Source organism: Providencia sp. PROV223, from assembly GCF_028479245.1.
Taxonomy (GTDB): domain Bacteria; phylum Pseudomonadota; class Gammaproteobacteria; order Enterobacterales; family Enterobacteriaceae; genus Providencia; species Providencia rettgeri.
On the sequence record NZ_JAMPNG010000016.1, the window covers coordinates 1 to 57671 of the forward strand.

A 57671-nucleotide genomic window follows, 5' to 3' on the forward strand; every position below is an offset into this window, starting at 1 on the left:
CCGCGCAAAGTGTGAAGAGTATTTAGTCTTCTTTCTCTTTAAGAGGAAGCAAAGCCCTAATAGCAAACCCGCCACGCTCACTTTTATGAATCTCAATGCTCCCTTCGTGAGCATCAACAATTCGACGAATAATCGCTAGACCTAACCCTGTTCCTTTGTTGCTACGGGCTTTTTCACCTTGCACAAATGGCTGGAACAGGCGGTGAATATCTTCTTCTTTGATACCTGCGCCATCGTCTTCAACTTGGAACCAAACTGAGTCTTCCGTTTTACCACTACTGACCTTGATCCAGCCATTACCATAGCGGTATGCATTAACTATCATGTTCGTAATAGCGCGTTTGATCGCTAATGGGTTACCATTAACAATCATTGAGCCGGGCTCAAGTGCGGTTTCAATTTCACCGATGACATTGCTTTCTGAGTTCACCGCGTCCATTAAAATAGCGTTAAGGTCACAGAATTCCATATCCATTTCTTGACCTGTTTTCAGGTAGGACATGAATTGACCGATAATCGCATCACACTCTTCAATATCTTTATTAATTGATTCCGCCAGATAGCTATCTTCTGGGCTCATCATCTCTGTTGCTAAACGAATACGGGTTAAAGGTGTTCTTAGGTCATGGCTTACCCCTGCCATTAAGACAGTTCGATCATTTTCTAAGGTTTTAATCCCTGCTGCCATGTGGTTAAAAGAACGGATGGCGGCCCTAACCTCGGTGGCGCCTTTTTCTTGCATTGGGGGCAAAATTACCCCTTTACCAACTTCACCTGCATGATACTCCAATTCAAGCAACGGCTTGTTTTGGTAGCGTATATACAACCATACCCCGGCAAAAATGGTGAGAAAAATCGTTAAGGTATAGCGAAAAACCAGGGAAAACTGATTTTGACCAATTTCAGTCAGAGGAACTCGCACCCAGATATCAGGTGCGAGATAAGACGTTAGCCATAGAATGGGATACTCTCGGCCTAGTTCGAGATGAACACTCGCCTTGCCACCAATATATTCGGACATATGTTCGCTTAGAAAATCATACTCTTTTGCCCAGTTCAGCCCTTCTTCCATTGCCGCTGAATGTGCATAAAAGGTAATCCCTAATTCATTGTAGATTTTCTTACGCAACGCGGGAGATACCCGCACTGAGGTTCCATCTTGTAGAACCATTTTCTCTGTCATTAATGTTCTTACTTCGTATGCCAATACCTTATTGAATTGTTGTAAGCTAGGCATCACAACAAAATTCAACACGACCATATAACTGGTTACGAGGCTCGCAAACAGTAAGGCTACAAATAAAAATAACGAGCGAGAAAATGTACTACGCCTTGAAAACCTCAGTCGCTTCATGCTTTACTTCCATCCGGAACAAACACATAGCCCAAGCCCCAAACCGTCTGAATATAACGAGGATGTGCTGGGTCTTCTTCAACCATACGGCGCAAACGTGAGATTTGAACATCAATAGAACGTTCCATCGCACTGTATTCACGGCCTCGCGCTAAGCTCATTAACTTATCACGAGACAACGGTTCCCTTGGATAAGAAACCAACACTTTTAACACCGCGAATTCGCCGCTGGTTAATGGCATATTTTCATCACCTTGGAACATTTCTCGTGTTCCAAGATTTAATTTAAATTTACCGAAAGTAATTATTGCATCATCTTGAGATGGCGCACCCGGTAATTCGTTAGCTTGACGACGTAATACCGCACGGATACGAGCTAGCAATTCCCGTGGATTAAAAGGTTTTGGAATATAGTCATCTGCACCGATTTCTAAGCCAACGATACGATCAACTTCTTCACCTTTCGCTGTCACCATAATAATAGGAATTGGGTTATTTTGACTACGTAAGCGGCGGCAAATCGATAGCCCATCTTCACCCGGTAGCATTAAATCTAAGACGATCAAATGAATAGATTCCCTTGTCAGGATTCTGTCCATCTGTTCAGCGTTTGCAGCACTCCTTACCTGAAAACCCTGCTCAGTGAGGTAACGTTCCAGCAGTGCACGTAAACGCATATCATCATCGACGACAAGAACCTTATAACTTTCCTGCATTTTGTAGCCCTCAAGATGTGCATCTTTCAAATTATTTTTTTAATGAATGTAAATAAAACAATATTAATGCTCACTAATTTACCACTAACGTAGGATTTAATGAATCATTTTACTCTTCAGGTAGTTAGTGGGTGGTAGCTTATTTCTAACACAAAATAAGTCACCTGCCCTCCTGGCGTATTTACTGTTATTTCATCATCAACCTGTTTGCCTATCAAGGCTCGTGCTACCGGAGAGTCTATTGAAATCCATTGTTTTGTAGGGTTGAACTCATCAGCACCGACGATACGGAATATTCTGATATTTTCATTTTCATCTTCTAGTTTAACCCATGCGCCAAAAAAGACACGGCCTTCTTGGCGGGGATCAGGCTCGATAATCCTTAATTGATCCAATCTTTTGGATAAAAAACGGATGCGCCTATCAATCTCACGCAACCTTTTTTTACCATAAATATATTCTGCATTTTCTGAGCGATCCCCTTGAGCAGCGGCCTCTGAAACAGATTGAGTAACCCGAGGGCGTTCTTCCTTCCACAGGTACTTCAGCTCTTTATCTAATGCATCCCAACCTTCACGTGTAATTAAAAGACTTTTAGTCATAACCTTCAGATTTTAGCCAGTGGAGCCATAATTATAATATTTTATAGAACATAATCTGAGACTTTCCTACCAATAGGCTCAAATTCAGTCTGGAAATTCTCTTTCTCACCAAGTATAACAGTGCAGTAAATTTTTTAACTGTTCTTTCAGTAGGTATTTAAATTCGACATGAATGAAACTCTAAGCCAAATTATTGCAGCGGAACTGCAAGCCCAGCCGAAACAGGTTTTTTCTGCCATCACACTGTTAGATGAAGGAAATACTGTCCCGTTTATTGCGCGTTATCGTAAAGAAGTTACCGGTGGGTTGGACGATACTCAGCTTCGCCAGCTAGAAAGCCGTTTAGGGTACTTGCGCGAATTAAATGACCGTAAACAGACCATTCTTAAGTCGATAGAAGAGCAAGGTAAATTGACACCTGAGCTTGCCTCCGCTATTGACACTACGCTCAATAAAACCGAACTTGAAGACCTGTATCTTCCGTATAAACCGAAACGTCGCACCCGTGGGCAAATTGCCATCGAAGCAGGACTTGAGCCTTTAGCTGACACCCTGTGGAATGACCCTAACCAGTCACCTGATGAACTCGCAAAAACCTATATCGATGCAGACAAAGGTGTTGCTGATGTCAAAGCCGCTTTAGATGGTGCTCGCTATATCCTTATGGAACGCTTCGCCGAAGATGCGGCTCTTTTAGCGAAAGTTCGCGACTATATTTGGAAAAATGCCCATCTTGTTTCTGTTGTTGCAGAAGGTAAGCAAGAAGAAGGGGTAAAATTTAGCGACTATTTTGAACATCACGAACCTGTTGCTCAGGTTCCTTCTCATCGAGCTCTTGCGATGTTCCGTGGTCGTAACGAAGGAATTCTACAGCTTTCATTAAACTGTGATCCTCAGTTCGATGAACCACCAAAAGAAAGTTACTGCGAAGAAATTATCACCCGCCACTTAGATATTCGTTTAAACAATGCTCCGGCTGACCAATGGCGTAAAGCGGTGATCAGTTGGACATGGCGTGTCAAAGTATTACTGCACTTGGAAACAGAAGTGATGAGCTCACTGCGTGAAAAGGCCGAAGAAGAAGCCATTAACGTATTTGCTCGTAACCTCAGTGATTTACTGATGGCAGCACCTGCAGGAATGCGTGCCACCATGGGCTTAGACCCAGGCCTGCGGACTGGCGTGAAAGTCGCTGTCGTGGATGCGACAGGAAAATTAATTGCGACCGATACGATTTATCCGCATACCGGGCAAGCTGCCAAAGCGGCAACCATCGTCGCAGCACTTTGCCAAAAACACAATGTCGAATTAGTAGCGATAGGTAACGGGACCGCTTCTCGCGAAACGGAACGTTTCTTTGCTGAAGTACAAAAACAGTACCCAGAAGTAAAGGCACAGAAAGTGATTGTTAGCGAAGCTGGCGCTTCTGTTTATTCCGCTTCTGAACTTGCAGCGCTGGAATTTCCAAGCTTAGATGTGTCTTTACGTGGTGCCGTATCAATTGCCCGCCGCCTACAAGACCCGTTGGCTGAATTGGTGAAAATTGACCCTAAATCCATTGGGGTTGGCCAATATCAGCATGATGTCAGCCAGACGCAATTAGCGCGTAAGCTCGATGCGGTCGTCGAAGACTGTGTAAACTCCGTTGGTGTTGACTTAAATACCGCTTCTGTTGCCTTACTGACTCGGGTTGCCGGTTTAAGCAAAATGATTGCGCAAAACGTGGTGGACTGGCGCGACCAAAATGGCCAGTTTAGCGATAGAAAACAGTTACTCAAAGTTGCGCGTCTTGGGCCAAAAGCTTTTGAACAATGTGCAGGCTTCTTACGTATCACCAATGGTGAAAACCCATTAGATGCCTCTACTGTTCACCCTGAAGCTTATCCAATTGTCGAAAAAATTCTTGAGTCTGTCCGCCAGCCGCTCAAAGAAATTATGGGTAATTCACAGGTACTTAATGCCTTGAGCCCACGCGACTTCACCACGGAACAATTTGGGGTTCCAACCGTCACTGACATCATTAAAGAGCTGGAAAAACCGGGCCGTGACCCACGTCCTGAGTTTAAAACAGCGACCTTCGCGGAAGGCGTAGAAACCATGAAGGACCTGACTCCTGGCATGATTTTAGAAGGTGCGGTTACCAATGTGACTAACTTCGGTGCCTTTGTAGATATTGGTGTTCACCAAGACGGTTTAGTTCATATTTCTTCACTTTCAAATAGTTATGTCGAAGACCCACACAAAGTGGTAAAAGCCGGTGACATTGTAAAAGTCAAAGTGTTAGATGTGGATATTGCGCGCAAACGTATTGCGTTAACGATGCGTTTAGATGAACAAGCCGGTGATGCGAACAGTGCACCTCGCCGTGCAGCCCCTGAGCAGGACAAAAATACACGTAAGGCTCCTCAATCAAGAGGTAATTCACGCCAAAACAACGCATCTTCTGGTAATAGTGCCATGAGTGATGCCCTTGCTGCTGCATTTGGCAAGAAGCGCTAACTTTTTAATAGGCATCGCAATGTACTTATTGTGATGCCTATATCAAAAAATAATCGCTGTAATTAATTATCCCAACCAATATATTGAACATTATTCCACCCTCTCCCCCGCGTTTACTCCGCCATTACTTTTGCTAACGAAACACCGCAAACTCAATGCTTCGTTGATCCACATCAAGTCAAACTGACGAAAAAAGAGGCTAAATATAACAAAAAGTGGATGATTATGATTCTCATTGTTAATTAGATTTATTTTTGTTTGGCAGTCTTATTACCTGAGCAATTGTAATCTTTAACAATTGTCATCGATATCATTATGAATTAAATGATTAGGAAGACACTATGGCAATACTTCCTCAATGCAGTTACAAAATACTTGGTTTCTCTCCAGAAATCAGTCCTGCATACCGACAAAAACTACTCTCACTCGGTTTACTTCCGGGTTCTGTCTTTAAAGTGGTGCGCTTGGCGCCTTTTGGTGATCCTGTACAAATAGAAACTCACCGTGTCAGCTTAGTGCTGCGTAAAAAGGATCTTGCCCTACTCAATCTAGATGAAGCGACCACCGTTTAAGTATTTCTTTTTTATTATTGGCAAACACTATGAAACGATTAACTATCGGCTTAATTGGTAATCCCAATGCAGGCAAAACGACCCTATTTAACCAACTTACAGGGTCAAGGCAGCGGGTCGGTAACTGGGCAGGGGTCACTGTTGAACGAAAAGTGGGTCGCTTCCATACCGATGACCATAAAATCGAGCTTGTTGACCTACCCGGCACTTACTCTTTGACCACCATTTCTGAACAAACCTCTCTCGACGAACAAATCGCCTGCTACTTTATTTTAAGTGGTGAGGCCGACATGCTCATTAATGTTGTCGATGCATCCAATTTAGAGCGTAACCTCTATCTGACATTACAATTAGTTGAGTTAGGCGTTCCATGTATTGTTGCCTTGAATATGTTGGATATCGCTCAAAGCCAACATATTGATATTAATATTGCTGAATTAGAAAAACAGCTCGGTTGCCCTGTGATCCCAATGGTTTCAACTCGAGCAACTGGTATCGATAAACTGAAAAAAGCCATTGATACACATCCACAAAATAGCCAACAAGCCCTTGTGGAATATCCACCCCAGTTATTGCAGGCAGTGGATTCGTTATCTGAACAAATTTCAACACAACAATTTAGCCATCAGCAACGCCGCTGGTTAGCATTACAAATTCTCGAAGGAGATATTTATAGCCGCCAACGCGCAGAAATATCTGAAGGGCAATTACTGGCGATACGCCAAACACTGAAAGAAGGCTTAAACGAAGAGCCTGAACTACTCATCGCTGACGCACGTTATCAATCTATTGCCACAATTTGTCATGCCGCGATTAACAATAGCGCCGCTGAACCAAATCGACTAACACAATCACTGGATAGATTTATTCTGAGCCGTTGGCTCGGTGTCCCTATTTTCTTATTTGTGATGTACCTGATGTTTGTCTTAGCCATTAACATTGGTGGGGCATTGCAGCCTTTCTTTGAAGGTGCTTCTGAGGCGATATTTATTCATGGTATTCAGTGGGTTGGTGCCTATTTTAGCTTCCCTGATTGGCTCACTATTTTCCTTGCCCAAGGTGTCGGCGGTGGTATTAATACAGTATTACCGTTAGTACCACAAATCGGGATGATGTACCTGTTTCTTTCAATACTGGAAGACTCGGGTTATATGGCACGAGCCGCTTTCGTGATGGACCGCCTCATGCAGGCGCTAGGTTTACCAGGTAAATCCTTCGTACCGTTGATTGTCGGCTTTGGCTGTAACGTACCATCAATTATGGGTGCACGCACGCTAGATGCACCACGTGAAAGGCTCATTACGGTACTAATGGCACCGTTTATGTCTTGTGGTGCAAGGCTGGCCATTTTCGCTGTTTTTGCTGCCGCTTTCTTTGGCAAAAATGGGGCTAGTGTGGTCTTTTCTCTCTATATTTTAGGGATTGTTGTCGCCATTTTGACAGGGTTATTACTAAAACATACCCTTATGCGTGGCGAGGCCTCTCCGTTTATTATGGAGCTTCCGGTTTACCATGTACCGCACATCAAAACATTGCTGATGCAAACATGGCAACGCCTAAAAGGCTTTGTGGTACGAGCGGGTAAAGTTATCGTCGTTGCCAGTATCTTTATTGGTGCATTAAATAGTTTCTCTTTCTCTGGTAAGCCTGTTGATAATATTAATGACTCTGCACTCGCTTCTGTCAGTAAAGTCATTACCCCTGCGTTACAGCCGATTGGTGTGCATGCAGATAATTGGCAAGCGACCGTGGGGTTAATTACCGGGGCGATGGCTAAAGAAGTCGTCGTGGGGACTTTAAATACTCTGTATACCGCTGAAGCCATTACTTCTGAGCCATTCGATGCAGAATCATTCAATTTATGGGAAGAACTGGGAGATGCGGTTTCTGAAACTTGGGACAGCTTAAAAGAAACCTTTACCTTAAGTGCGCTATCAAACCCTATCGAAGCCAGTAAAGGTGATGGAGAGATGGAGTCCGGTTCAATGGGCACTATGGCAGCGAAATTTGGTTCAGGCATTGCTGCCTATAGCTACCTAATCTTCGTCTTACTGTATGTGCCTTGCGTCTCGGTGATGGGTGCTATCGCACGTGAAACCAATAAAAGTTGGATGAGTTTCTCCATTCTGTGGGGCTTGAATGTGGCTTATAGCCTCGCGGCTCTGTTTTACCAAGTTGCCACATTCAGCGAGCACCCACAACGCAGTTTGATTACCATTGCTGCGGTTGTCCTGTTCAACCTTGCCTTGTTCATATTCTTACGCCGCATGCGTAGCCGCGTAACCCTGAACATCAAGAGCAAAACTGCAGAGCAATGTTCTGGCTGTTCAAGTGATGCTTGCCACTAAGGAATAAAACGATGACTAGCTTGCTGCAAATAAGAGATTTAATCGCCTTATATGGGCAAGCTGACATCGCGCTACTCAGTGAGCAGCTAAATACACCGGTTCCATTAATTCAAGCGATGGTTGAGAAACTCGTCAGCTTAGAAAAAATTGAACAAGTCGATATCAATGCTTGTTTAACGGGCAGTAGTTGTAAAGGCTGCCCAGAAAGCACTGATTGCGCTCATTTTGTGTATAAAATCAAATAATAGGTACACCACAAAAGAATCAGCCATGAGTTAGGCTGATTTTTTTATTTATTCCTCGATACGACTTTGAAAATCCAACAGGTATTCGCAAAACTCATCAGGATGGGAAATAAAGGGTGCATGAGCACTATTGCGCATAATGACAGATGGGGAATTAGGGTAAAGCTCATCTAAAATGGGCACTATTTTGCGCGGTACCAAGCCATCGAGATAACCATAAATGCGCAAGAAAGGAATGGGTAACTGTTTTAATTCATCGCGCAAATCTTCGGTACGCAATGATTCAAGCCCGGCATTTAACGTTTCAACCGTTGGGATAGGTTGTTCAAGTACCACGGACTTCAAGGTTCTAGCATCATTTCTTGCGCTTTCTGTCCCTAATGTCTGCAATGCTAAAAAACGCTCAACGGTACGATGAAAATCAGCCGAAAGTTGCTGTTCGAAACCTAATAAAACTTCCGGTCGGATCCCCGCCCAACCGTTTTCTTCTGCTTTAAAGCATGGAGAAGAAGCAACGGTAATTAACCCTTTGACTTCATAAGGATGGTCAAGTGCAACACGACTTGCAACTAGCCCACCAAGTGACCAACCGAGCCAAATCGCGTTTTTAGGCGCTTGTTCCCACAAAATATTTGCCATTGATTGAATATTCATAGGAAGGAAACCTTGGCTACGCCCATAACCTGGCAGGTCAACTAAATGAACCCGAAAGTGCGAAGCGATTCGCGGAATAATTGTTTGCCAGACTTGTGCGTTCAGTCCCCATCCGTGCAGCAACACAAGATCTTGTTTACCTTCACCAACGGTCTGCCAATATAACTTTGCCATCGTTACACTCTCTTCATTCATTTATTTGTCAATTCGTTTTAACGGGACGCTACTATGCTAACAATGGAGGGGGGCTGCTGGCTATGTCACCAATCACTAAAATTAACTCATCAGGGTGTTTGTCATTTTTGCCTCAAAGGACTACCTAAAATGCCAACCTGCTGTTTACGCTGCGCTTTACCCTGTGAGCAGCCTACCATGGAGTGCGGACGTTGCCTAAAAAACCCTCCCGCATGGCAGAGAATTATCACAGTAACCCCGTACCAAGGCGCTTTACGCTTGTTAATCCATCGTTTTAAATTTCAAAAACAATCTCAACTTGCTTTTACTCTAGCACGAATTTTTGCGTTATTTTGGCTCACGGGTTACCGCCAACAAAAATGGCAAAAACCGGACTTAATCATCACCATTCCACTGCATCGCCGCCGTCTGTGGTGGAGAGGATTTGACCATATGGCATTAATAGGCGAAAATTTATCCAGATGGTTAAATATCCCCTATTCGCAAAATTCATTATCACGTAGTCGTGCTACACTGGCACAGATTACACTAAAACGTGAGTATCGCCGAAATAACCTAAAGGGAGCATTTACCTTAAACAACTCGGTTTCAAACCTACATGTTGCTGTTCTTGATGATGTTATTACAACAGGTTCCACCATGAATACCGCAGCACAATTGTTGATTTGTGCGGGTGTACATACTGTTGATGCATGGTCACTGTGTCGCACCTTGTAGGAAAGGGGTAAATGGGCGTATTATAACCAACTAAAGCAGTCAACTATTATTGAGCAAATGATTATGATTAATATTACTGAAGCAGCACAGGCTCATTTTGCCAAATTGTTGGAAAATCAAGAGCCAGGAACTCAAATCCGTGTTTTTGTTATCAACCCAGGCACACCAACCGCAGAGTGCGGTGTGTCATACTGCCCTCCGGGTGCCGTTGAAGCAACAGATAAAGAACTAAAGTTCGAGAAATTATCTGCTTATGTTGATGAAATTAGCGCGCCATTCTTAGATGATGCCGAGATTGACTTCGTTACCGACCAACTGGGCTCACAACTGACGTTAAAAGCACCAAACGCCAAAATGCGTAAGGTCTCTGATGACGCACCATTAATTGAACGTGTTGAGTATGTTTTACAGTCACAAATTAACCCACAACTTGCCAGCCACGGTGGCCGTGTTTCCCTGATGGAAATCACCGATGAAGGCTTTGCAATTCTGCAATTTGGTGGCGGCTGTAACGGTTGTTCAATGGTTGATGTCACTCTTAAAGAAGGTATCGAAAAAGAACTTCTCAAAATGTTTGAAGGTGAGCTAAAAGGCGTTAAAGACCTGACTGAACACCAACGTGGCGAGCACTCTTTCTACTAATCAATACCACGAGTATTTGGCACTTGGTTTTTTACGGGTGCCTCTCATTTAACCTTTTATCGGTTGTTACCTACTGTATTTGGTATTTTATGGACCATTTTGAAACACTAACACCAGAGCAAGCTTACCAACATTGGGTGGACGGTACTGCCATACTGGTAGATGTACGAGACCCACAAAGTTTCCGCGCAGGCCATGCTAGTGGGGCCTATCACCTCACCAATGAGTCACTAAGCCAATTTCTAGAACAAACGGATTACGAACAACCAGTTATGGTGATGTGTTACCATGGGCACAGTAGCCAAGGCGCTGCACAATATCTGATCAACATTGGCTTTGAATCTGTATACAGCATCAATGGTGGATTTGAAGCATGGTTAAGGGAATATCCACAAGCCGTTACGGCTCTCTAGATGAGAAAACGCATTCATGATCCACATCACCTCTTTTGCTAATCCTAGAATGGCACAAGCCTTTGTTGACTATATGGCTAGCAAAAATATCCACTTAATAATAAAGCCATCACAGGAACAAGCCGTCTTTGAGCTTTGGCTAGAAGATGAGCAATTTCAATCTCAAACCCAGAAAGAATTAGATATTTTTTTACAAGATCCAAATCACCCCCGCTACCTAGAAGCCAGTTGGCACACGGGAAGCGCAGATACCCAGTTTCAATATCGTAACTACCTGACCTGGGGCTACCTTAAAGAACAATCTGGCCCTTTAACTATCGCTGTTATTTTATTGTCGATTGTTGTATATCTTTGGGTAGAAATGACCGATGCTCGAGAAGTTCTACGCTATTTAGCATGGCCTATTGGCGACCAACAAACGGAACTTTGGCGTTGGTTTAGCCCTGCATTGGTGCACTTTTCGCTATCACATATTGGTTTCAACCTTGCGCTATGGTGGTTTCTGGCTGGGCAAGTTGAGCGAAAGCTCGGAACGGGTAAATTATTCACTATCTTACTAGTCTCTGCACTGTTTAGTAACTGGGGGCAGTCGCTGTTTAGTGAAAACAACTTTGGCGGCTTATCTGGTGTCGTCTATGCCCTTGTCAGCTATGTGTGGTTAACGGGTGAACGTCGGCCTGAAAGTGGCATCAGCGTCCCTCGTGGGTTAATGATATTCTCTATTATCTGGCTTTTTTTCGGTTACTTCGATGTTTTAGGTATGCATATTGCGAATGCCGCACATACTTCAGGGTTAATTATCGGCTTATTGATGGGAGTATGGGATAATAGGCACAGTTTTAAACACCAGAGCTCCAGATAAAACATTTTAATAATTAGAGGCTAACGCTGTGAAACAAACCCAGAGACATGATGCAATAGTTGAGCTTGTGCGTCTTCAGGGATATGTCAGTACTGAAGAACTCGTCGAACACTTTGAGGTAAGCCCTCAAACAATCCGTCGGGACCTCAATGACCTCGCTGAACAAAATAAAATTCAGCGGCACCACGGTGGTGCAGCACTGCCTTCAAGTTCCGTGAATGCGGCTTATAATGACCGTAAAATCATGTGGTCAGATGAAAAAGCGCGTATCGCACAACATGTTGCGAGCCAAATTCCTGACGGTGCAACATTGTTTATAGATATTGGTACCACTCCCGAAGCCGTTGCTCACGCATTGGTTAATCACAAAAACCTACGCGTGGTGACCAATAACCTTAATGTCGCCACATTACTGATGCCAAAAGAAGACTTCCGCCTAATTTTAGCGGGGGGTGAAGTTCGCTCAAGAGATGGCGGTATTGTCGGTGAAGCGACCCTCGATTTTATTTCTCAATTTAGGTTAGATTACGGTATTTTGGGTATCAGTGGTATTGATATGGATGGCTCATTACTTGAGTTCGATTACCATGAAGTTCGTACCAAACGCGCGATTATTGAAAACTCACGCTGTGTCATGCTCGTCACCGACCATTCTAAATTTGGTCGTAACGCGATGGTTAATTTGGGCAATATGAACCTGATTGACTACTTATTTACGGATAAACAGCCACCTGACAGCATTCTCAAAGTCATTGAGCAACATAATGTTCAATTAGAGCTTTGTTAATCAAATAATTATCTTAATGATGGTAGCGCCCGCTGCCATCATACTTCTTAGTCTCCTTTCCTATCTTAGTCTCCTTTCCTATCTTAGTCTCCCCCGCCTTGCCATTGTTTTTTTCTTTTTCGCGCGAAACTATCTTTTTTTCATTGTAAATAACAATATTTTATGTGTGGGTATTGAAAAAAAATTGTTACCAATATCACGCAGTTGTTATTTTTTTCATTAATAATAGTTGGCATCACTATCTATTTTGACTACAATCAAATGAGCGAAAACGAACATTATTGAAAGTGTTTCGAACATCTCAGGGGGATGCATGGAAACTAAAGACTTGATTGTCATCGGCGGCGGGATCAACGGCGCTGGTATTGCAGCAGATGCTGCAGGTCGTGGATTATCGGTATTACTGCTCGAAGCTCAAGACTTGGCAAGTGCGACTTCATCTGCGAGTTCTAAACTCATTCACGGTGGCTTACGTTATTTAGAGCATTATGAATTTAGATTAGTGAGCGAAGCATTGGCTGAACGTGAAGTGCTATTACGATTAGCACCACATATAGCCTTCCCAATGCGCTTCCGCTTACCTCATCAGCCTCATTTACGTCCAGCTTGGATGATCCGTATTGGCTTATTTTTATATGACCATTTAGGCAAACGTGTCAGCTTACCAAGCAGTAAAGGTCTGAAATTCAACCAAAACTCTGTACTCAAACCTGAATTAACGAAAGGTTTTGAATATTCCGATTGTTGGGTTGATGATGCGCGTTTAGTTGTGTTAAACGCTCAAGAAGTGGTACGTAAGAATGGTGAGGTTCGTACTCGCACAAAAGTGACTCGCGCCTACCGTGAAAACGGCTTATGGGTTGTTGAAGCTCAAGACTTACGTACGGGGGAAACTCATACATGGAAAGCGAAAGGGCTGGTTAATGCCACAGGGCCTTGGGTAAAAGAGTTCTTTGATGATGGCCTGAAATTAAAATCACCTTATGGTATTCGCCTAATCAAAGGTAGCCACATTGTCGTTCCACGCGCACATGATGAACCACAAGCGTACATCTTACAAAATGAAGATAACCGTATTGTATTTGTTATCCCGTGGATGGATGAGTTTTCTATCATCGGTACGACTGACGTAGAATATAAAGGCGACCCGAAAGACGTCAAAATTGATGAAAACGAAGTTAACTATTTACTGAAAGTGTATAACGACCACTTCAAAAAGCAGTTAACCGTGAGTGATATTGTTTGGGATTATTCAGGTGTTCGCCCACTGTGCGACGATGAATCAGACTCACCACAAGCCATTACTCGTGATTACACATTGGATATTCACGATGAACAAGGCCAAGCGCCATTGTTGTCTGTATTTGGTGGTAAATTAACGACTTATCGTAAGTTAGCGGAAGCCGCTGTGAATAAATTAGCGACTTACTATCCAAATGCAGGTAGCCCATGGACCAAAAATGGCCAATTACCGGGTGGTGATATCGAAGGTTGTGACCGTGATGGTTATGCACGCGTGTTGCGTCAACATTATCAATGGCTTCCTGAAGGCTTAGCGCTACGTTTTGCCAGAACCTACGGTAGCAACAGTAAATTAATCCTTGAAGGCGCGAATTCACTCAGCGACCTCGGTGAAGCATTCTCTGCGAATTTCTACGAAGCGGAATTACGTTACTTAGTCAAACATGAATGGGTAACAGAGTTGGATGATGCTATTTGGCGTCGCACTAAATTGGGTATGTGGCTGAATGAAGAAGAAAAGCAGCGCATTGCTCAATGGTTGTCAGAGAATACCTCTGCATAATCGTAAAAATCTCGTTGTTATAAAATCTCGTTGTTAATGGAAAAAGCCAGTCGCTATTATTGACTGGTTTTTTCTATTATTAAATCGTTAGCACGACTTTCAGAAAAAACCCAATCACGATAAGTTGCGTAAATCAATTTAACCTGTTTATAATGTGTGCGAATTTATCGCTCACCCAACTTCGCAGGTACGCCTCACGATGAACTAAGCACTGCCAGAAAATATTTTCCAATACCCTTTTGGTATTCATTTTTCTGTTCCTGGCAGGCAACCGCTTTCATCGACGCTTCTTGATAAGTCAACGACGTTGTCTGTCCTCATTATTTTGGAGGTGCATATGACGATTGCTTGTCACTTTTCACAGCTCAATATTGAATTTAACCAAACCGCCCTTTTTCCTCCGTTAAGCGGGACGCTGTCATGCCAAAAAAATGCCCTAATTGGTCATAATGGCAAAGGAAAATCTGTCTTGATGCGTATTCTTGCTGACCAATTATCCCCTACGCAAGGGAATGTACATTGGAACCTTCCCTTTATCTATGTCGAGCAATTAACGCGACTAACTGGCGAAACACTCGTCGATGCCTTAGGCATGAATGAACTTTATCACGCATTTTCACGCATTGAGGCAGGGAATGGTTCTTTGGCAGATTTTGAACTAACGGAAGATAAATGGCATTTACCTTCCCAATGGCAAAGTTTATTGGATTCAGCAGGACTCGCTATCTCAATGGAAGCCCCCATTGCCCATTTAAGTGGGGGGGAACGTACTCGCCTAGCCCTTTGTCATGCATTTCTTCATCAAAACCACTTTTTGCTACTTGATGAACCAGATAACCATTTAGATACACAAAGTCGGCAATGGCTCAATCAAAAGCTTACTGAGCATCGAGCTGGTTGTCTCATTATTTCTCACAACAGAACCCTATTAGAAGAAATGGATACCATTTTTGAGTTAACGGAAAAAGGCTTACATGAATATGGGGGAAATTATACGTTATACGATACCCAAAAAAACTTGGAAATCGCTGCAATTGACGCACAAGGTGAACGCTTAGAAAAACGCATTCACCAAGAGAAAAAACAACAGCAAGCCACATTACAAAAAGCCGCTCAACGCAAAAAACAAGGTGAAAAAATTCGCTATGGTGGGTCGCAATCCTTACTGCTGCTTGATATGCAGAAAAATCGTGCGGAGAAAAAGCAATCAAATGTCGCAGAGCGGCACCAACGAGTGATGGATAATCTACAAAACCAGCAACAGGAAAACCAAGAAAGGGCTCGCCATATCAAGCCGCAAAAAATGACGATTAACTATCAAAATGAAGGAAATAAAGTCACAATTTTCGCTTCTGACTTGCGTTTGCTTTACGGTTATTCGTCACCACTCTCATTCACTGTATACAGTGGAGAGCACTGGCATATTCAAGGAGTTAATGGTTGCGGTAAATCAACGCTACTTAAAGTGCTTGCAGGCCTGTTGCCATCATCTTCAGGAGAGTACCGCCTAAGCGGTGAGTTTTGCTATTTAGATCAACACCTCAATTTACTCGATAAAACATTGCCTGTCGCTGAAGCGCTTTATCAATACCAACCTGTATTTACTGTAGAACAGTGGCGCACGCAATTAGGCATGTTGCGGATACGAGGAGATAAGTCATTGTTACCACTACAGCAGCTCAGTGGTGGTGAGCAGCTAAAAGCAACGCTATTGGCACTCACACATAGCCCGAGTCCACCCGCTATTTTATTACTCGACGAGCCCGATAATCATTTAGACTTAGATTCAAAACAACTACTTGAAGCGCTATTGCAGGACTACCAAGGAACACTATTACTGGTTTCCCACGATGACGCGTTTATTGCAAACTGCAATATAACCCACACTCTAAATCTTTCTGATAAATAACCGTATGTTAGGCCACTACTAATATGGAGTGGCCAGATACTTTAATGGATAAACGTATTTTTGACGCGATGTGAAACTAAAAAGTAGGGGATCCATAACACACAATAGAAGCTGCCATTTATGGCTGTAATAATATTTGAGTGATTAATTTCCAATCCAAATATATATGGGAATACAAAACGGGCAACCAATACCATTAAAGTAAATAACACCATGGTGATGATAAATAGCCACTTCGCTTGTTTTTTCCATTTAACTGCGGCGATAAATGTCCAAAGAAACAGTGCAATCAAAACACCATAACCTAGTTGCAAGAGATAGAAACCTGTCGCAAAACCTGGAATATAAAAATCAGAATCCGCTTGAGTTGCCAATGGCCATGCGGTTTGAACTTGTGAAATTTCTTGCAATAACATCATGACTGTTTTGTACAGCATATAAAACAGTCCGATAATTGGTAAAATTAACCAGCCACTAATCCCGTGTAACGGCTTTTTAACCGCTGGTTGAGCCACCGATGATATTATTGCTGGCTCTGTTTGTGTGGTTGATTGCTGAATATCCATTCCGATAACCTTTATTTACTTTTACTTTGCATTTTATCTTCAAGAAATGCTTTGAGTACAATTGCTTGATTATGTTCTGTATTTTTAGCACTGTATAACAGTGTTAAATCACCTTGTTTTGCCTGAGAAACCAACGCCTGCCAAGCCGTTGTGTTATTAAGTTCCTGCTGATATCGTTCGATAAACTGTGCAAACTGATCTGTGTTCTGATGAAACCATTTACGCAGTTCATTAGAAGGTGCAACGTCTTTATTCCAAGAGTCGTGTTGTAAATCTGTTTTTTTTATTCCTCTTGGCCACAGTCTATCAATAAGCACACGGTAGCCATCGTTATCGTCAACAGGGTCATAAACTCGTTTGCATTTAATCATCATTTACCTACCCAATAAAAAATCACAAAATTTTATTTGTTAATTTACAAAGGTATTTTTAACTCGCCTTGAAACTAAAAAATACGGTATCCAAATTGCACAAGCAATTAGTGCCCGAAAAATATCTTTGATATCCGAGGATTCAACTTCTAAATCCAATAAAATACTTGCGAGTATGATATCCGTAACCGTCAAAACTAACGAAAAGATCTGGAAAAAAATATAAATTTTAATTGTGAGTTTTTTCTTTGTAAAAAAGACATAACTTAGAAAAAGCAAGGTCGCGTATAAAATAACGTTACCTAAAACTTCAAAGTAGATGAGCTCTTTAAATAATGGAATAAATGAGCTTGATTGTGGGTCTGTTAATTCAATCCAATATTCAATCAATTGAACATTTTGCTCATAAATAGAAAAAGGCAAAATAATCAAAGACAAAACTATCCCTAACATGGGTAAAATAAGCCATCCACCAATGCCTGTTAATTCTTGCCTTGGTTGTGATGATGGTACCGAAGTGCCATGAGATGAACTGTGACCCTCAGTTTTCATTTACACTTCCTTATTAAATGGATAAATAATATCAGTACAAAATAAATAGCTCTGTACAAGATAACATATCTGCTCTGTAAAAAATGAGTAACTAAATGCGCTAATTCACAATAATATTGTGAATAAAGAAAAATCTGACAAGGCCATCATTATGCAAATATTTACCGCACAGCTAACTCTCCCTACCAATTACCTTTATGGTGATTTTTTTGCCTTTCATCTGAGAGATCAACACAATGTCGCGGAAATAGTGGAAGAAAACACATTACACAAGGGCATAATATGGCAACAACATGCAACAAAAATGACATTGGAGCTTCAAAAGCAACACGCAACGATTTCATTAGCAATTGACTCCCCATCTATCATTATCAATGAACCAGACCTATTAACGCTGGCACAGCATGTACTCGGCTTAAAACAGAATATTGATGAGTTCGAAAAACACTACCTTGAAACTCCAGTACTTGGTCAGCTCATTGGAAAGCAAAGAGGATTAAGGATTTATCAATCTGCCAGCGCATTTGAAGCGTTAGTTTGGGCTATTATAGGCCAACAAATTAGTGTTCATGCGGCTATCGCCATTCGTCGGCGCTTTATTCAAGCTGTGGGAATTCAGCACACTTCAGGTATTTGGTGTTTCCCCGACACTCCACAAATCAAGTTAGTTGATGACGAAACCCTGCGACAAACGGGCTTTTCAAACGGTAAAATTATCGCCCTCAGAGCCCTTTGTGAAGCCATCGAAAATCAACAAATTGATTTATCACAGCAGGTTACTCACTCCAATGCGAATCAAATAACTGAGCAATTATTACAAATCAAAGGTATTGGCCCTTGGACTGTGAGCTATGCTTTACTACGAGGATTCAATTACTTAGATGGCTCATTACATGGGGATGTAGCGGTAAGACGTAATCTGCAAACATTGCTCGCGAAATCAGAACAGCCTACCGCCAAAGAAACGGAAAAATGGTTGGAGCAATTCTCCCCATGGCGCGCACTGGTTGCCGCCCATTTGTGGCGTAGTCAGTCAGCCGCAGGATATTGATAAATAAAAAAGCCCAATCCATCTGAATTGGGCTTTCCCGCTATTCACAATAATGACTTAACGTAGCCAGTTTGTTTTCACTAATTGAACGACTTCATCACCGCGACCACTCATAATCGCTTTTAACATATATAGGCTAAAGCCTTTTGCTTCTTGTGCTGCGATTTCTGGCGGCATAGACAGCTCTTGTTTGGCAGTCAAGACATCAACCACCACTGGCCCATCATGGGCAAAAGCTTCTTTTAATGCACCGTCTAGATCTTCACTTTTTTCAACACGAATGCCTTTGATACCCGCGGCATTCGCAATCGCTGCAAAGTTAGGGTTCTGTAAATCCGTTCCCGCTGTCAAGAAACCTGCCACTTTCATTTCCATGGCCACAAAACCAAGTACGCCATTGTTATGAATGATGATTTTTACTGGTAATTGCATTTGGGAAAGAGAGATAAAATCTCCCATTAACATACTGAAACCACCATCGCCACACATTGCAACCACTTGGCGTTTTTTATCAACGGCTTGTGCACCAATAGCCTGTGGCATCGCATTCGCCATTGACCCATGGTTAAAGGAGCCGATTAAGCGGCGCTTACCGTTCATTTTCAAGTAACGGGCTGCCCATACTGTCGGGGTTCCCACGTCACAAGTGAAAATCGCGTCATCGGCGGCTAATTCACTAATTTTTGTTGCAAGATACTGTGGATGTATTAATCCCTCATGACCCGGTTTAGCGAGGTCATCTAACCCTTTTCTAGCCTCTGCATAATGTTTTAAAGCGCCATCAAGGTGTTTTGTATCCTGTTTAGCCTCTAAATGTGGCTGTAATGCATCTAATGTTGCTTTGATATCACCAATCAGGCCCATATCTATATGGCAATGAGAACCCAAACTACCTGCATTAATATCAACCTGAATAATTTTAGCTTCGCTTGGATAGAAAGGACGGTATGGAAATTGTGTTCCTAACAAAACAACTGTATCTGCGTTCATCATCGCGTGGTAACCCGATGAAAATCCTATCAAGCCTGTCATTCCAACACTGTATGGGTTATTCCATTCAATATGTTCTTTACCACGTAACGCATGTACTACCGGTGCTTTTAATGTTTCTGCTAGCTTAACCACTTCATCGTGAGCGCCTGCGCAGCCATTTCCACAGAATAACGTGATATTCTTAGATTGATTCAGCAGTTCGGCGAGTTTTTCAATTTCACTCCGCTGAGGCATAATAAGTGGCGCTTGTGGCTGATACCATGTTTCTTTCGCTGATTCTGGTGCATCTTTTAGCGCAATATCCCCCGGTATTACGACCACTGATACCCCTTTATTCAAAATTGCTTTACGCATAGCGATGCCAAGGACCTGTGGAATTTGCTCTGGGTTAGAGACCATTTCACAGTAATGGCTGCATTCACGGAATAATTCAGTTGGGTGAGTTTCTTGGAAATAATTACTACCAATTTCGCTGGATGGGATATGAGCAGCAATCGCCAATACGGGTACGCGATTACGGTGGCAATCATACAACCCATTAATAAGATGCATATTTCCTGGCCCGCAAGAGCCTGCACATACGGCTAAATTACCGGTTAGCTGAGCTTCTGAACCCGCAGCAAAGGCAGCCACTTCCTCATGACGAGTTCCTAGCCACTCAATAGCGCCTTGACGACGTAAGCTGTCGGTTAAGCCATTTAACGAGTCTCCTGTAACGCCCCAAATACGTTTAACACCTGCATTATCAAGTACTTTTGCAATATAGGATGCAACACTCTGTTTTTTCATAATGGCACTCTTTTAAGTCGGATGTGATACCCTTGATATCTTGCAGTACAAAATATGAAGGGTATTTTTAGATGCATAACAACATTCAAAATAGAATTTTGTCATACTCGCTTATATCAAACCCAATATCGACAATAGATTGATTGTAACTAAGTAAATTCCTCATTCCTACTCATCAAATTAAATATAAAATAGAACAGCATAATCCACCGTTATTATCAAAAGAAGAGGATAGCAACAAGATAAATAAATAGACGAGTTATTAATAGCTTAAGCAAAACAAGAGCATCGTAAAAGGATGGGGTTATCTTCATATATTCTTCATCGCAACAATACCATTATTTCGACCATATTAAATTGCTAACCTTATATATTTATGACAGGCTAAAACTCACCTATCAAAATGTATTAAATTGATTTTAAACAATTTATTTTTACCCACTCCTTTACTGAGTATCTATTTTTTCAATTATTCAGTTCAATCGTTATATTACTAACACAAAATCCTATCAAAGCATATGTATTAGTATAAAACACCTATATTTTACATTTGTTCGATATTAATGTAGTATTAGTACTGTATTTTTTAACTCAAGGTGGCTTTTTTGCTGTATTTACAACACAAACACTCTCATTATTCTACCCACGACGTACCTATTTTAGCCTGGTATTTCAGCGCGACATAAAAACACTAAAAACTTATCTATTACGTAAACAACGTCTATTCTAAATAATAAGGTTTGATATTTTACCGATGTATGAAAACCCACATCTTAAATGCTGTTGTTTCGGTTATTGAAATTAAAATAAGAGGATGGTTTCATGAGATTCAAGAAGAAAAAAGAAAAACCGTTAAATATTAGTGATATTACTATTATTGATGACGGTAAACTCAAAAAAGCAATTACCGCGGCTTCGCTGGGTAATGCGATGGAATGGTTTGATTTTGGGGTATATGGTTTCTTAGCCTATGTTCTCGGTCAGGTTTTCTTTCCGGACGCATCACCGAGCGTACAGATGATTGCCGCATTAGCCACTTTCTCCGTGCCTTTCTTAGTTAGGCCATTAGGGGGGGTCGTTTTTGGTATCTTAGGTGACAAATACGGCCGTCAAAAAGTCCTTTCGATGACGATTATCATCATGGCAGTCAGTACCTTCTGTATTGGTTTGATTCCATCCTATGAGAGCATCGGTATCTGGGCCCCCATTCTGTTATTAATTGCTAAGTTAGCTCAAGGTTTCTCGGTAGGTGGTGAATATTCTGGTGCAGCAATCTTTGTTGCTGAATACTCACCAGACCGTAAACGTGGCTTTATGGGAAGTTGGTTAGACTTTGGCTCTATCGCCGGTTTTGTCTTAGGTGCGGGTGTCGTAGTACTAATTTCCAGTATCGTTGGGGAAGCTAACTTCCATGATTGGGGCTGGAGAATTCCGTTCTTCTTAGCGTTACCGTTAGGGATCATCGGGTTATATCTACGTCATTCACTGGAAGAAACTCCTGCGTTCCAACAACATGTTGAATCGTTAGAAAAACAAGATAAAGCCAATATTCAAAATCCACCAAAAATCTCAGTACGTGAAGTGGCGACTAAGTATTGGAAAAGCTTGATGATTTGTGTTGGCTTGGTTATCGCAACCAACGTGACTTACTATATGTTGCTGACCTACATGCCAAGTTACTTATCACACAACCTGAATTACTCTACTGACCATGGTGTGCTAATTATTATTGCAATTATGATTGGTATGTTATTTGTTCAACCGATTATCGGTTTAACCAGTGATAAAATTGGTCGTCGCCCATTTGTCATTACCGGTAGCGTAGGGCTGATTTTATTGGCATACCCTGCGTTTATGTTAATCAACAGTGGTTCTGTTGGCTTAATTTTCCTGGGTTTATTGATTTTAGCGGTGCTGTTGAACTGTTTTACAGGGGTTATGGCATCTATTTTACCCGCGATTTTCCCAACTCATATTCGTTACAGTGCGTTAGCTATTGCCTTTAATATTTCAGTATTAATTGCCGGTGCGACACCGACTGTTGCGGCATGGTTGGTCGAATCAACTACTGACTTATACATGCCAGCGTATTACTTAATCGTGATTGCTTTAATTGGTTTATATACGGGTATCAGAATGCCAGAAACGGCGAATAAACCATTACGCGGGGCAACACCTGCTGCATCAGATAAAGCCGAGGCAAAAGAAATTCTTAGCGAGCACTTTGACAATATTGAGCAGAAAGTTGAAGATATTGACCAACAAATTGCTGAGCTTGAGAAAAAACGCCAATCCTTAATCAATCAGCATCCTAAATTAGATTAAATATGAAAGGGCCGTTTACCGGCCCTTTCAGGTTGTTGACAAAGCGGGATAAAAGCGTGGTTTTTCCCGCTTTGTGTTATCAGCCGAAATTCAATAAATTGATTTTCCTAGTTTATTTTCAAAACCTATTGTTTTGATTCCAACAAAACATCAACCAAGGAGGGAGGTAATGGCAGCCAAACACGTTTGTCATCTTATCTGGTTTCGCAATGATCTGCGGGTTACCGATAACAAAGCGCTTTCCTCCGCCTGTGCAGACCCAGATGCGAAAGTCATTGCCCTTTTTACTGCAACCCCTAAGCAGTGGCAACAACATGATATGGCTGAGCGACAAATCTCATTCATTCACCAAAACCTTGCTGAACTGCAAAATTCACTCGCTGAGCTTGGTATTCCACTGGTTTGTCAAACTGTGGCTAATTTTGCCGACGCAGCACAATGGGTACTCGATTACGCAAAGACACAGCAAGCGGATGCCTTGTTTTTTAATCGGCAATATGAGTGGAACGAAAAACAACGAGACGAGTGGTTAATCAATCAACCTCATGGGTTGCATATCCATGCTTTCGATGACTATTTATTACTACCACCCGGCTCCGTGACGACTCAAAAAGGGGAGATGTATCAAGTTTATACTCCCTTTCGCCGAGCCTTCCTCACCCAACTTACCGTGACAGATTGCCGTTCACTACGAGCCCCAGAAAAACGAGCTGCCCCTATCAACATTGATAGGGCTTCACCGTTATTTCCGCATCAGCCAATTGAAGACTTCCAGCAATTTCCTGCCGGTGAAAAATCGGCTTTAACGCGACTCAGGCAGTTTTGTTCCCAGAAAGTCGGCGATTATCAAAATGATAGAGATATTCCCTCTATTGATGGTACCAGCCAATTATCACCTTACCTCGCGGTGGGGGTCCTATCCCCTCGCCAATGCTTCAACCGATTACAAGCAGAGAACCCCCAAGTGTTAGATCACCCTGATAGTGGGGCGTTCACGTGGTTAAATGAGTTAGTCTGGCGTGAATTTTATTCACATCTTTTAGTCGCATTTCCACGCCTAAGCCGCCACCAACCATTTATTGAATGGACACAACATATTCACTGGAATGATTCTTCGACCGATTTTGCAGCATGGAAAACAGGACAAACGGGTTATCCTATTGTGGACGCGGCTATGCGCCAACTGAATACAACGGGTTGGATGCATAACCGTCTACGAATGATTGTGGCCAGTTTTTTAGTCAAAGACTTACTGATTGATTGGCGCAAAGGTGAAAAATACTTTATGAGCCAACTGCTTGATGGCAGCTTAGCCGCAAACAACGGCGGTTGGCAGTGGTCAGCCTCAACAGGCGTTGATGCCTCTCCTTGGTTTCGTATCTTTAACCCAACCACTCAAGGGAAGAAGTTTGACGCACAAGGGACTTTTATTCGCCATTGGCTGCCCGAATTGCAGCAAGTGCCCGACAAATATATTCATACGCCATATGAATGGGCTGTAATCAGCAATACAGCGCTTAATTACCCAGAACCCATTGTTGACCATAAACAAGCTCGGTTAGCGACTTTAGCTGCATTTGAGGCAGGTAAACGTAATAGTTTGAAGCAATAAGTCGTTTGAAATACGATGAATAGCAAAGTTATTATTTACTTTAAGGGTTACTATAGCGCTTCAATCATAAGGAGCAGATATGAGCGTTATTTTACAAGTTGATTTTCCGTATCAGGGGCCATGGGGTGATGAAATGATATCCGCAATGAATGATTTGGCGGAATCAATTAACCAAGAGCCGGGCTTTATTTGGAAGATTTGGACTGAAAACCCACAAACGCAAATGGCAGGTGGTGTGTATCTGTTTGCTTCAGAAACTGATGCACAAACTTATCTCACCAAGCACAGTGCACGATTAAAATCCTTTGGTATTCCTGATGTTCGCGGTGCGATTTTTGCAGTAAATAACGCGCTTAGCCAATTGAACCAAGCGCAGTTTTTAGCACAATAATTTTTATCACAACAATTTTTAGCGCAATAAATAGTTATTGGCACTGAAATTCAAACAACATCACATCTGAGGTAAATGAGCCATCGGCTTGTACTGCAAAGTGGCTTTTTACCTCATCACTTAATGTTCCTTGGTAGTGGCGGATAGCCTCGACGAATGGCTGTGGTGTCCGCATCCGTTCAACCCAACTGGTAAATTCCAATGCTAAACGGAAACTTTGCACCCGACGAACAAATAGCCCCGCACTATTAAACATACCAGACCATTCTCCAGCAGAATAATCACGAATATGTGAGGTATCCCGAAGCACTTCGACCGTTTGTAAGTAAATATCCAATAATGGATGTCCCGGTGATACCACATCAATAAAAATGCCTTTTCCACCCGGTTTGAGCACTCGGCGCACCTCACGTAGCGCTTGTTCCACATCGTGCCAATGGTGTGCTGAGTAACGGCTAATCACTCGGTCAAAACAGTGCTCACCAAACGGTAGAAACTCCGCGGTACCTTTGCAGGTGGTGATATTATTTAATTCACGTTCTTGTGCATTGTTAGCCACAACATTGAGCATTGAGTCGGACAAATCATAAGCCGTCACTGACTTCACTAACGGTGCTGCATGAAAGCTGACATGCCCTGCACCACAGCCAAGGTCAAGCACGTCTTCATCCTGACAACCTTGTAGCAATTGTTGCAAAACAAGTAGGTCTTCACCTTGTGCATGAACTTGGCTGGTTAAATACGAATTGGCTTGCTGGTCAAATTGTTGATAAACCGCTTGGTGGTGCGTTTTCATCTTTGTTTCCCTACATTCTGTTGCTGGTCACTCATCACAACAGAAAATGATTGAAAAAGCACCTATTAGCTCAATAATTAATTCACTCCGTATAATGATTAATGAAAATCACCAACACGACGCTCCACCAGCGTTAAAATACTGTACAACGCCACAACGGTGTCATCCTGATTAAACACTTGCACGTCCCATTCAACAACGCCATTTGGCTTATCTTCAGCGAGTTTTTGCGTTTTTTTGATCTTTTTCTTGCACGTTAGGCGAACTTGTATGGTGTCACCGATTTTCACAGGTTCAATAAAACGCAAACTTTCCATACCATAATTGGCGATCACGGGCCCAACCCCTGCATCAACAAATAGCCCCGCTGCGGCTGAAACGACAAAATAGCCGTGCGCAATTCGTTCACCAAATAACGACTGTGCCGCACCAATTTTATCAACGTGAACATAAAAATTATCACCGCTGAGACAGGCAAAATTAGCAATATCTGCTTCTGTAACGGTACGCCTTGCGGTCAGTAACGTGTCGCCAATTGCTAAGTCTTCAAAATGTTTGCGGAATGGATGAACCACATCAGCGATGGTATCTGCACCGCGGATCCATTGCTTAGTAATTGCCGTTAGCATAGAAGGGCTACCTTGAATAGCCGTACGCTGCATATAGTGTTTGACTGCTCTCAACCCGCCGAGCTCTTCGCCACCACCTGCTCGGCCTGGACCGCCGTGTACCAGTAACGGAAGCGGTGAACCATGGCCTGTGGACTCCGCGGCTGATGCTTCATTTAAAATCAACATTCGCCCATGTGCCCGCGCACTGGCACGAATGACCGCTTGTGCGACTTGTGCGTCAGCAGTGACTAACGTCCCCGCAAGGCTTCCTCCACCTAAAATCGCTAACTGCACCGCTTGTTCGATATCGTCATAGCTCATTAATGTGGCGACGGGACCAAAAGCTTCAATTTCGTGTACCGCTGTAGATTTAAAAGGCTCTGCACAATACAACAGCGTTGGCGGATAGAACGCTCCATGTTGGCTATCTCCCCCAATAACTTCCAACTTTTCAAATTGCCCACCACATAGGACATCACAGCCATGATCACGTAAATAATTCACTTTCTCTTGTACATCTTGGCGCTGCTCTAAGTTAATCAATGCCCCCATTCTGACCCCTTCAATTGCAGGGTCACCCACTGTTGTAGCGGATAAGCGTTTCAATAATGCCTGCTTCACATTTTCGAGCTGTTTCTTCGGCACGATAATACGACGGATCGCTGTACATTTTTGGCCCGCTTTCGCGGTCATTTCTCGAGTGACTTCTTTAATAAATAAAGCAAATTCAGGCTGATCTGGCTGGACGTCATCACCTAAAATTGCACAGTTTAATGAGTCCGCTTCCATCGTGAAAGGGACTGATTTAGCCGTGATACGTGGATGCGATTTCAGCTTTTGCCCTGTACTCGCCGACCCCGTAAAAGTCACAACATCTTCAAAATCAAGGTGTTCAAACATATCGCCAACACCACCGCAAACCAGTTGTATTGCGCCATCAGGCACTAAACCGCTATCAACCATTAGCTTCACCATCGCCTGTGTTAACTGTGCTGAGGCGGTTGCGGGTTTGATAATAGCAGGCATGCCAGCAAGCCATGTGGGTGCCAATTTTTCTAACATTCCCCAACAAGGGAAGTTAAATGCATTAATGTGCAGGGCAACGCCACGGCGAGATGTTAAAATATGATGGCCAATAAATTGCCCTTGCTTTGATAACGGGATCATTTCATCTTCTGGCCAAATAGTGTCATCCGGTAGCTCACGGTTAGCGAGCCCCGAATAAGAAAATAGTGTGGCAATTCCCCCTTCGATATCCACCCAGCTATCCGCTTTAGTTGCACCAGTTTGTGCCGAAATCGCATATAACTGGGCTTTATGTTCCAGTAGGTATTTTGCGAGTGCCTTGAGCATCTGCCCACGTTGCTGGAATGTCATCGCCGACAATATTTCGCCTCCTACTTGGCGACCATACTGCAAGCTTTCTGCTAGCGGCAACCCTTCTGTCGTCACTGTATATAAAGTTTCATTCGTTAGCGCATGGTGAATTTTTCGCCCTTCGCCCTCACCTTGTACCCATTTGCCCATAATGTAACTTGTTAAATGCTGCATATTCCTCTCCAGAAATAAAAACACCAATTCAAATTAGATAACAAATATGTATCATAAAAATAAGCATAGAAGCTAATTTAAATTTAACAAATTAAGAACAATTTTATATGAAATGCCTATTTCCATTAAAACCACACAAAAAACAATAATTTTAATTAATTGTTTTTATTGTAATTTACTTTATTGATTGTGAAGCCACTCGCAAAACAAGGTTAATAAACATTGATCTTTTTGTTAACACTTCCTAGCATTAATGTTAAATATATATGATTCATTATTTTCATATAAATAAACATTAGCGAATCATTTAATGGAAAAATCAATGAGCGAGCAAAATCAGGCTAACTTCGAAGCCAAAATCGAAGCCGATATTTCCATCGAGCCCAAGGATTGGATGCCCGATGCGTATCGGCAAAACCTTATCCGCCAAATTGGTCAACATGCCCATTCAGAAGTCGTCGGCATGCTACCAGAAGCGAATTGGCTTACACGAGCACCGACATTGCGTCGTAAAGCAATTTTACTGGCCAAAATTCAAGATGAAGCAGGCCATGGTTTATACCTGTATAGCGCAGCCGAAACTCTCGGTTGCTCTCGTCAAGATATCTACCAAAAGTTACTTGATGAAAAAATGAAATATTCCTCCATTTTTAACTACCCGACATTAAGTTGGGCTGATGTAGGCGTGGTTGGATGGCTTGTCGATGGTGCGGCAATTGTGAACCAAGTAGCACTGTGCCGTGCCTCATATGGTCCCTATGCCAGAGCGATGGTGAAAATCTGTAAAGAAGAAAGTTTTCACCAACGCCAGGGTTATGAAGCCGTGATGGCGCTTGCACAAGGCTCCGATGAGCAAAAAGCCATGCTGCAAGATGCGATAAACCGCTTTTGGTGGCCCGTTCTCACGATGTTCGGTCCAAATGATTCGGACTCCCCGCACAGCGCTCAAAGCATGGCTTGGAAAATTAAGCGCTTCAGTAATGATGAGCTGCGGCAAAAATTTGTTGATAACACCGTTCCGCAAGTGGAAGCGTTAGGTATGACGATCCCTGACCCTGATCTGGTTTGGGATGAAGACCTTGGCCATTACCGTTTTGGCGAAATCGACTGGGAAGAGTTTTATCAGGTGATTAAAGGCAATGGCATTTGTAATCACGAACGCCTTAGTGCAAAGCGCAAAGGGTGGGAAGACGGCGCATGGGTACGTGAAGGTGCAATGGCACATAGTCGCAAGCAAAAATCCGTTAAAACAGCGGCTTAATCACTGACCATTTTACAAAAAGGAAAACACCATGAGCAATCAAGATTGGCCTTTATATGAAGTTTTTGTCCGTAGTAAGCAAGGGCTTGCGCATCGCCATGTTGGCAGTTTACATGCTGCTGATGACCAAATGGCGCTGGAAAATGCCCGCGATGCGTATACAAGGCGCAGTGAAGGCTGCTCAATTTGGGTGGTGAAGGCCGCACATTTAATTGCCTCACAGCCTGAAGATAAAAGTACGTTCTTCGACCCTGCGGATACCAAGGTCTATCGTCACCCAACCTTCTATACCATCCCTGATGGTATCAAGAATATGTAAGGAGCTTGCCATGAACCAACAACAACAGCTCCACGATTACACATTACGACTTGGCGATACCCCCTTAATTTTAGCGCAGCGCCTGTGCGAATGGTGCGGCCATGCCCCTGAGCTCGAAATTGACCTTGCGTTATCCAATATCGGCTTAGATTTGCTAGGGCAAGCGCGTAACTTTTTAAACTATGCCGCGCAATTAAAAGGGCCTGAATGCGATGAAGACACCCTTGCCTTCTTGCGCGATGAACGAGAGTTCAGCAATTTATTATTGGTTGAACAACCCAACAATGGCTTTGATGACACTTTAGTGCGCCAATTTTTTATGGATGCATATCATGTTCCATTATATGAAGCGCTAATTCATAGCCGTGATGAACAACTGTCTGCCATTGCTGAGAAGTCCCTCAAAGAAGCCGTTTATCACTTGCGTTTTAGCCGTGGCTGGATGGTCCGTTTAGGGGATGGCAGTGAAGAAAGCCATCAACGAATCCAACGTTCAGTCAATGAGTTATGGCGTTTTACTGGCGAACTTTTCCATGCTGATGACATTGAAATCGCACTTAGCGAATTAGGCATCGCTGTTGACCCACGTTCTTTACAAGCCGCATGGTTAAACACCATTAACGAAACATTCACAGAAGCGACCCTCACTGTGCCAGAGAAAAAAGCGTATCGCTTAGGCGGCAAGCAAGGCAGCCATACTGAGCACTTGGGCTTGTTATTAACGCAATTGCAGTTTGTGCAACGTGCTTATCCGAACTGCCAGTGGTGATGTTATGGAACAGAGACTGCAACATCGCGAGCTTCAATCGCCCCAGATTCACCAGATCTGGCAGCAGCTCCACCAAATACCCGATCCTGAACTACCCGCACTCTCTATTACTGATCTTGGCATGATCCGCAACGTGCTGCCGGCAGCTCAGGGCTGGAAAGTTATTTTTACACCTACCTATTCAGGTTGCCCAGCAACTGAATTTTTAATCAATGAAATCAAAACTGTTCTCGGTAATGCCGGTTTTCCAAATATCGACATCGAAATTCTGTTAACACCCGCCTGGACAACGGATTGGATGAACCAAGATGCGAAAAGACGCTTGCGTGAATTTGGTATCGCACCTCCGCAAGGTACGTCCTGCGAGCACCCAAAACACAAAGGCGCGGTTCGTTGCCCACGTTGTGACAGCGAACAGACCGAAAAAATTAGTGAATTTGGTTCCACTGCATGTAAGGCATTGTATCGATGCACTGAATGCTTAGAACCGTTTGATTACTTTAAATGTATTTAGGGGCACCCATATGACTGTATTTCATCGTTTAAGTATTGCTGCCATTGAGCGTGACACCCCTGAAGCTGTCGCCATTACTTTTAACGTACCAGATGCATTACGAGAGCAATATCATTACCGCCCAGGGCAACACCTGACATTAAAAGCCTCTATCAATGGCGAAAACCTACGCCGCTGTTATTCCATTTGCAGCTCACCGGATGAAAACACGCTAAAAATTGGGGTGAAAGCGATTTACGAAGGGCGTTTCTCTAATTTCATCAACCAAGAGTTACGAGTTGGCGATAGCCTTGATGTGATGGTTCCACAGGGACAATTTGGTTACCAACCCGCAGCAGATACCCATGCACATTACCTTGCCGTCGCTGCTGGCTCTGGGATCACGCCATTGCTCTCCATCATTAAAGCCACATTACAAACTGAGCCAAAAAGCAGTTTTGTACTGATTTATGGTAATCGAAATAGCCGCTCAGTGATGTTTAAAGAGAGCATTTCAGACCTAAAAAATCGTTTTGCAACACGCTTCCAAGTTCTCTACCTGTTCAGCCAAGAACAGCAAGATAGCGAGCTACTCAGCGGTAGAATTAACCAACAACAACTCAGAGCCTTAAATAACACCTTATTGAATTTTAAGCAATTTGACCGAGCATTTATTTGTGGGCCCGACAGCATGATGGATGAGGTTCACGACACTTTAGTCGCTTATGGCATGCCTAAAGAATATGTTCACACCGAGCGCTTCAATACTTCAGGCACTAAATTCAAGCCCGTAACCGCCATGACTAGCGAAAGACGCAAAGTCAGTATTCACCTCGATGGTAGAACCATGGACATCGCCATGGATAGCCAAGACGACAGTATTTTGGATGCCGCACTGCGCCAAGGCGCGGATTTACCCTATGCCTGTAAAGGCGGCGTTTGCGCAACCTGCAAATGTAAATTGCGCTCTGGTGAAGTGGAAATGGGGGTTAATTACAGCCTTGAGCCCGACCAAATCGCGGCTGGGTACATTCTTAGTTGCCAAGCGTGGCCAAAAGGCGATGGTGTTGTTTTAGACTTTGACGTGTAGGAACTGTAATGGAAAACCATTGGATTTTATCACAACAACATAACCGGGTTTTGACTCTGACGTTAAACCGCCCAGAAGTACGTAATGCCCTGAGCACCGCCTGTTTAGAATTGCTGGTTCAGCACCTCGAGCAAGCACAAATCAATGATGAGATTGGTGCGATCGTGATCACCGGAAATCCGCGTTTTTTCGCTGCAGGAGCCGATCTTAAAGAACTACAGCAACAAACTGTTGCTAATACGATCACCGATAAACGCCCCCAAGTTTGGCGCAGGTTATCCGCGATATCAAAACCCATTATTAGTGCTGCGAATGGTTATGCACTGGGTGCAGGTTTTGAATTATTACTCGCCAGCGACATCATTATTGCTGGTGAATCAGCTCGTTTCGGTTTACCCGAAATTACTCTGGGTTTAATGCCCGGAGCCGGGGGGACGCAGCGTTTAATTCGTGCCGTGGGCAAATCCCTCGCCATGCAAATGGTACTAACGGGTGAACCAATCAGTGCTAAACATGCGTTGCAAGCAGGGTTAATCAGTGAAATTTGTGTGGATGAATTGGTGCTAGAACGCGCCCAAAAGCTGGCAGAGCGCATCGCAATGCATGCGCCTTTAGCCGTACAAGCCGCAAAAGCATCACTGGTGCATTCTCAAGAAAACCATCTTACCGAGGGGTTACAGCTTGAGCGCCAATATTTTGTGACTTTAGCGGGTACCAACGATCGACGTGAAGGGATCGAGGCATTCTTCGAAAAACGAAAACCTCAATTTACAGGACAATAATCATGAATAATGAAGCAATGATCCTCACTACGTTAGAAAATGGGGTTCTCACCATCACTCTCAACCGCCCTGATAGGCTGAATAGCTTTAATGATGAGATGCATCGCCAACTCAGTGAGGCTATCAAAATAGCGGAACGCGATGAAACCGTACGCTGTTTAGTGATCACCGGTGCAGGCCGTGGATTTTGTGCCGGACAAGATCTAAATGATCGCAATGTGAGCGTGGGCAGTGACGCTCCTGATCTCGGATTCTCCGTTGAAACTTACTATAACCCCTTGATCCGCCGCCTAACCGCATTACCGAAACCGATTATTTGCGCGGTCAATGGTGTGGCCGCAGGTGCAGGCGCCGCCATTGCACTCGCAGGCGATATTGTCATTGCCGCAAAAAATGCCAGTTTTATTCAATCTTTTTGCCGCCTTGGCTTGGTTCCTGACTCAGGAGGAAGCTGGTTTTTACCTCAATTAGCAGGCCATGCACGGGCAATGGGGATGGCATTATTAGGCGATAAAATAAGTGCGGAGCAAGCATTACAGTGGGGAATGATTTGGCAGGTCACTGAAAATGAAGAACTCATTAATACCACTCAACAGCTCGCACAACACCTTGCAACCCAACCGACTTATGGTTTAGGGCTTATCAAAAAGGCCATTTATGCCGCGGCAACCAATACTCTCGATGAGCAACTCAACCTTGAGCGTGACTTACAACGCCTTGGCGGTCGAAGTGAGGATTATCGCGAAGGGGTCAATGCTTTTTTAAATAAACGTGAACCCCAGTTCAAAGGATGCTAACCATGACATTACCTTTGAATCATACTATCAACACCATCGCGGTAATTGGCGCTGGAACCATGGGGATTGGCATTGCACAAGTGGCAGCAACAGCGGGGTTATCCGTCTTACTGTTTGATGTGAACCAAGATGTGTTAAGCCGTAGTTTATCAACGATGACCCAACGTTTACGCAAACGTGTTGAGCAAGGGAAAGCAAAACTAGAGGTCACGGAGGCGATTATCGCAAAAATCGCAGTGGTAAAAAGCCTCTCGGCACTGTCGGATGCACAATTAGTCATTGAAGCCGTTGCTGAAAAGCTGGAAATAAAACAGGCAATTTTTAGTGAATTAGAAGCGATTTGCAGCAAAAATACGCTATTTGCCAGTAATACATCTTCATTATCGATTACCGCCATTGGGCGGCAGCTAACACACCCCGAGCGTCTTGCAGGCCTGCACTTTTTTAACCCCGCCCCCGTGATGAAATTAGTTGAAATCGTTCGAGGGCTAGAAACATCTAACACCGTCATTGAACAGTTAAAAGCCCTGACTTTATCATTTGGAAAAATCCCCGTAATTTGCCGTTCCACCCCCGGTTTTATTGTCAACCGAGTGGCTCGGCCTTTCTACGCCGAAACAATGCGTGCCCTTGAAGAACAAATTGCGTCTCCTGCCACATTAGACAGCGCAATACGTGACGCTGGGGGTTTTGCCATGGGCCCACTACAACTAACTGATTTAATTGGCCATGATGTAAACTATGCGGTAACTGAATCAGTATTTCAGGCCTTCGGTTATGACCCACGCTTTCAAACCTCATTAATGCAATTGGAATTAGTCCAAGCAGGCCATTTAGGCCGTAAATCGAAGCAAGGGTTTTATCATTATGATGATAATAAACCTCAACCTTTACCTTCAATTGCAGAAAAAATTCACCTTGAGCAGCCCCAAAATATAAAAGCGCATGGCAACTGGCAGATATTTCCTGAGTTCGCGCGGCTTTTAACTGAAAATGGGATCTCTCTCGAAGGATTAACACAACATTCTGATCAATCCCCGACACTTATTGTTAATGGCGTTATTATTATGTTAACAAATGGTGAATTGGCATCGTCACATGCGCAAACACAAAAACAAGCCGTCGTGCATTTTGACTTATCGGTAAATTACCTTACCGCAACAACCATCACGTTAAGCTGTGCATCGCAAAATAATGCGCAACAAAACCAGCAAGCTATCGCGTTTTTTCAATCATTAGGTAAACACGTAATTGTATTACCAGACTACCCAGCGCTGTTAAGCATGAGGACAGTCGCGATGCTATGCAATGAAGCGTTAGATATCGTCAATAAAGGAATTGCAACGGCATTAGATACCGATAATGCCATGTGTTTTGGCGTGAATTACCCTAAAGGCCCACTCGCTTGGGGTAGGCAGCTAGGCTGGCAACGTGTGCTGTCAGTACTTGAAAATTTGACTCAGTTTTATGGAGACAGTCGTTATCGGCCAAACCCACTTTTAAGGCAATTAGCCGCAGGTTATCAATCTTTAACTTTCAAGGAGCTACCATGATTTCATTGCCAAACATTACGCTGGCTCAGCAATCAGCTCACATTATGTACCGTGATGATGCATGCGCAAAAGCGATGGGTATGTCCATTGAAAAAGTCGAGGAAGGTTTTGCGCAATTGAAAATGCCGATCACAGCACAGATGCTTAATGGCCATAAAACCTGCCACGGAGGGCAATTATTTAGCCTTGCCGACACCGCGTTTGCCTACGCCTGTAATAGCCAAGGGCATGCTGCCGTTGCTTCCATGTGCTCCATTGATTTTATTCGTCCCGGTTTTGAAGGTGACCTGCTTACCGCGACCGCCACGATGAAACACCAAGGTAAACGTAACGGTTTATATGAAGTCGAGATAACTAACCAAGATGGTAAAACGCTTGCGCTGTTCCACGGTCGTTCTCATCGGTTAGGCCATCGTTTAACAGGAGAACAATCATGATAGATGCGTTTATTTGTGATGGTGTCCGCACTCCCATTGGCCGCTACGGTGGTGCTTTATCATCATTACGCCCTGATGACCTTGCCACTGTTCCATTAAAAGCCTTAATGGAAAGGTACCCGCAACTTGATTGGTCATTAACTGACGACATCATTTTAGGTTGCGCAAATCAAGCAGGAGAAGACAACCGTAATGTAGCACGTATGGCGGGGCTGTTATCTGGGCTACCTGTTTCTGTTTCTGGTACCACCATTAACCGCCTATGTGGTTCTGGGCTAGACGCTATAGCATTAGCGGCAAGAAGTATCAAAGCTGGTGAGTCTGGGCTCATGATTGCCGGAGGCGTCGAATCCATGAGCCGAGCGCCGTTTGTGATGGGTAAACCAGAATCTGCATTCTCTCGTCAAGCGCAAGTATTTGATACCACTATTGGCTGGCGCTTTATCAACCCGTTGATGGAACAACAGTTTTCCACAGATTCGATGCCAGAAACTGCGGAAAATGTGGCAGAAACTTACCAAATTAGCCGTGAAGACCAAGATGCTTTTGCATTACGTAGCCAACAACGCACTGAAACAGCCAAAGTTAACGGTATTTTTGCGCAAGAAATCATCCCTGTAACGGTTAAACAACGTAAAAATGAATACGTCGTCAGTGAAGACGAGCATCCAAGAGCCGAAACAACATTTGAACAATTACAAAAACTAAAAACCCCATTTCGCGATAACGGGACTGTAACGGCTGGTAATGCTTCCGGTGTTAATGACGGAGCCGCCGCACTGATTATCGCATCCGACACTATCGCCAAACAACAAGGGTTAACACCGCGGGCTCGTATCATCGCTACAGCCACTTGTGGCGTTGAGCCAAGATTGATGGGGATCGGTCCACTCCCTGCCTCGCAAAAAGTATTAAAAATGGCAGGGCTCACCATCGAACAAATGGATGTTATTGAACTAAACGAAGCCTTTGCCGCGCAAGCACTCGCCGTTTTAAGGGGGCTTGGTTTACCTGATGATGCCTCACACGTTAACCCAAACGGAGGGGCAATTTCGCTAGGTCATCCACTTGGAATGAGTGGAGCAAGGCTTGTTATTGCCGCTATCAATGAACTACACCGCAAACAAGGTCGTTATGCATTATGCACCATGTGTATCGGTGTTGGCCAAGGGATAGCAATGATTATTGAACGAGTCTGAACAACGTCTTAATACAAATAAAAACAGCCTGAAAACCCGACACCTGCTCAGGCAAATACCAGAAACGTCATGCATTAGCGTGAACTGGTAACCATAATAATTATGAGGACAGGCAATTATGAGCAATATACAAGATAGCATCGACCCAATTGAATTTGCATCGCGAGATGAGATCGAGTCTTTACAGTACTCTCGAATGAAGTGGACACTCACTCACGCCTATGAAAATGTCCCGATGTATCGCAAGAAATTCGATGATGCAGGGGTTCACCCTGACGATTTCAAACAACTCAGCGATATCGAAAAATTTCCTTACACGACCAAACAGGATTTACGTGAAAACTACCCATTTAGCACCTTTGCTGTGCCAATGGACCAAATCATCCGTATTCATGCCTCTTCAGGAACGACTGGGCGCCCAACTGTGGTCGGTTACACCCAGCGAGATATCGATAACTGGGCTGACCTGATTGCGCGTAGTTTACGTTCTGCTGGCACTGTCCGAGGCGATAAAGTCCACGTTGCTTACGGCTATGGTTTATTCACCGGAGGGCTAGGCGCTCACTATGGTGCAGAACGCCTAGGAGCCGCAGTCATTCCTATGTCAGGTGGGCAAACTGAAAAACAAGCACAACTGATCGCTGATTTCAAACCCGATGTGATAATGGTAACGCCCTCTTACTGCTTGAGTATTATTGATGAGCTTGAAAAAATCATGGGGGGAGATGCTAGTAAGTGCTCACTTAGATTAGGTGTCTTTGGTGCTGAACCTTGGACTGAATCCCTCAGAACAGAAATTGAAACCCGTCTTGGTATCAAAGCATTAGACATTTACGGTTTATCTGAAGTGATGGGGCCTGGCGTTGCTATGGAGTGCGCAGACTCAGGAGAGAGTGGCCCCACTATCTGGGAAGACCATTTTTATCCAGAAATTATTTCCCCCAATACCTTAAAACCATTAGGGGCGGGTGAGCATGGTGAGTTAGTGTTTACTACCCTGACAAAAGAAGCCATGCCTGTTATTCGTTACCGAACACGTGACCTTACCCACCTGATGCAGGGGGTCAATCGTAACATGCGTCGAATTGGTAAAATTACCGGACGTTCCGATGACATGATGATCATTCGTGGCGTGAATGTGTTTCCTTCTCAAATTGAAGAACAAATCATGCAATTTAAGGAGCTTTCCCCTCATTACCAATTAGAAATTGGTCGCCAAGGCAATATGGACAACTTATCTGTTCGTGTTGAGCTCAAACACCCTGAACAGCTCACTTATGATGAACGCTGTAATATCTGCCACCATTTAAAGCATCGAATCAAATCGATGGTAGGTATTAGCACCCGTATTAGTATTGTAAATTGCGGTGATATTCCACGCTCTCAAGGCAAAGCTGAACGGGTAATTGATACTAGAATTGCGATTTAATTCAAATTATTAAGGCATATTGGAATGAACTACTCTGATATGCCTTAATCTCTGAGAAAGTGTTAAAACAGGTAATGGAAGACAACCTTTAAATTTATGTCTACTATTTAGTAAGCCTTCTGATACATAAATTTTATAGATAAAATATAAATGGAAAATAAACTTAACCAATTCATACAACATGCAATAGCAAGCCAACCCATTAGTGGGACGTCTCTAATTAGCTCACTCTATGGTGATGCTTTGCATCATCGTGGTGGTGAAGTGTGGTTAGGAAGCTTGACTAAGCTGTTAGAACCCATGGGCTTTACTGACCGCTTTGTCCGAACTTCCGTTTTTCGCTTACAAAAAGAAGGTTGGCTTGATGTCGAAAAAATTGGCCGTCGCAGCTATTACCGTATTTCTGAGCGCGGGCAAAGTCGCTTTCGCCGTGCAGAAAATAAAATTTATCTAGCCGGGCAGCCTGATTGGGATGGAAAATGGGATTTACTCCTCCTTGAAACGGCGGATAAAGACGAAAAGATCAGATTAAAAAAGGAACTGAGTTGGCTCGGTTTCGGGCAATTTAATACGTCACTCATGGCAGCACCCAGTTGTGCCCAAAGTGATGTACCGACACTACTCAATGAACTCAATGCCACTGAAAATGCCATCTATTTTCACGCGGATTACCCCTATAGCCGCTCAGAAAAAAATCTCAAAGAACTGGTTTCTCATGCTTGGTCTTTGCAAGATATTTCAGAACATTATCATCAGTTTATTTCCTTATTTAGGCCACTTGCATTACTCCTTAAAGAAAATACTGACACACAGATTTCCCCTGAACACTGCTTTCAGCTACGTTTACTGCTGATCCATTTCTACCGCCGTGTCACGCTTAAAGACCCGTTATTACCAGATGAACTCCTTCCTGCACAATGGGAAGGCCATATTGCACGCCATCTTTGTACCAACATTTATCAACGCATTGATCAAGCGGCAACCCAATATGTTTCTGAACAGTGCGAAACCACTGTCGGAGAGCTTCCTCAACCATCCAGCGCTTATTATCGCCGCTTTGGTGGAGTGCTCAGAGATATAGCCGCCTAAATACACATTACAGGAGCCTGTATGCCCTTTTATCAAATCGATGGTATTACGCCCGTCGTCAGTCCTGAAAGTTTTGTGCACCCTACTGCTGTGGTGATTGGTGATGTTATTATTGGCAAAAATGTTTACATTGGCCCAAACGCCAGCTTACGTGGGGACTTTGGTCGCTTAATCATTAAAGATGGCGCCAATGTGCAAGATAACTGTGTGATGCATGGTTTTCCTCAGTATGAAACCATCGTGGAAGAAGATGGGCACATCGGCCATGGGGCGATTTTGCATGGTTGCCATATCAAGCGTAATGCCTTAGTCGGAATGAACAGTGTGATTATGGACGGGGCCGTTATTGGCGAGAACTCTATCGTCGGTGCTTGTGCCTTCATCAAAGCCGAGGCAATTTTCGCCGATAATAGTCTTATCGTGGGTACACCTGCAAAAGTCCTTCGCACCTTATCAGAAAAGGAAATTGCATGGAAAACCAGCGGAACCAAAGATTATCAAGACTTAGTCACGCGCTGCTTAAACACCTTTAAAGAAGTCGAGCCCCTCAAAGAAGTCGAAACGAACCGGCCTGTCTTGAGTTTTGAGAATGTTATTCCTAAATCCCAGCTATAAGCTAGATGGGGCTAAAATACTTAGCCCCATCCATTATTTCGCTTTGCTACCAAATGGCGGTTTAGCAAACCAAACAGTAATAATCAGCGCAATAAATACCCAACCGCATAACCAGAAAATTTCATTTGCAGCAATAATTAATCCTTGGCTCGTAATTTGCTGAGCAATAAAACCAGAAGTCTGTTCGGTACTCAATCCATGGGCTGCCATTTCTTTATACATCCCTAAGGATTCAGGGTTATAATCGGTAATAAATTCCGTTAATTGACTATGGTGAACGGCTTCTCTATCACTCCACAGCGTTGTGGTAATAGAAGTCCCTATTGAACCCGCTAAGGTACGGAAAAAGTTAGCCAAACTCGATGCCGAAGCGAGTTTTTCAGGCGGTAAACCTGAAAGGGTTAATGTGGTCAGTGGCATAAAGAAGCAAGCTACTGCCATTCCTTGCACCAATTGCGGCCAAACAACAGCAGAAAAGCCCATGCTCGGTTCAAAAGTATATGCACGCCAGAAGAAACAAATCGCATAAAATACAAAGCTAAAGGTCACTATCCAGCGGATATCAAGAAAATCGGATAATTTTGCTACTGGAGCCGAAAACAACACAGGCAATAAGCCTATAGGCGCCAATGCGAGCCCAGCCCATGTTGCCGTATAGCCATAAACTTCCTGTAAAAGTTGCGGCAACAAGACAATAGCGCCGAAATAGGCCATATACGCTAAACTGACAGAAATCGTTCCGATGGTAAAATTGCGCGATTTAAATAACGATAATTCGACAATTGGGTTTTTATCTGTGAGTTCCCAAATAACGAGGAATACCAACGCAATAGCTGAAACAACGGCTAAGATGACAATTTCATTAGATGCCAACCATCCCAGTTCCTTACCTTTGTCGAGCAAAACTTGTAAGCAACCCACTCCCACAGAAAGCAGCGCCAAGCCAATCACATTGAATGGCACTTTCACGACCTTCGACTCCATCCCTTTGAAGATAATAGAGCCAACTATAATGACAAAAATTCCCAAAGGCACATTCATAAAGAATATCCAGCCCCAATGGAAATTATCACTAATATAACCACCAAAAATAGGACCGAATACAGGGGCTAAAATAATGGTCATAGACCAAAATGCTAACGCCATATTTTGCATTTTTGGCGGATAGCAGCGCATGATAAGGCTTTGAGAAAGTGGGATCACCGGCCCTGCAACGGCACCTTGCAATACGCGGTATAAAATTAGCATACCAAGGCTATCGGAAAAGCCACAAAGTAATGAAAATAAGGTGAAAAGCGCCGTTGCCCATAAGAAAACACGAATTTCACCAAAGCGCTTCGCCAAGTAACCTGAAATAGCGATAGAAATTGCATTCGATACGCCAAACGAGGTAATTACCCATGTCCCTTGAGACATAGAAACCCCAAGGTCACCTGCAATCGTCGGGATAGCCACGTTAGCAATCGTGGAATCAAGCACCTGCATGAAGGTCGCAAGGGACAACGCAATGGTTGCCCATACCAGTTTTGCACCCTTAAGTGGTTGAATATCTGCCACAACGGCTCCTTTCAAGCTAGTCTGCGTTATCGCTGATAATAGTGTCGATGATGTGGTCGACATCACTTAAGTTTAAGACCAACACATCACTTTCAAATGCAGGTACTGTACGCTGTACTTCCGCTAAAACAGGGCCATTTTGATCTTTAATATCGATGGTGACATTCATAGATAACCCAATGCGTAACGGGTGTTTTGCCACCTGCTCTGGGTCTAATTCAACACGTACAGGCAAACGCTGTACGACTTTAATCCAGTTCCCTGTCGCGTTTTGGGCAGGCAATAATGAGAAAGCACTACCAGTTCCCATATCAAGCCCAACCACGGTACCGTTATAAACAATATCTGCCCCGTAAAAATCACTGTTAATAGTCACGGGTTGCCCAATACGGACTTTTTCTAATTGGGTTTCTTTGAAGTTCGCATCAACCCAAACAGGCTGAACAGGCACGATCGCCATTAAAGAACTTTGCGGACTGACTTGAGAGCCGACTTGAACATTACGCCGTGAAACATATCCCGTCATTGGGCTTTTAATTTCAGTACGTTGTAAGTTTATCCACGCACTGCGTACGCTATCAGCTGCTTGCTGAATTGCAGGTTGTTTTTTGAGCTCCGTATTACGCAACAATGCGCGGTTGGCATTATATTGTTGAATAGAAATATCCAGAGCCGCCTGCGCAAGTTGCACAGCTTCTTGGGCGTGCTGCAGGTCTTCCTTCGAAATGGTACCACTGCGGCCTAAAGCTACACGACGTTGATAATCTTTTTGCGCTTGCGCAAGTGTCACACGATTTTTTTGAATTTGCGCTTGATACTCATCACCATTGATATACAGTTCTTTGGTTTTGCGTATGGTGGTCGCTAAATCATGTTTGGCTTGTTCAAATGCCAATTGCGCATTCGTTTTATCCAATACAACCAGTACATCCCCCGCCTTTACCAAGTCAGTATTTTCAAAGTTAACTTGAGTGACATTACCTGTTGTTTGCGCAATTATCGGGATCTGTAAGCCAGATACATAAGCATCATCGGTATATTCTTGAAAGCGTAAAACTAAAAACCAATAAACACCGTAGGCGACAAATAATAGAATGATAATTATTGTGGCTATCACTATCCATATTGTTCTACGTTTTTCATTAGTCGTTTTTTGATTATGTGTTTCTGAATGGGTTTCTTGACTCATAATAACTCTCAAGGTCTGAAATCAATATTAATTCTCCCTCTATATTTACGAAGTATATGTAATAAAGCAATAGTTAATAATTTACAATTAAATTAATTCCAACAAAAAAATTAATTCATTGATATAAAACAAATAATTAAAGGGAATCAGAGTTCAACATTAGATTAATGTTTATTATCAAAACAATGAAATTCATTCTTAATTAGATTAACGATAAAAATTAATGAAATAGTTCAAATGATATTTATTATGATAAAAATTCCGTCACTCAATTATTGATATTCTTTTTTTGATTGAATATTTCTATTTATTAGACCATATTTATGATTTCTTAACTTGGAGTTTTCATTTTTGATCACGGGCTGACGCTTGCTTTTTAATACCACTGATTGTCTCGATTTTCATTTTTGTCCTCATCAATACAACATTAATAAACTCAATACGGTGCTTAATAGAGTAACGAAGTACGTTGGTAATTGCTGGCCTTTCGGGCAGCTTTTATCTCTTTACCAGTACTTAATATTATTCATTAGGTTAACGAGGTTATCCCCAAGGATACAGGCTAATTTTGAATGTATGTTTCATATAACTCAAATTTCCCTAGTAGATGCTAGCGCTAGAGTAAATTCACGCACAACCAAACACCATAAACCAGAGTTAAACCTTAATTTTTCGTTAAGCTTGACAAAAATCGTAAAAGGGGAAAACACCGTAGGTGAAAATTCTTAGCTGAGATCAAATATTGCTCATAAATTAGCTAGCTCATTATTTATTTTTGATATGTTTTAGTGATAATATTCGCAAACAATATAATTATCATTCTCATTTATATTTACTAGGGATAACTATGACTTCGCAATATCACTACACCCTGATTGCCGCCGGTGTTTGTGCGGCTTTATCTTCATTTAGCGCTACAGCAGCAGACAATAAAACAGATACCATGGTCGTCAGTGCATCAGGCTTCTCGCAACAACTGCGTGATGCTCCTGCTAGCGTGACCGTGATCAGTGCAGACCAATTACAAAATAAACCTGTCCGTGACCTCGCCGACGCCGTTAAAGACGTGGAAGGGGTAAGTGTCGTTGGTGCTGCAAACAAACAAGATATTAATATCCGTGGCTTACCCGGCGAATACACGCTGATATTGGTCGATGGGCGCCGTCAAAACAGCCGTGAATCACGTCCTAATGGGAGCGGTGGCTTTGAAGCAGGCTTTATGCCACCTGTCGAAGCGATTGAACGCATCGAAGTGATCCGTGGACCTATGTCCTCCCTGTATGGTTCCGATGCAATGGGTGGTGTTATCAATATCATCACTAAAAAAGTGACTAATGAATGGCATGGCAGCGTCACCACTGGGGCTATTATCCAAGAAAACAGTGATAGCGGTAACTCGACTGACGGTAACTTCTATCTGTCTGGCCCATTAATTCAAGATAAACTTGGTCTGCAATTATATGGTGGTGGTAACTACCGTCAGGAAGATAAAATCTTAGAAGGTCATCATCAGCGTGATAACCGCAGCTTAACAGCTAAATTAACCTTTACACCACAAGAGAACCAAACCTTCTTACTAGAAGCAGGTCGTAGTACTCAAGAGAAAACATCGACACCAGGTAAATCTGGTGCTGAATATGAAATTCGTGGTGGAGACAAGCAATATAACTCTAAAGAAGAGTGGCATAACGACCGTAACCATGCAGCTCTGACTTATAAAGGTGAGTGGGATTCTTTTAATACTGAGCTAAGTGTTTACCAAGAAAAAACCAAACGTAAAATAAAATCCCAAGACCGTAATCAAACTACAGGCCATTGGGAAGGCGGCTATGAGGCGCGCGTACCTGAAATCACCAACACCGTTGTTGATGGAAAAGTGGTGGCTTTCCTGCCGGACAATATCCTAACCGTTGGTGGGCAATACCAGTACTCTAAATTGAAAGACAGCTCTTTGGTTTCAAAAGGCGTAATGGAAAAAACCAGTATGTCAGTCGATCAATCAGCACTGTTTGTGGAAAATGAGTTTACCGCAACAGATGATCTGATCTTAACGGGTGGCCTACGTTTAGATCACCACGAAACCTATGGTAACCATTGGAACCCAAGGGGTTATGCTGTTTACTACCTAACCGATGAAATCACCATTAAAGGGGGCGTTTCTTCAGCTTTCCGCGCACCTACATTACGTGAAATCAGTAAAGGCTATGGCACCTCTACCCAAGGTGGTAACGGGATTATCTACGGTAATCCAGACCTCAAACCGGAAAAAAGTGTTAGTGAAGAAATCAGTATTGCCTATAACCATGAATCTGGCTTTAATGCGAGCTTAACCTTCTTTAATACCGACTTCAAAAACAAGCTAACTAGCTACTCACTTAATCAAGCCGATCCTAACCACCCTAATCTCACGTTATATACCTACGACAATGTGGGTAAAGCGAACATCAAAGGTGTTGAAGTTGCAACGGGCATTCCTATCGCACAGGATTGGAACCTCAACCTAAATTACACATACACCGATTCAGAACGTAAAAGTGATGATGAGAAATTAGGCAATGGTCTTTCCTTAAAAGGCTATCCATTGGATAAAACACCAAAACATATCGCTAATGCGAAATTGGATTGGAACTTCAATGAAGACCTAACCTTATACACACGTGCGCATTATGAAGGAAAACAGGTGTGGGCAGCACAACGTAATGGCTCAAAAGTACCTCGCTATCGTAGTGGCTATACCACCATGGATGTGGGTGCAACCTACCAATTATTTAAAAACACCAAACTGAACTTTGCAGTGCTAAATATTGGTAATGAAAAAGGACCTAAAATTGATAAAGTTGATGGAAACTGGGATGTTGAAGACGGACGCCGTTATTGGGCGAACGTTAACGTTAGCTTCTAATTAACTCTGAGGGTGTGCCTGTTTCAGGTATACCCTCAAAACCCTTAAATAGACTCAATAAATGAATAAAATCATATTAAGTGGCATATTGCTGTGTATGACCAGTTCCGCATTTTCCCGCCCAAGCCAGACTATCCCGAGTATGGACGAGCAAGTCAGCCAATTTTATGATATCCAACAAACGGATATGACTTACGGTGACCGTGCGCTGCGCATTTACAGTGCAGTGCCCTATAATGTCACCGCACAACGCCCTATCCTGTATATGCTTGATGGTAATGGTTTATACCCCAAAGCGGTTAATCGCGCAGTTGAAAAGCTGCCAGCGGATAAACTACCGATTATTATTGGGATTGGTTACCCCATTGACGAAGCCTTTCCAAAAGCATGGCGAACCTACGACTATACTCCCCCTGTTGCGGGTGACGAATTTAAACAAGGGGGCGGTTCCCCTGCGCTATACCAATTTTTAACTGACACTATTCGCCCATGGGCAGAAAAACAGTTTCCTATTGATAAAAGCAAACAAACCCTATTTGGCCATTCATTTGGTGGATTATTTACCTTGATGGCGTACCAACAACAACCGGATGATTTTCAGTTTTATGTTTCTGCCAGCCCGTCATTATGGTGGGGTAAAGGAAGTATGGTAGATTTAGCGAAACTGACAGCGAAACAAGCGGCTTCCCCCCTATTTGTGACTTTAGGCGGTTTAGAAGAGAGCCCTGATTTATCCAAACTGAGCGCTGAACAAGTGCAAAATTACCAAGCGCGCAAAAGTTGGATTAGCACACGCCAAGTTTGCACTGAGATTGCAAACCACCAAAGGCACTGTGAATTTAGGTTATTCGACGGCAAAAACCACGGTTCAGTGATCCCCGATGCTATCGATAAAGCCCTTGATGTCGCTAGCCAATAAGACTAATTGATGGGTTTTAGGAGATCGCTGTAGAGCTCTGCTAGAACCCCCTTTTCGCCAAATTCTTTACGGATCCACTGCGTCACAAGCCCAGTAGCTGAATGTTGTGTGGCTAATAGCATATGGGAATCTTGTCGTGGGTTCTGAATTTGTTTTGTTACCAACAAACCATGTTTAACATGGTCTTTGATCATATAATCGGGTAAAAACCCAATCCCTTCACCTAATATCTGACACTGGCATTTAGTATTAAAATCAGGCACTTGAATTGCTTCTTGCCCATGTAACAACCAACCCACCCGCTTATTAATGGTATGCGCGGTATCTTCCACCATAATATTGGGATAAAGGCGTAGCTGGCTCTCAGCGATGGGCTCTGGCATCAGTGCCAATGGGTGAGTTGCTGCGATAGCAAATTGCCAGTGAATCGCACCGATTTCAGTGTAGTCAATTCCACCGCCATCCATCAACGTACCCGGAGCACCAATCGCAATATCTGCATGGTTATTAATAATGGCATCCCAAACCCCATTATACACCTCGGTTGTCACAGTGATGTGGCAGGTAGCAAACTGTTTTTTTAATATTTGTAATAACTTAGCGGTATGATACGGCGTATATAATAACTGATTAATACAAATACGTACCCGCGCTTCAATCCCCTGCTCAATAGAATAAATACTTTTTTGAATGGAATGGAAATTATTGAGCAAGTCGGTTGCTTTACGATAAAAATAATACCCTGCTTCTGTGAGTTCAATATTACGGGTATTACGAATAAATAACGCGACATCTAAATAGGTTTCAATACGTTTGATGGTATAACTCACCGCAGAGGTGGTCACGCCTAACTCTTCCGCTGCTTTACTAAAACTCGCAAACTTCGCTGCTGTTGTGTAAGTCAGTAAGTTTTCTTCCGTAAAAATTGAGTTCATACCCACCGCCAAAAATGTTTAAAATTTAGACAAATCATGTTTTTATGTGAATAAAATTCAATAACGTAAAAATCAGATTATTTTTCGAGCATATTTTTATAGCTTAACAGAATTATTAACAACTGGAATAGATTAAATTTGATATGCATTTTCCCCAAGTAAAAACCCTACCTTTAAAGTCACTATTAATATTCGAAATACCTAATATTATTGAATTAAATAGGCAAACCAAGTATTAACATTCTATACAGACACGATCAATAAAATTACAAATTTAACAAATTAAAAACTTCCAATTTGATGTCTATCACAGAACTGAGTAAATCATGATTTTCGATTTTAATTAACAAAAAAAATCACACAATTTGGACCACAAAATAGCCATAAATCATCAAAAAACGCTAAAAAAGAATGCTCGCACGCACAAAAAAGCCAGATTATTGAATTAAATTCAATAATCAAATGCCCCATTGATGAATTAAATTTAAATGGATTCTTTTTATTAATGACAATTGCTATGCTCTAACCATCATAAATAATCTTTAAATTGTCTTTATCTATGTTGGTGATAGCAATAAACCAACCTAAGGGGAAATGATGACAGCCAGTACTCTCGCTCACGATTTTTTAACCGCAGCTGAACAAGGACAATTAGAGTTATTAAAAAGTTGTCTCGAAAAAGGTGTGGATATTAATATCACTAACCGCCAAGGCCGCACTGCGATTGTTAATGCAAGCCTAAACAAACATTATGAATGTGTCTCTTTCCTCATTAATGCAGGGGCCGATATTAATAAACAAGACCAAACCTGTTTTAACCCTTTTTTATTAAGCTGTCTTAATAATGACCTCACTTTATTACGCATTGTCTTACCTGCAAAACCCAATTTAGACTTATTAACCCGTTTTGGTGGTGTGGGAATTACACCAGCCAGTGAAAAAGGCCACGTGGAAATTGTTCGCGAACTACTTGAAAAAACCGATATTAATGTCAATCACACCAACTTTGTTGGTTGGACCCCTCTATTAGAAGCTATCGTGCTCAACGATGGGGGCGAAAAACAGCAGCAAATCGTTAAATTACTATTAGACCACGGTGCGAACCCTCATATGACTGATAAATATGGTAAAAAACCATTAGAGTTAGCACATGAAAAAGGCTACAGCGAGATTGCTGAGTTACTGATTGCAGCAGGGGCATAGCGAAATCATAGACTCTAAATAAGATAAGGAGGCATGTGAACGCATCCATATCTCATCGGCAAAGGTTATACGGGCTAACGGCTGATACACAATTTCTCAATCTGTTGCATCAGCCCTCACCCCAAGGAACGATAGAACAAGTATTTAATAAAGCCATTAACTTTTCTATTGATAATGCACTTTATACATTGCTTTGTTCTCAATTAGATAATGCTCCAAATAGTTGCCGATTAATAAATAAAAATTTTTCTCTTTTCAATATTAAAAAAGGAGAGTCTATTAATTTATTAAATAAAGAAATATTGATTGGTGATAATTATTTATTATCATTTTCTTTATGTAAAGAATGGCGGCAACCTGTTATCAACTTTAGCGATAACAAACTGAAAAATTCAAATTATTTATTATATATCGAAAAGCAAATAAATCGTTTGGATTTAATCTTAACTGAAAATAAAAGCTCTCTATTTAAATATCAGGGGGATAACTTTTTTTATCTCTCTATGATGAAGCAATTGGTTCAATTACGCTCTGAATTGATTGAATCAATAATTAAGAAAAATAAAGAAAATATTGTTTATGTGATCCGCCAGTTTGTTGGATTGGGTATCGGGCTAACTCCTTCAGGAGATGATTACTTAGTTGGGTTAATGGCATTTTTATTATTAATCGGTCATCCGGTTGCCACTTTTTACCCTGAATTTTTTAAGGGAATAACCCAAAGCTTAGGCCAGACGACACCAATCAGTGCCATCACATTAGAAAAAGCGTTAAACCGAGAATATCGCGAAAATATGCAGCAATTAATTCAATCATTAGTTGATGCGAAAGAAACCAATATTTATCCACAATTTTTAGAGATTTTAAATATCGGGTCGAGTTCTGGCAGCGACATGCTATTTGGCTTGCGAGATGCCCTGTATATCACCCATTATTTCGGAGAAAACTATGTCGACTAAAGTTGTCATAAAAAAGAATACCTATTTTGATTCCGTATCACTGATGTCTATTTCGACAAAAGCCAATCAACTCGACAATGTCGAACAAGCGTTTGTCGCGATGGCAACAGAGATGAACAAAGGCGTTTTACGTAATTTAGGGTTACTAACACCTGAATTAGAAGAAGCCAAAAATGGCGATTTAATGATTGTCATTAAAGGCCCAAGCGATGATGCCAACGAAGCCACATTAATTGCTATCGAAGAGTTATTTAATAAGAAAAACCAAGGTGGCGGGCAGCATGAAGCTAAATACGCCACTATTAATTCAGCGAAAACACATATCCCAGATGCCAACCTTGCCGTCATTTCAGTAAACGGTCAATTTGCTGCCCGTGAAGCGCGCATTGCCTTAGAAAATGACCTCAACGTTATGTTGTTTTCCGATAACGTCTCCATTGAAGATGAACTCGCGCTCAAACAGCTGGCTAGCAAGAAAGGCTTGCTGATGATGGGCCCAGACTGCGGAACTGCCATTATCAACGGAACTGCGCTGTGCTTTGGTAACGATGTACGCCGTGGCAGCATTGGTATCATCGGTGCATCCGGTACGGGTAGCCAAGAGCTCAGCGTCCGTATTCACGAATTTGGCGCAGGTGTTTCTCAATTAATTGGTACTGGTGGTCGCGATTTAAGCGAAAAAATTGGCGGTATCATGATGATTGATGCCCTAAAAATGCTCGATGCCGATGATGAAACCCAAGTTATCGCTCTGATTTCTAAGCCACCAGCCCCTAGCGTAGCCAAAAAGGTGCTAGAACAAGCAGAAAAATGCCATAAACCTGTTGTTGTGTGTTTCTTAGGTAGCCAACCACTACCAGAAGACAAACCGGGTTTAACCTTCGCCCAAAGCACCAAAGAAGCAGCACTGAAAGCCGTTCTATTAACCGGTATTCGCAAAGAAGATTTAGATTTACACCCGCTCAATTTACCGCTAATTGATGAAGTCAGAGCAAAACTGAAGCCTGAGCAGAAATACATTCGAGGCTTATTCTGTGGTGGAACGCTATGTGACGAAGCCATGTTTGCCGCGCTGGAAAAATACGATGATGTTTACAGCAATATTCAGCCAAACTCTGACTATCGCTTAAAAGACCTCAATAAAAGTATTGCACACACCTTCCTCGATTTTGGTGATGACGACTTTACCAACGGTAAACCACACCCAATGATCGACCCAACTAACCGTATTGAACGTTTACTGCAAGAAGCTCGCGACCCTGAAGTGGGCGTCATTATGATGGACTTCGTTTTAGGCTTTGGTTCTCATGAAGACCCTGTGGGCGTGATGATTGATGCGATTAAAGAAGCGAAGAACATCGCCAAACAAGATGGTCGTGAATTAGAAATTTTAGGCTATGTGCTGGGCACTGACCAAGACACCCCATCGATGGATGCGCAAGTCAAAATGCTAACAGATGCCGGAGTCATCTGGGCAAGTAGCAGCACCAATACCGGTTTATTAGGGCGTGAGTTTGTATGGAAAGGGGAGAAAGCATAATGACTTCATTATTTAAGCAGCCATTAAATGTCATCAACGTTGGCATCGAAATGTTCAGTGATGACCTGAAAAAACAACATGTTCCGGTCACGCATTTAAACTGGACACCTCCAGGACAAGGCAACGTTGCGGTTATTCGCGCCCTTGACCAAATTGAAGGTAATGCCGCACTACAAGAAAAAATTGCGGCGGCTAACGCCCAAGCCCTTGAGCGTATTATTCAATCTCAACCTGTGTTAATCGGTTACGACCAAGCGATTAATGTCGTTCCCGGCATGACTAAAAATACTATTCTGCACGCAGGTCCACCTGTCGCTTGGAAAGATATGTGTGGCGCAATGAAAGGTGCGGTGACTGGTGCACTAATTTTCGAAGGCTTGGCAAAAGATTTAGCCGATGCAGAGCGCGTTGCGGCCTCCGGTGAAATCATCTTCTCACCTTGCCATGAACATGATTGCGTCGGTTCGATGGCAGGTGTGACTTCAGCTTCAATGTTTATGCACATTGTTGAGAACAAAACCTATGGTAACCGTGCGTTCACTAACCTCAGCGAACAAATGGCGAAAATCTTACGCATGGGTGCCAATGACCAAAGCGTCATCGACCGTTTAAATTGGATGCGTGATGTTTTAGGCCCAATGCTACGCGACGCAATGAAAATCGTTGGTGAAATCGACCTACGTTTGATGCTTGCGCAAGCACTGCATATGGGCGATGAGTGTCATAACCGTAACAATGCAGGAACAACCTTACTTATCCAAGCGCTTACAACAGGGATCATTCAAACTGATTTCTCTGTTGCACAACAAAAAGAAGTGTTTGATTTTGTTGCAAGCAGCGATTACTTCTCCGGCCCAACGTGGATGGCGATGTGTAAAGCCTCAATGGATGCGGCTCACGGCATCGAATACAGCACCGTTGTTACGACCATGGCGCGTAATGGCTATGAATTTGGTTTACGCATCAGTGGGTTACCAGGTCAATGGTTCACAGGTCCTTCTCAGCAAGTTATTGGCCCAATGTTTGCGGGCTACAAACCAGAAGACTCTGGTTTAGATATCGGTGACTCCGCTATCACAGAAACCTACGGTATTGGTGGATTTGCGATGGCAACCGCACCCGCCATCGTTGCGCTGGTTGGTGGTACGGTAGAAGAAGCGGTCGATTTCTCTCGCCAAATGCGTGAAATCACCTTAGGTGAAAACCCGAATGTCACTATTCCATTATTGGGCTTTATGGGTATCCCTACCGCCATTGATATCACAAAAGTTTCTGCCAGCGGCATTCTACCGGTTATCAACACCGCGATTGCCCATAAAGATGCAGGTATCGGTATGATTGGCGCAGGTATTGTTCACCCGCCGTTTGATTGCTTTGAAAAGGCCATGCTGTCTTACGCACAGAAATATGCTTAGTTTTCAGCCATAAAAAAAGACGCCCAACTCCGGTTGGGCAATAAAAATAAAACGAATACCCTGATTGATTTTATTTGAAAAACAGTGCTGTAACTCAAAATATAGGAACATACCCTAAATAATTTGAATTGCAGCTAGGCGGCAAGTAAACGAGACCCTAGGAGCATACATAAGTATGTGACTAGGGCGAGTGAATGCAGCCAACAACGCTGCGGTTCAAAGTATGACGGGTATACAGGGGAATACTTAAAATGAGTATATTCAAAATCAAGTGGAAACGTGGGGATTTGGCCGCCTACTTCGGCTTAATGACCAACAACCTAACCAACCTACTCACCATGATGGGCCTGTTAATTTTCGTTGTCGGCATCCCATCTGAAATTGTTTACGGTCGTATCGCTCCCGCCTTTGGTTTCGCTGTTTTACTTGCCAGTGTGAGCTATGCTTACTTTGGTCAGCAAATGATCAAGCAAACCGGGCGCAATGACGTCACCGCTTTACCATCAGGGCCGAGTGCGCCTTCTATCTTTACAGTGACGTTCTTAGTTATCATGCCGGTCTACCAAACCACACAGAATGCGGAATTTGCGATCCAAATCGCGCTGGTTTGGTGTTTTGTTGAGTCGATGATCCTCGTGGGTGGTTCTTTCTTAGGTGAAACCATCCGTAAGATGATCCCACGCACCGTACTGTTATCCTGTTTGTCCGGTTTAGGGTTACTGTTACTGGCGATGAACCCAATGCTGCAAGCGTTTGAAGCCCCAACGGTTTCATTCATTGTGCTGTTATTAATTTTCATTAACTGGTTTGGTAAAAAACCGATTTTTGCTCGCATCCCAACTGGCTTATTGCTGCTAATTGCCGGTACAGTATTGGCATGGGTTTCTGGCTTGCAAAGTGCGGAAGCAATCAAAGACTCAATGGCATCATTTGGTTTCAACCCACCGGGTATTCATATTGATAGTTTCTTCCAAGGCCTGCCACACGCTCTGCCTTACTTAGCATCAGCGGTACCACTTGGTTTAGCAAACTATATCTTCGACCTGGAAAATATCGAAAGTGCGCATGCTGCAGGTGATGAATACAATACGCGTAAAGTCATGTTAGCTAACGGTTTATCATCGACAGTTGGCTGTTTTATGGGTAACCCATTCCCTGTCACTGTTTACGTAGGTCACGCAGGTTGGAAAGCCATGGGAGCAAGCGTGGGTTATACATTAGCATCCGGTATCACCATGTTTATCGTACCACTATTCGGTATCGGTGCCTTCATGTTAGCTATCATTCCAATGACCGCTATCGTACCGATATTGGTATTCATCGGGGTCGTCACCGCCAACCAAGTTGTGCGAGAAACACCAAAAATTGAAGTTCCCGTTATCTTTATCTGTCTATTCCCATGGATTGCTAACTGGGCATTGACGATGGTTAATAGTGTTATGGGCGCAGCAGGCACCTCTGCGAGTGCGATTGGGGTTGAAACCTTGCTACACAAAGGGGTTTATTACCAAGGTCTGGTTCATTTAGGTAACGGAGCACCTTTAGCCAGTATGCTGTGGGGCTGTATTGCTATCTTTGCTATCCTCAATCAACCACTGCGTGGAGCCATTGCTGCTGCCGCGGGAGCAATATTAGTATTCTTCGGAATTATTCACTCCCCAGCGGTCGGAATTGCTACTGGTTCAACCTTGATGTTTGTTTACGCATACCTCATGATGGCAGCTTTATTTGTACTCAAACACTTTTTAGACAGCCGGAAATCGGTGGAAGAACAACAAGCTGAAAAATCTGAGAAACTCAGTAAGTCAGTGTAACCAAGCCAACCTTTTATAGTAGGTGTGCGCTGTACACCTACTATCAGCTAAATCTCTGTCTCAGGAAACATTAACAATGAAAGAACTCGTGGTTGTTGCCATCGGGGGCAACAGTATTATCAAAGATAACAACAGCCAGTCTATCGAAGCTCAAGAAAAAGCCGTTCAAGAAGTTGCACACCACATTAGTGACATGCTTGAAGGTAATTACAACATTGTTTTGACCCATGGAAATGGACCTCAAGTTGGATTAGATTTGCGCCGTGCTGAGATTGCTCATGAAACCGAAGGTTTACCTTTAACACCGCTGGCTAACTGTGTGGCAGATACTCAAGGTGGAATTGGCTATTTAGTTCAACAAGCTTTGACTAACGTCCTAGCAAAACGCCATAACCGCCAAGCCATTACCGTAGTGACTCAAGTTGAAGTGGATAAAAATGACCCAAACTTTAGCGCGCCAACCAAGCCGATTGGGGCATTTTTTACTGGGCAACAGGCTCAGCAATTACAGCAAGAAAACCCAAACTGGCATTTTGTTGAAGACTCAGGCCGCGGCTATCGCCGTGTGGTGGCTTCCCCCGAACCAAAACGTGTTGTTGAATCACAAGCGATCCGCACCTTAACAGAACACAATTATGTAGTGGTTGCCGCAGGTGGCGGCGGTATTCCAGTCATTGATAACGGCAATGGTGGCTACAAAAGTGTTGATGCGGTGATTGATAAAGACCTATCAACAACCTTGTTGGCGAAAGAGCTCAATGCCGATATTTTAATTATCACCACAGGTGTCGAAAAAGTATGCATTCACTTCGGCAAACCTGAACAAAAAGCACTTGGCGAAACCACCACCAGCGACATGCAACGCTACATGGAAGAAGGCCATTTCCCAGCAGGTAGTATGTTACCGAAGATTGAAGCCAGCCTATCGTTTATTGCCAACGGTGGTAAACGAGTGATCATCACCACCCCTGAAAAACTACCAGAAGCTTTACGCGGTGAAACCGGAACCCATATTGTTCAAGGGTAAGTTTCTATAATCTGGATCATGCGAATTTTTTGTTCGTCGCAAACTGCAGTATCCCTCAGATCGTTTGATGACGATCTGGGTGGATAAGTATCGCTTAAAAACAGGAAATTCGGCAGTAAATGGATATCACTAGGAGTTTCTATGAAAGCAGAAAAATCATCCGGCAGAAGAGAGTTCCTTTCCACCAGTGCTAAAGTGGCTGCCGCTTGCACTTTATTTGGTGCGGTATCGGGCTTTGCCTCCGCCCAGAGCCAAGCTAGCCAAACAGCAGGCCAATCCAGTATCACGGATAAACATTATTACCTTGATGACGTGTTACTCGAAACGGGCTTTAATTACCATGATTCGACGGTCGTCGGCACCCAAACCGCCTTACATACCGTAGAAATCCGTGACGGTAAAATTGCAGCCGTTTTACCCAATAAACAACATGCAGATGGCACATTGAATGCCTATAGTGCGCAAGGCAAACTCATGCTACCGGCCTTTCGCGACATGCATATCCACCTCGATAAAACCTTCTATGATGGGCCATGGCAGGCGCCACAGTCACGTGAAGGTAAAACGATTATGGATATGATCGCGTTAGAGCAAAAATTGCTACCTGAATTACAACCTTTCACGGAAGAAAGAGCAAATGCATTGATCGCGCTGATCCAATCCCAAGGATCAACGATTGCTCGTAGCCATTGTAATATCGAACCCGTTTCCGGTTTGAAAAATTTAGAAGCCTTACAAAAAGTGCTTGGAGAACACCAACAGGACCTAACTTGCGAAATCGTCGCCTTTCCACAACATGGTTTACTACATTCCAAGTCAGAAGGTTTAATGCGTGAAGCCATGCAAGCAGGCGCTCATTACGTTGGTGGTTTAGACCCAACCAATGTAGATAGCGCGATGGAAAAGTCTCTCGATTCGATGTTCCAAATTGCGTTGGACTACAATAAAGGCGTGGATATTCATCTACATGAAACAAGTCCCGCAGGCGTTGCCGCTATCGATTATATGATTAAAACGGTAGATGAAAACCGCAGTTTGCGCGGTAAAGTGACCATCAGCCACGCCTTTGCATTGGCAACATTAAACCCTGAACAAGCAGAGAAAACGGCGAGACAATTGGCAGAGCAGCAAATCACCATTGCTTCAACTGTTCCGATTGGCACACTGCATATGCCACTGAAAACCCTAAATAAAAATGGGGTATTTGTGATGACCGGAACGGATAGCGTGATTGACCATTGGTCGCCCTTTGGCCTAGGTGACATGCTAGAAAAAGCCAATTTGTACGCGCAGCTCTACACTCGTCCTGATGAGTTATCGCTGTCCCGCTCACTGGCCATCGCAACAGGCAATATTTTGCCACTAGATGAAAAAGGCCAACAAGTGTGGCCAGCTAAAGGGGATGATGCCAGCTTTGTGCTACTTGATGCATCTTGTTCTGCTGAGGCAGTCGCACGGATTTCCCCAAGGTTCGCGACTTTTCATAAAGGCCATTTAGCCCACGGAATGATGCCGAAGTCTGCTTCATAGTGATAAAAGAATAGCGCCTATAGGCGCTATTCTTGCCACGTTATTTTTTCAGTTTGAGCGTATTAAAGATTAAATCTAATAAACCTGAGTTATCGACGGATTGCAGTACAGTAATTGGCTTTGTTTTTGGTTCAGGAACTCCGACCCGTAGGCGCAGTGAGTCATAGCAGAAGCTTTTGCCGCGCAGTGCCCCTTGTAGCTCAATACCTACATGCTTTTTATCATAAGTCACCAAACTCTTATCCAATAGCCATGCAACGGTTAACACATCATGTATCCAACACCCTGCTAAATGACGTGTCGCACGTGAATAGTCCATCCACGGTCGCATTGTTGCCACAAGAAAATGGCTCAGTGGCGTATCAATTTGTGCAAGCTTATCGAGATCCTCATGCACCATTTGCGTTTGTACCGTAACATCCATCGGTACTAAAGTCAGGTTTGCCCCACTATTAAGCACCGCATAGGCTGCTTCAGGGTCGACACCAAAATTAGTGTCTTTCAAATACCCCGGTACGTTAAAAACCGCCCCCATAACCACTATCTCCGCCACGTTTTGAGCCATGTCAGGAAACAGCTGAATTGCTATTGCGATATTAGTTAATGGGCCAATGGCAATAATCGTGATTTGTTTCGGGTTTTGGCAAACTAATTCACCAATACGTAACGCGGCTTCTGGGATAGACTTCGGTAAACTGGGTATGGGTGGAAGACCGTCCCATAGGTGCGTAAGTTGCGCTCGTTCAGCGCCGTTATCGAGTAGTTCACGCCATGGCGCGCTAGTTTCAACCAAGGCTGACGATGCACCACGATAAACAGGAATATTTTCACCCAGTGAATGAACTAAATGGCTGGCAACGTCAAAGCCAATTTCGCTAGGTGTATTACCCGAAACAGTGGTGATCATTTCCAATTTGATTT

At 43.1% G+C, this 57671-nt stretch carries 50 protein-coding genes and 1 pseudogene (1 of these 51 running past the window's edge); 37 read left to right on the forward strand and 14 right to left on the reverse strand.

All coding sequences use genetic code 11. From position 1 onward, the window contains the following. Positions 1–22: 22 nt before the first annotated feature. The 3 genes from envZ to greB form a co-directional block, all read right to left on the reverse strand. Entirely contained in the window at positions 23–1354 is a 1332-nt protein-coding gene (envZ, locus tag PR767_RS16135; protein WP_004266121.1) for a two-component system sensor histidine kinase EnvZ, read from the reverse strand. Beyond that, a complete protein-coding gene (gene ompR, locus PR767_RS16140) occupies positions 1351–2070 on the reverse strand; it encodes an osmolarity response regulator transcription factor OmpR (protein WP_004266122.1) in 720 nt (239 codons plus the stop codon). The genes envZ and ompR overlap by 4 nt, the downstream gene beginning before the upstream one ends. A gap of 116 nt (positions 2071–2186) precedes the next feature. Further along, positions 2187–2672, reverse strand: a complete 486-nt coding sequence (gene greB, locus PR767_RS16145) for a transcription elongation factor GreB (RefSeq protein WP_109912392.1) — start codon at positions 2670–2672, stop codon at positions 2187–2189. 168 nt (positions 2673–2840) lie between these two features. On the opposite strand from greB, the gene PR767_RS16150 reads away from it, so the two are divergent. From PR767_RS16150 to PR767_RS16165, 4 genes are all read left to right on the forward strand, one after another. Beyond that, positions 2841–5171, forward strand: coding sequence for a Tex family protein (locus PR767_RS16150; RefSeq protein WP_117162934.1), 2331 nt, complete (start codon positions 2841–2843; stop codon positions 5169–5171). A gap of 341 nt (positions 5172–5512) precedes the next feature. Beyond that, positions 5513–5743, forward strand: coding sequence for a ferrous iron transporter A (feoA, locus tag PR767_RS16155; RefSeq protein ID WP_004266125.1), 231 nt, complete (start codon positions 5513–5515; stop codon positions 5741–5743). Between the two features lie 29 nt (positions 5744–5772). After that, positions 5773–8091, forward strand: coding sequence for a Fe(2+) transporter permease subunit FeoB (gene feoB, locus PR767_RS16160; RefSeq protein WP_272520606.1), 2319 nt, complete (start codon positions 5773–5775; stop codon positions 8089–8091). Between the two features lie 11 nt (positions 8092–8102). Continuing rightward, positions 8103–8336 carry a FeoC-like transcriptional regulator gene (locus PR767_RS16165; RefSeq protein WP_196719982.1) on the forward strand — a complete coding sequence of 78 codons (234 nt, stop codon included), beginning with the start codon at positions 8103–8105 and terminating at the stop codon, positions 8334–8336. Positions 8337–8384: 48 nt separating this feature from the next. On the opposite strand, the gene bioH is transcribed toward PR767_RS16165, so the two are convergent. After that, positions 8385–9164 carry a pimeloyl-ACP methyl ester esterase BioH gene (gene bioH, locus PR767_RS16170; RefSeq protein ID WP_004266128.1) on the reverse strand — a complete coding sequence of 260 codons (780 nt, stop codon included), beginning with the start codon at positions 9162–9164 and terminating at the stop codon, positions 8385–8387. Between the two features lie 54 nt (positions 9165–9218). Here bioH and PR767_RS16175 point away from each other — a divergent pair, with 54 nt between their 5' ends. From PR767_RS16175 to PR767_RS16205, 7 genes are all read left to right on the forward strand, one after another. Beyond that, the gene (locus PR767_RS16175; protein WP_042851463.1) at positions 9219–9902 is read left to right on the forward strand and encodes a hypothetical protein; all 684 of its coding nucleotides are present in this window, start codon (positions 9219–9221) and stop codon (positions 9900–9902) included. Between the two features lie 63 nt (positions 9903–9965). Beyond that, positions 9966–10544, forward strand: a complete 579-nt coding sequence (gene nfuA, locus PR767_RS16180) for a Fe-S biogenesis protein NfuA (protein WP_004266130.1) — start codon at positions 9966–9968, stop codon at positions 10542–10544. Between the two features lie 89 nt (positions 10545–10633). Next, positions 10634–10957 (forward strand): thiosulfate sulfurtransferase GlpE, encoded by a 324-nt coding sequence (gene glpE, locus PR767_RS16185; RefSeq protein ID WP_004266131.1) that lies wholly within the window; start codon positions 10634–10636, stop codon positions 10955–10957. A 16-nt stretch (positions 10958–10973) separates the two neighbouring features. Next, positions 10974–11819 carry a rhomboid family intramembrane serine protease GlpG gene (gene glpG / locus PR767_RS16190; protein ID WP_004266132.1) on the forward strand — a complete coding sequence of 282 codons (846 nt, stop codon included), beginning with the start codon at positions 10974–10976 and terminating at the stop codon, positions 11817–11819. Between the two features lie 28 nt (positions 11820–11847). Continuing rightward, entirely contained in the window at positions 11848–12606 is a 759-nt protein-coding gene (locus PR767_RS16195; RefSeq protein WP_004262881.1) for a DeoR/GlpR family transcriptional regulator, read from the forward strand. 313 nt (positions 12607–12919) lie between these two features. Then, positions 12920–14410 (forward strand): glycerol-3-phosphate dehydrogenase, encoded by a 1491-nt coding sequence (gene glpD / locus PR767_RS16200; RefSeq protein ID WP_222960174.1) that lies wholly within the window; start codon positions 12920–12922, stop codon positions 14408–14410. A gap of 337 nt (positions 14411–14747) precedes the next feature. After that, entirely contained in the window at positions 14748–16319 is a 1572-nt protein-coding gene (locus PR767_RS16205) for an ATP-binding cassette domain-containing protein (RefSeq protein ID WP_222960172.1), read from the forward strand. A gap of 41 nt (positions 16320–16360) precedes the next feature. Here the strand turns inward: PR767_RS16205 and PR767_RS16210 are convergent, their stop codons facing one another. Genes PR767_RS16210 through PR767_RS16220 form a run of 3 tightly spaced genes read right to left on the reverse strand, consistent with a single transcriptional unit; the run spans position 16361 to position 17808 of the window. Beyond that, a complete protein-coding gene (locus PR767_RS16210; protein WP_004266135.1) occupies positions 16361–16885 on the reverse strand; it encodes a DUF2569 family protein in 525 nt (174 codons plus the stop codon). Positions 16886–16896: 11 nt separating this feature from the next. Further along, complete coding sequence (locus tag PR767_RS16215) at positions 16897–17256, reverse strand: DUF488 domain-containing protein (protein WP_042851696.1); 360 nt, start codon at positions 17254–17256, stop codon at positions 16897–16899. 39 nt (positions 17257–17295) lie between these two features. Continuing rightward, positions 17296–17808 carry a DUF2569 domain-containing protein gene (locus tag PR767_RS16220; protein WP_272520607.1) on the reverse strand — a complete coding sequence of 171 codons (513 nt, stop codon included), beginning with the start codon at positions 17806–17808 and terminating at the stop codon, positions 17296–17298. Positions 17809–17959: 151 nt separating this feature from the next. On the opposite strand from PR767_RS16220, the gene PR767_RS16225 reads away from it, so the two are divergent. Beyond that, entirely contained in the window at positions 17960–18859 is a 900-nt protein-coding gene (locus PR767_RS16225) for a DNA-3-methyladenine glycosylase family protein (protein ID WP_109912384.1), read from the forward strand. A 57-nt stretch (positions 18860–18916) separates the two neighbouring features. On the opposite strand, the gene poxB is transcribed toward PR767_RS16225, so the two are convergent. Continuing rightward, the gene (gene poxB, locus PR767_RS16230) at positions 18917–20641 is read right to left on the reverse strand and encodes a ubiquinone-dependent pyruvate dehydrogenase (RefSeq protein WP_109912383.1); all 1725 of its coding nucleotides are present in this window, start codon (positions 20639–20641) and stop codon (positions 18917–18919) included. An 822-nt stretch (positions 20642–21463) separates the two neighbouring features. Between poxB and proP the strand changes: the two genes are divergently transcribed. The 3 genes from proP (at position 21464) to PR767_RS16245 (ending at position 24969) form a co-directional block, all read left to right on the forward strand. Further along, on the forward strand, positions 21464–22966 hold the full coding sequence (gene proP / locus PR767_RS16235) for a glycine betaine/L-proline transporter ProP (RefSeq protein ID WP_004262894.1): 1503 nt from the start codon (positions 21464–21466) through the stop codon (positions 22964–22966). A 169-nt stretch (positions 22967–23135) separates the two neighbouring features. Continuing rightward, positions 23136–24578: a deoxyribodipyrimidine photo-lyase gene (phrB, locus tag PR767_RS16240; RefSeq protein ID WP_272520608.1), complete on the forward strand. Its 1443-nt coding sequence runs from the start codon at positions 23136–23138 to the stop codon at positions 24576–24578. Between the two features lie 79 nt (positions 24579–24657). Further along, positions 24658–24969: a monooxygenase gene (locus tag PR767_RS16245; RefSeq protein ID WP_004266141.1), complete on the forward strand. Its 312-nt coding sequence runs from the start codon at positions 24658–24660 to the stop codon at positions 24967–24969. 34 nt (positions 24970–25003) lie between these two features. Here PR767_RS16245 and PR767_RS16250 read toward each other — a convergent pair. Both PR767_RS16250 and paaZ read right to left on the reverse strand, forming a co-directional pair. Further along, positions 25004–25774, reverse strand: a pseudogene (locus tag PR767_RS16250) (class I SAM-dependent methyltransferase); the annotation flags it as partial. 89 nt (positions 25775–25863) lie between these two features. Further along, positions 25864–27927, reverse strand: coding sequence for a phenylacetic acid degradation bifunctional protein PaaZ (paaZ, locus tag PR767_RS16255; protein ID WP_196718862.1), 2064 nt, complete (start codon positions 27925–27927; stop codon positions 25864–25866). A gap of 322 nt (positions 27928–28249) precedes the next feature. On the opposite strand from paaZ, the gene paaA reads away from it, so the two are divergent. From paaA to paaY, 13 genes are all read left to right on the forward strand, one after another. After that, positions 28250–29188, forward strand: a complete 939-nt coding sequence (gene paaA / locus PR767_RS16260) for a 1,2-phenylacetyl-CoA epoxidase subunit PaaA (protein ID WP_004266144.1) — start codon at positions 28250–28252, stop codon at positions 29186–29188. A gap of 31 nt (positions 29189–29219) precedes the next feature. Then, positions 29220–29507 carry a 1,2-phenylacetyl-CoA epoxidase subunit PaaB gene (gene paaB / locus PR767_RS16265; protein ID WP_004262911.1) on the forward strand — a complete coding sequence of 96 codons (288 nt, stop codon included), beginning with the start codon at positions 29220–29222 and terminating at the stop codon, positions 29505–29507. Between the two features lie 10 nt (positions 29508–29517). Further along, on the forward strand, positions 29518–30276 hold the full coding sequence (gene paaC, locus PR767_RS16270; protein WP_209102353.1) for a 1,2-phenylacetyl-CoA epoxidase subunit PaaC: 759 nt from the start codon (positions 29518–29520) through the stop codon (positions 30274–30276). A 4-nt stretch (positions 30277–30280) separates the two neighbouring features. Beyond that, a complete protein-coding gene (paaD, locus tag PR767_RS16275) occupies positions 30281–30790 on the forward strand; it encodes a 1,2-phenylacetyl-CoA epoxidase subunit PaaD (protein WP_272520609.1) in 510 nt (169 codons plus the stop codon). A 10-nt stretch (positions 30791–30800) separates the two neighbouring features. Further along, on the forward strand, positions 30801–31859 hold the full coding sequence (gene paaE, locus PR767_RS16280; RefSeq protein WP_272520610.1) for a 1,2-phenylacetyl-CoA epoxidase subunit PaaE: 1059 nt from the start codon (positions 30801–30803) through the stop codon (positions 31857–31859). An 8-nt stretch (positions 31860–31867) separates the two neighbouring features. Beyond that, positions 31868–32641, forward strand: a complete 774-nt coding sequence (gene paaF / locus PR767_RS16285) for a 2,3-dehydroadipyl-CoA hydratase PaaF (protein ID WP_004266149.1) — start codon at positions 31868–31870, stop codon at positions 32639–32641. A 2-nt stretch (positions 32642–32643) separates the two neighbouring features. Then, entirely contained in the window at positions 32644–33438 is a 795-nt protein-coding gene (gene paaG, locus PR767_RS16290) for a 2-(1,2-epoxy-1,2-dihydrophenyl)acetyl-CoA isomerase PaaG (RefSeq protein WP_110731478.1), read from the forward strand. A 2-nt stretch (positions 33439–33440) separates the two neighbouring features. Continuing rightward, the gene (locus PR767_RS16295; protein ID WP_272520611.1) at positions 33441–34991 is read left to right on the forward strand and encodes a 3-hydroxyacyl-CoA dehydrogenase; all 1551 of its coding nucleotides are present in this window, start codon (positions 33441–33443) and stop codon (positions 34989–34991) included. Beyond that, complete coding sequence (gene paaI, locus PR767_RS16300) at positions 34988–35428, forward strand: hydroxyphenylacetyl-CoA thioesterase PaaI (protein ID WP_004266152.1); 441 nt, start codon at positions 34988–34990, stop codon at positions 35426–35428. The genes PR767_RS16295 and paaI overlap by 4 nt, the downstream gene beginning before the upstream one ends. Beyond that, positions 35425–36627, forward strand: coding sequence for a 3-oxoadipyl-CoA thiolase (gene pcaF / locus PR767_RS16305; RefSeq protein WP_272520612.1), 1203 nt, complete (start codon positions 35425–35427; stop codon positions 36625–36627). Before paaI ends, pcaF begins: the two co-directional genes overlap by 4 nt. A gap of 118 nt (positions 36628–36745) precedes the next feature. After that, positions 36746–38056 carry a phenylacetate--CoA ligase PaaK gene (gene paaK / locus PR767_RS16310; RefSeq protein WP_109912365.1) on the forward strand — a complete coding sequence of 437 codons (1311 nt, stop codon included), beginning with the start codon at positions 36746–36748 and terminating at the stop codon, positions 38054–38056. Positions 38057–38206: 150 nt separating this feature from the next. Then, positions 38207–39145, forward strand: coding sequence for a phenylacetic acid degradation operon negative regulatory protein PaaX (gene paaX, locus PR767_RS16315; protein WP_109912363.1), 939 nt, complete (start codon positions 38207–38209; stop codon positions 39143–39145). Positions 39146–39166: 21 nt separating this feature from the next. Next, a complete protein-coding gene (gene paaY / locus PR767_RS16320) occupies positions 39167–39760 on the forward strand; it encodes a phenylacetic acid degradation protein PaaY (protein WP_004266156.1) in 594 nt (197 codons plus the stop codon). A 33-nt stretch (positions 39761–39793) separates the two neighbouring features. Here paaY and PR767_RS16325 read toward each other — a convergent pair whose 3' ends face one another. Together PR767_RS16325 and emrA are read right to left on the reverse strand one after the other, a co-directional pair. After that, positions 39794–41317: a DHA2 family efflux MFS transporter permease subunit gene (locus PR767_RS16325; RefSeq protein ID WP_109912362.1), complete on the reverse strand. Its 1524-nt coding sequence runs from the start codon at positions 41315–41317 to the stop codon at positions 39794–39796. A gap of 16 nt (positions 41318–41333) precedes the next feature. After that, positions 41334–42506 carry a multidrug efflux MFS transporter periplasmic adaptor subunit EmrA gene (gene emrA, locus PR767_RS16330; protein WP_272520613.1) on the reverse strand — a complete coding sequence of 391 codons (1173 nt, stop codon included), beginning with the start codon at positions 42504–42506 and terminating at the stop codon, positions 41334–41336. An 847-nt stretch (positions 42507–43353) separates the two neighbouring features. Here emrA and PR767_RS16335 point away from each other — a divergent pair. Further along, on the forward strand, positions 43354–45408 hold the full coding sequence (locus tag PR767_RS16335) for a TonB-dependent receptor domain-containing protein (RefSeq protein WP_004266158.1): 2055 nt from the start codon (positions 43354–43356) through the stop codon (positions 45406–45408). 61 nt (positions 45409–45469) lie between these two features. After that, entirely contained in the window at positions 45470–46327 is an 858-nt protein-coding gene (locus PR767_RS16340) for an alpha/beta hydrolase (RefSeq protein ID WP_042851465.1), read from the forward strand. A gap of 2 nt (positions 46328–46329) precedes the next feature. On the opposite strand, the gene PR767_RS16345 is transcribed toward PR767_RS16340, so the two are convergent. Then, positions 46330–47262 carry a LysR substrate-binding domain-containing protein gene (locus tag PR767_RS16345; protein ID WP_109912354.1) on the reverse strand — a complete coding sequence of 311 codons (933 nt, stop codon included), beginning with the start codon at positions 47260–47262 and terminating at the stop codon, positions 46330–46332. A gap of 597 nt (positions 47263–47859) precedes the next feature. Between PR767_RS16345 and PR767_RS16350 the strand changes: the two genes are divergently transcribed. The 7 genes from PR767_RS16350 to PR767_RS16380 all read left to right on the forward strand — a co-directional run bounded on the left by PR767_RS16350 (position 47860) and on the right by PR767_RS16380 (position 56750). Then, positions 47860–48465, forward strand: coding sequence for an ankyrin repeat domain-containing protein (locus tag PR767_RS16350; RefSeq protein WP_109912352.1), 606 nt, complete (start codon positions 47860–47862; stop codon positions 48463–48465). A gap of 35 nt (positions 48466–48500) precedes the next feature. Next, positions 48501–49424, forward strand: coding sequence for a DUF2877 domain-containing protein (locus tag PR767_RS16355; protein WP_109912349.1), 924 nt, complete (start codon positions 48501–48503; stop codon positions 49422–49424). Then, on the forward strand, positions 49414–50964 hold the full coding sequence (fdrA, locus tag PR767_RS16360) for an acyl-CoA synthetase FdrA (protein ID WP_109912346.1): 1551 nt from the start codon (positions 49414–49416) through the stop codon (positions 50962–50964). The genes PR767_RS16355 and fdrA overlap by 11 nt, the downstream gene beginning before the upstream one ends. Further along, a complete protein-coding gene (locus PR767_RS16365; RefSeq protein ID WP_272520614.1) occupies positions 50964–52379 on the forward strand; it encodes a DUF1116 domain-containing protein in 1416 nt (471 codons plus the stop codon). The genes fdrA and PR767_RS16365 overlap by 1 nt, the downstream gene beginning before the upstream one ends. 251 nt (positions 52380–52630) lie before the next feature. Next, complete coding sequence (locus PR767_RS16370; protein WP_004266166.1) at positions 52631–54193, forward strand: hypothetical protein; 1563 nt, start codon at positions 52631–52633, stop codon at positions 54191–54193. Between the two features lie 76 nt (positions 54194–54269). Then, complete coding sequence (locus PR767_RS16375) at positions 54270–55220, forward strand: carbamate kinase family protein (protein WP_110731485.1); 951 nt, start codon at positions 54270–54272, stop codon at positions 55218–55220. A gap of 141 nt (positions 55221–55361) precedes the next feature. Next, complete coding sequence (locus tag PR767_RS16380) at positions 55362–56750, forward strand: amidohydrolase family protein (protein ID WP_272520615.1); 1389 nt, start codon at positions 55362–55364, stop codon at positions 56748–56750. A gap of 40 nt (positions 56751–56790) precedes the next feature. Here the strand turns inward: PR767_RS16380 and PR767_RS16385 are convergent, their stop codons facing one another. Further along, a protein-coding gene (locus tag PR767_RS16385) for a nucleoside hydrolase (protein WP_272520616.1) crosses the window boundary here: on the reverse strand, positions 56791–57671 show its 3' portion. Its footprint extends 94 nt past the window's final position; 881 of the gene's 975 nt are visible here — the last part of the coding sequence; its start codon lies off the right edge, out of view; the stop codon is at positions 56791–56793.

Excerpts from the sequence above, each read along its gene's own strand:
- envZ (WP_004266121.1), bottom strand. The coding sequence starts at position 1,354 with ATGAAGCGACTGAGGTTTTCAAGGCGTAGTACATTTTCTCGCTCGTTA.
- ompR (WP_004266122.1), bottom strand. The coding sequence starts at position 2,070 with ATGCAGGAAAGTTATAAGGTTCTTGTCGTCGATGATGATATGCGTTTA.
- greB (WP_109912392.1), bottom strand. The coding sequence starts at position 2,672 with ATGACTAAAAGTCTTTTAATTACACGTGAAGGTTGGGATGCATTAGAT.
- PR767_RS16150 (WP_117162934.1), top strand. The coding sequence starts at position 2,841 with ATGAATGAAACTCTAAGCCAAATTATTGCAGCGGAACTGCAAGCCCAG.
- feoA (WP_004266125.1), top strand. The coding sequence starts at position 5,513 with ATGGCAATACTTCCTCAATGCAGTTACAAAATACTTGGTTTCTCTCCA.
- feoB (WP_272520606.1), top strand. The coding sequence starts at position 5,773 with ATGAAACGATTAACTATCGGCTTAATTGGTAATCCCAATGCAGGCAAA.
- PR767_RS16165 (WP_196719982.1), top strand. The coding sequence starts at position 8,103 with ATGACTAGCTTGCTGCAAATAAGAGATTTAATCGCCTTATATGGGCAA.
- bioH (WP_004266128.1), bottom strand. The coding sequence starts at position 9,164 with ATGGCAAAGTTATATTGGCAGACCGTTGGTGAAGGTAAACAAGATCTT.
- PR767_RS16175 (WP_042851463.1), top strand. The coding sequence starts at position 9,219 with ATGCTAACAATGGAGGGGGGCTGCTGGCTATGTCACCAATCACTAAAA.
- nfuA (WP_004266130.1), top strand. The coding sequence starts at position 9,966 with ATGATTAATATTACTGAAGCAGCACAGGCTCATTTTGCCAAATTGTTG.
- glpE (WP_004266131.1), top strand. The coding sequence starts at position 10,634 with ATGGACCATTTTGAAACACTAACACCAGAGCAAGCTTACCAACATTGG.
- glpG (WP_004266132.1), top strand. The coding sequence starts at position 10,974 with ATGATCCACATCACCTCTTTTGCTAATCCTAGAATGGCACAAGCCTTT.
- glpD (WP_222960174.1), top strand. The coding sequence starts at position 12,920 with ATGGAAACTAAAGACTTGATTGTCATCGGCGGCGGGATCAACGGCGCT.
- PR767_RS16205 (WP_222960172.1), top strand. The coding sequence starts at position 14,748 with ATGACGATTGCTTGTCACTTTTCACAGCTCAATATTGAATTTAACCAA.
- PR767_RS16210 (WP_004266135.1), bottom strand. The coding sequence starts at position 16,885 with ATGGATATTCAGCAATCAACCACACAAACAGAGCCAGCAATAATATCA.
- PR767_RS16215 (WP_042851696.1), bottom strand. The coding sequence starts at position 17,256 with ATGATTAAATGCAAACGAGTTTATGACCCTGTTGACGATAACGATGGC.
- PR767_RS16220 (WP_272520607.1), bottom strand. The coding sequence starts at position 17,808 with ATGAAAACTGAGGGTCACAGTTCATCTCATGGCACTTCGGTACCATCA.
- PR767_RS16225 (WP_109912384.1), top strand. The coding sequence starts at position 17,960 with ATGCAAATATTTACCGCACAGCTAACTCTCCCTACCAATTACCTTTAT.
- poxB (WP_109912383.1), bottom strand. The coding sequence starts at position 20,641 with ATGAAAAAACAGAGTGTTGCATCCTATATTGCAAAAGTACTTGATAAT.
- proP (WP_004262894.1), top strand. The coding sequence starts at position 21,464 with ATGAGATTCAAGAAGAAAAAAGAAAAACCGTTAAATATTAGTGATATT.
- phrB (WP_272520608.1), top strand. The coding sequence starts at position 23,136 with ATGGCAGCCAAACACGTTTGTCATCTTATCTGGTTTCGCAATGATCTG.
- PR767_RS16245 (WP_004266141.1), top strand. The coding sequence starts at position 24,658 with ATGAGCGTTATTTTACAAGTTGATTTTCCGTATCAGGGGCCATGGGGT.
- paaZ (WP_196718862.1), bottom strand. The coding sequence starts at position 27,927 with ATGCAGCATTTAACAAGTTACATTATGGGCAAATGGGTACAAGGTGAG.
- paaA (WP_004266144.1), top strand. The coding sequence starts at position 28,250 with ATGAGCGAGCAAAATCAGGCTAACTTCGAAGCCAAAATCGAAGCCGAT.
- paaB (WP_004262911.1), top strand. The coding sequence starts at position 29,220 with ATGAGCAATCAAGATTGGCCTTTATATGAAGTTTTTGTCCGTAGTAAG.
- paaC (WP_209102353.1), top strand. The coding sequence starts at position 29,518 with ATGAACCAACAACAACAGCTCCACGATTACACATTACGACTTGGCGAT.
- paaD (WP_272520609.1), top strand. The coding sequence starts at position 30,281 with ATGGAACAGAGACTGCAACATCGCGAGCTTCAATCGCCCCAGATTCAC.
- paaE (WP_272520610.1), top strand. The coding sequence starts at position 30,801 with ATGACTGTATTTCATCGTTTAAGTATTGCTGCCATTGAGCGTGACACC.
- paaF (WP_004266149.1), top strand. The coding sequence starts at position 31,868 with ATGGAAAACCATTGGATTTTATCACAACAACATAACCGGGTTTTGACT.
- paaG (WP_110731478.1), top strand. The coding sequence starts at position 32,644 with ATGAATAATGAAGCAATGATCCTCACTACGTTAGAAAATGGGGTTCTC.
- PR767_RS16295 (WP_272520611.1), top strand. The coding sequence starts at position 33,441 with ATGACATTACCTTTGAATCATACTATCAACACCATCGCGGTAATTGGC.
- paaI (WP_004266152.1), top strand. The coding sequence starts at position 34,988 with ATGATTTCATTGCCAAACATTACGCTGGCTCAGCAATCAGCTCACATT.
- pcaF (WP_272520612.1), top strand. The coding sequence starts at position 35,425 with ATGATAGATGCGTTTATTTGTGATGGTGTCCGCACTCCCATTGGCCGC.
- paaK (WP_109912365.1), top strand. The coding sequence starts at position 36,746 with ATGAGCAATATACAAGATAGCATCGACCCAATTGAATTTGCATCGCGA.
- paaX (WP_109912363.1), top strand. The coding sequence starts at position 38,207 with ATGGAAAATAAACTTAACCAATTCATACAACATGCAATAGCAAGCCAA.
- paaY (WP_004266156.1), top strand. The coding sequence starts at position 39,167 with ATGCCCTTTTATCAAATCGATGGTATTACGCCCGTCGTCAGTCCTGAA.
- emrA (WP_272520613.1), bottom strand. The coding sequence starts at position 42,506 with ATGAGTCAAGAAACCCATTCAGAAACACATAATCAAAAAACGACTAAT.
- PR767_RS16335 (WP_004266158.1), top strand. The coding sequence starts at position 43,354 with ATGACTTCGCAATATCACTACACCCTGATTGCCGCCGGTGTTTGTGCG.
- PR767_RS16340 (WP_042851465.1), top strand. The coding sequence starts at position 45,470 with ATGAATAAAATCATATTAAGTGGCATATTGCTGTGTATGACCAGTTCC.
- PR767_RS16345 (WP_109912354.1), bottom strand. The coding sequence starts at position 47,262 with ATGAACTCAATTTTTACGGAAGAAAACTTACTGACTTACACAACAGCA.
- PR767_RS16350 (WP_109912352.1), top strand. The coding sequence starts at position 47,860 with ATGACAGCCAGTACTCTCGCTCACGATTTTTTAACCGCAGCTGAACAA.
- fdrA (WP_109912346.1), top strand. The coding sequence starts at position 49,414 with ATGTCGACTAAAGTTGTCATAAAAAAGAATACCTATTTTGATTCCGTA.
- PR767_RS16365 (WP_272520614.1), top strand. The coding sequence starts at position 50,964 with ATGACTTCATTATTTAAGCAGCCATTAAATGTCATCAACGTTGGCATC.
- PR767_RS16370 (WP_004266166.1), top strand. The coding sequence starts at position 52,631 with ATGAGTATATTCAAAATCAAGTGGAAACGTGGGGATTTGGCCGCCTAC.
- PR767_RS16375 (WP_110731485.1), top strand. The coding sequence starts at position 54,270 with ATGAAAGAACTCGTGGTTGTTGCCATCGGGGGCAACAGTATTATCAAA.
- PR767_RS16380 (WP_272520615.1), top strand. The coding sequence starts at position 55,362 with ATGAAAGCAGAAAAATCATCCGGCAGAAGAGAGTTCCTTTCCACCAGT.